The sequence below is a fragment of the Streptomyces sp. NPDC048514 genome, from assembly GCF_043199955.1.
Taxonomy (GTDB): domain Bacteria; phylum Actinomycetota; class Actinomycetes; order Streptomycetales; family Streptomycetaceae; genus Streptomyces.
In genome coordinates, this window is record NZ_JBICWT010000013.1 from 224967 (window position 1) to 281030 (window position 56064).

Genomic DNA, 56064 nt, shown 5'->3' on the forward strand with positions numbered 1-56064 from the left:
GTCAGGGTCTCGTACGGCAGAGTCAGCAGGCCGGCCACCGGGTGCCGCAGCCTCTTCACGCCGTACGCGCACTCCTTGACCTCGTGGTCCGCCCACAGCCGGCGGAAGTCCTCGCTCTTCAGAGACAGTTCGCCCACCAGCGCGCACAGTTCGCCGTCGGCGGCGTACCGGCCCGCGTTCAGGCGCAGATGGGCCACCGTCTGGGCGGCCACCGCGGCCCATTCCGGGTAGAGGTCCCGTGCCCCGGGGTCGAGGAAGACGTGCCGGGGCATGCTCCGCTCGGCCGGGACCATGCGGCTGAAGCCGAGCACCGCGTCGCCGAGCGCGTTCCACGCCAGGATCTCCATGTGGCGGCCTATCACGAACGCCGGGCTGTGCGCCATGCCGTCCAGCAGGGTCCGCACGCCCGGGCGGACGCGGGACGCGGGTGGCCGCCCCTTGCGGGGCCGGCGGGCCGGGCGGGCGACCGTCCGCAGGTAGGCGTGCTCGGTCTCGTCGAGCCGCAGCACCCGGGCGATCGCGTCCAGGACGGCGTCGCTCACGCTCGCGCCCCGGCCCTGCTCGAGCCGGATGTAGTAGTCCACGCTCACCCCGGCGAGCTGGGCCACCTCCTCACGGCGCAGGCCCGGCACCCGGCGCCGCCCGTGCGTGGGCAGCCCCACCTCCTCGGGCTGGATGCGGGCACGCCGCGAGCGCAGGAAGTCGCCCACCTCTCCCTGTTGCCATTCCCCGTTCATGCTCTCGATCGTAGGGCAGCGGCGGAGCGCTTTCCTGGTACTGGCAGACCCAGGAAAAGTGCACCCCTGGGTACGGCCGCCGGCCGCGGTGAAGCTGGTGTCCGGCCGCCGGGGAGCCGCCCGGCGGGGCACCGAACCAACCAGAGGGACCAGAGGGGACAGCCATGTCGTACGAGAACCTGTCCGGCCGTACCGCCGTCGTCACCGGGGCCGCCAGCGGCATCGGCGAGGCCGTCGCCGTGCGGCTCGCCGCCGAGGGCGCCCGGGTGGCGCTGCTCGCCCGGCGGGCGGACCGGCTGCGGGGGCTGGCGGAGAAGATCCGGGCCGGCGGCGGCGAGGCGCTCGCGGTGGCCGCCGACGTCACCGACGACGCCTCCGTCGAGGCGGCCCGGGACCTGGTGCACGAGACCTTCGGGGCCGTCGACCTCGTCGTCAACAACGCCGGTGTCATGCTGCCGAACCCGATCGCCGCGGGACGGCTCGACGAATGGCGGCGGATGCTCGACACCAACGTCGCCGGGGTGCTGCGCGTCATCCGGGCCTTCACCGCCGACCTGGTGGCCGCCGGCGCCGGGGGCCGCACCGCCGACCTGGTGAACGTCTCGAGCATCGGCGCCCACATCCCCTTCCCCGACTACGCGGTGTACGGGGCGACCAAGGCGGCCGTCACCTATCTGTCGCAGTCGCTGCGCACGGAGTTCGGGCCGCAGGACGTGCGCGTCACGAACATCGAGCCGGGACTGACGGAGACCGAGCTGCGGACGCACGTCGACAGCGCGGAGCTGACGGAGCAGCTGGACGGCATGTTCGACGCGATCGGCGCCCTCACGGCCACGGATGTCGCCGACGTCGTCGCCTACGCGGCCGGCCTGCCCCGGCACGTCAACCTCCGTCAGATCATCGTGCAGCCGACCCGGCAGGCGTGACCCGGCGGTCGCCGGCCGGAGCCGGGGATGCCGACGACGGCCGCCGGTCCGGCCGATCGCCCGGCCTGTCGACCGGTCGCGCCGGTGGTCACGGCGGGTGCCCGGGATCGGTGTCCCGGTCAGTCGTCCTGGCCGGACCGGTCGCGGGCGCGGCGGCCGGCGAGGAGCTCCGGGTTGAGCCGTACCGCCTGGACCGCGTTGACGCCGACGATGCCGACCCAGCCGGCCACGATGCCGGTGATCCCGGCGAGGGCGCCGGCGATCGCGGACAGCGGGATCGCCAGGACCAGCGTGATCAGCGCGAAGCCGTAGCGTTCGGCCCAGGAGTCGATGTCCTTGGGCCGCCTGCTCCCACGGGCCGCCGCCATCTGCTGCTCGGCCAGGTGCCGCCGTACCCGGCGGTCCGTGACGTCGTCGATCCGCTGCTCGACCCTCTCCAGGAACGAGTCCACCAGCGCGGAGTCGTACTCCTCGCCCAGCTCCCTGCGGGTCCGTACGGTGGCGTCGAGGTCCTTGCGCAGGTCCATGTCCTGTTTCAGCCCGACGTCTCGCGGGTCCGATGCGCTCATGCGGTCCACCCTAGGGAGCGTTCATCCCCTCCGCACTGGGGACAGCCCCCCTGTTCGCGTCCTCGGGATGGAGCACCGCGTTCCGCCGGGCGACCAGCCAGTACGACAGCGCGGATACGGCCAGCCCGACGATCCAGGAGACGTCCGCGCCGCCCAGCGGGTCCACCAGCGGGCCGGTGTAGAAGCCCGTGGCGAGGAACGGCAGCTGGGCGAGCAGGCCCAGCGCGTAGACCCCGAGCGCGTCCCAGCGCCACGCGCCGTAGCGGCCGCGCGGGTCGGACAGGGCGGGGATGTCGTACCGCTCCCTGGAGATCAGGTAGTAGTCGACCAGGTTGATCGCCGACCAGGGCGTGAAGAACGTCAGCAGGAACAGCAGGAAGTCCTTGAAGGACGCCAGGAAGCTGTCCTTGCCCAGCAGGGCGACGGCCGTGCCCGCGACCATGACCAGCGCGATGTACGCGGCCCGTCCCGCCCGGGACAGCCGCCGCTGTCCGCGGAAGCCGCTCACGCTCGTCACCATCGACATGAAGCCGCCGTAGGTGTTGAGGACGTTGATGGTGAGCTTGCCGAGGGCGATGACGAAGTAGAACAGGGACGCCACCAGGCCGGTGCCGCCGAGCCCGACGACATAGCCGACCTGGCTCGCCAGGAACTTCTCGCCCGCCGTGGCCGCGACCAGCACGCCGAAGGTCATCGACCACTGCGAGCCGAGCGCCGAGCCGGACAGGGTCCACCAGAAGGTGGCCTTCGCGGACGTGGTGCGCGGCAGATAGCGCGAGTAGTCGGCGACGTAGGGCCCGAACGCCAGCTGCCAGGACGCCGACAATGACGTGGCCAGCAGGAACATCGGCAGCGAGAAGTGGGCGTCGTGCACCAGGGCGGTGACGTCGGCGCGGTCCAGCAGGCGTATGCCCAGGTAGACGAAGGCGACCGCGCAGACGGTGCTCGCGACGCGGCCCAGTGCGTGGATGACCCGGTAGCCGACGGCCGCCGTGACCGCCGTGACGGCGGCGAAGACCACGATCCCGGTCGTGTCGTCCGTGTGCGTCAGCTCGCCCACCGCCTGCCCGGCCAGCACGCTGCCGGAGGCGAAGAAGCCGACGTACATCACGACGACCAGCAGCAGCGGTACGACCGCTCCGCGCACCCCGAACTGGGCCCGCGACTGGATCATCTGCGGCAGGCCGAGCTTGGGGCCCTGGGCCGAGTGCAGGGCCATCACCGCCCCGCCGAGCAGGTTGCCGAGCAGCAGGCCGGTCACCGACCACACCACGTCACCGCCGAAGACGACCGCGAGAGCGCCGGTGACGACGGCCGTGATCTGCAGGTTCGCCCCGAGCCACAGGGTGAACTGGCTGACGGCCGTGCCGTGCCGTTCCTCGTCGGGGACGACGTCGATCGAGCGCAGTTCCACCAGGCCGCTCATCTACTTCACCAGCCCGTGCTGCCTCGCGTACGCGTCCGCCACGTCCACGTCCCCCTTCGTCAGGGCGCCGACGCGGATCGTGCCGGAGGTCGGTTCGACCATGCGGTTGATCATCCGCAGAGTGGTCGTCTTGCCGCAACCGGAGGATCCCGCCAGGACGGTGACGCCGCCCTCCGGGATCTCCAGGTGGAGGTCGTGGACTGCCGTGGTGCCGTTGGGGAAGCGCTTGTGGACCGCATCGAACTGGATCATGAGATGTCCCTTGCCCGGCTGTATAACGTCATGCAGAGTTCTTGGTGTCTGAATAGGTTGTCAATGGTCCGGTGCTGATCCGGGGCAATCGATGACCGCGGGGCAAGACCTGATGTCAGGGTTGAGGGGAGTTTGGGCTTGATGTCGTCTCGCATGATGGACGCGCCGGAGTCCGTGCGGGCCGCGACGGTCGTCCTCGACGGCGCCGGTCTCGGCGTCGAGGACGTCGTACGGCTCGCCGACGGCACCGCCGTGCCACTCCCCGACGCCGAAGCGGCCAAGCGGGCCGAGGAGTCCTGGAACGCCGCCCGGCGGATCGCCGCCACCGGCCGCGTCTACGGCCGCTCCACCGGAGTCGGCGCGAACCGGAACGAGGACGTGCCCACCGAGGCGGCCGCAGGACACGGCCTGCGCCTGCTGCGCAGCCACGCCGGCGCCATAGGCGAGGAACTCCCGGCGCGGCAGGTGCGCGCCATGCTCGCCGTCCGGGCCAACCAGCTGCTGGCCGGCGGCGCCGGGCTGCGGCCCAGCGTGGTCACCGCCCTGTGCGAGGCGCTGGAGACGGGCGCGTACCCGGTCGTCAACGAGTTCGGCTCCGTCGGTACCGGCGACATCGCGGCCCTCGCCCAGGCCGGACTGGCACTGGCCGGGGAACACCCGTGGCGGGGCGCCGGCGCCCCCGCGCCGCAGCCCCTCGACAACAACGACGCCCTGGCCCTGATCAGCAGCAACGCCCTCACCCTCGGCCAGGCCGCGCTCGCCCTGCACGAACTGCGCGGGCTGATCGGCGCCACCCAGGTCGTCGGGGCGCTGTCCCTGCTCGCCGTCGACGGCTCCCACGAGGCCTACGCCGCCCCCGTGCACGCCGCCCGCCCGCACCGGGGGAGCACCGAGGTGGCGCGCCGGATGCGGGAGCTGATCGGCGCCGCCGACCGGCCGACACCGCCGCTGGGCCGGCTCCAGGACCCGTACGGCTTCCGCTGCCTGCCCCAGATCCACGGGCCCGCGCAGGACGCCGCCGACGCCCTGGAACAGGTCCTGGCCGTGGAGATCAACGCGGCGGCGGAGAACCCGCTGATCGCCCCCGAGGACCTGGCCGCCTACCACCACGGCGGCTTCTACCAGGCCCAGCTCGCGCTCGCCCTGGACCACTTCAGGCTGGCGGTGACCCAGGTGGCCCGGCTGTCGACATCCCGCCTGTCCACGCTCAACGAGCCCGCCTGCACCCGCCTGCGCCCCTTCCTCGCCGACCACGAGCCGGCCTCCTCCGGCGTGATGATCCTGGAGTACGCGGCCGGAGCGGCCCTGGGCGATCTGCGTGCCTTCTCCGCCCCCGCCTCGCTCGGCCACGCTGTACTCTCCCGGGGCGTCGAGGAACAGGCGAGCTTCGCCTCGCTCGCCGCGCGGCAGACCCTGCGCGCGTGCGGTGCGTACCGCCTGGTGGTCGGCTGCGAACTCGTCGCCGCCGTACGGGCGTTGCGCCAGCGCGGTCTGCGACCCGAACCGGGTCTGCCCGTCGGCCGGGCGTTCACGCTCGCCGAATCGGTCCTCGACGCCGACCCGGCCGACCGGCCGCTCACGAACGACGTGACGGCGGCGGCCGCACTGCTCGACCGGTTCACGGACATCTGGAGGGGGAGCACGCCATGAGCGTCGACCGGAGTACCGACAGGAGTACGGGGGGCACGTCCAGGGCGACGGACAGCCCGGCCACCCGGCTGCAGGCGCTCTTCGAGGGGCACCGGCTCACGCCGACCCAGCGCCGCATCGCGCACAGCATGGTGCGCCGGGCCGCCGACGTGCCCTTTCTGTCCAGCGTGGAGCTGGCCGAGCTGGCCGGGGTCAGCCAGCCGTCGGTGACCCGGTTCGCGGTCGCGCTCGGCTTCGACGGCTACCCGGCCCTGCGCAAGCACCTGCGCGAGGTCGTGCCCGCCGAACCGGCCGCCGAGGCGGGCTCGTACAACGAGTACCAGCAGGCCGTCGAGGCCGAGATCGAGAACCTGAAGCACCTCGCGGAGCTGCTCTCCGACCCCCGCCCGGTGCAGAGGGCCGGCCGGATCCTCGCCGCCTCCCGGCCGCTGCCGGTGCTCGGGCTGCGCGCCGCCGCCTCCCAGGCCTACGGCTTCGCGTACTTCGCCGCCAAGGTCCACCCGGACGTCCGGCTGCTCCACGAGGGCGGCACCATGATCCACGACCGCATCGACGCGGCCGTCCGCGCGGGCGCCACGGCCCTGCTCTGCTTCGCCCTGCCCCGGCATCCGCGCGAGGTCGTCGACACCCTCGCCTACGCCAAGGAGGCGGGCCTGACCGTCGTCACGGTCGCCGACTCCGCCTTCGCGCCGGTCGCCAGGCACTCCGACCTCCTGCTGCCCGCCGCCGTCGGCACCGGGCTCGCCTTCGACACCGCGTGCGCGCCGATGCTGCTCGGCCGGGTGCTGCTGGAGGCGCTCTGCGACGACCTGCCGCAGGCACAGGCCAGGCTGGAGGAGTTCGACGCGAACGCCGCCGCCCGCGGGCTGTTCGTGGAGTGATGCGCCGCGCTCTCAGACTCGTCTCACGTTCGGCCGCTAGCCTCCCTGCGCAGACGGACAGTGCGCGAGAACGTGACACGGGAGGCTGACGTGGCGCGCGGAGGACAGGGACTGGCCCGGGTGGCCGTCGTCGTACGGGCGGGGGCCGCGCCGATGTGGTGGCTCGGGGTGTTCGCGGCGGGGATCGGTGGCCTGGTGCCCGGGGTGACCGGGCGCCGGATCGGCCTGCTGGCCGGCGCCGCGCTGTTCCTCGCCGGCACGGCGGTGGTGGCGCCGGCGCGCCGCGGCCGGTACACCGCCCTCGCCCGCGGGGCCACCCGCGCGGGAAGATACGACATCCTGCAGGACCGGGCGGTGACCGTGCGCAACTGGCGCCGGGGACACCGCTGGTGGCTGCTGGCGGCCTTCCTGGCCGCGCTCGGCTCCTCCGTGGCGGTGCCCGCGGCCGGCGGCATGCTGCTCGCCGGGCTCGGTACCGGGCTCCGGCTGAAGGCCGCGTGGCTCGGCCGGCTCGAGCGGGCCGGGGAGACCTTGCTGTGGGTGCGCGTCGACTGGCTCGACGGACGCGGCGGGCGGCCGGCGGGCAAGGCCGTGAAGGCCCTGCGCGGCACGGGCATCGCGGCCGGCGACGCGGCCCCGGGCGGGGCCCGCCGCCGTACCGCCGCCCTCGTCTAGACCTCGAGTTCCTCCTCGATCTTCTTCAGCTGGTGCCGGGCCATCGCCAGGTTGGCCCGGCTCGCGTCGAGGACCAGGTAGAGGAACAGGCCGTTGCCGCCGCGGCTGTTGAGCAGGCGGATCAGGTGGTACTGGTCCGAGAGGGTGATGAGGATGTCCTCGATGCCGCCCTTGAGGCCCAGCATCTCCATCGTGCGCATCTTGGCGCGGATCACGTCGGTGTTGCCGGCGGCCGCCACGTTCAGGTCGAAGGTCTTGCTGCCGCCCATCGTGCCCAGCGCCATTCCGCTGGTGTAGTCGACGAGCGCGACGCCGGTGGCACCCTCGATGGAGGTGAGCGCCTCTTTCAGTGCGGTCTCGGTGTTCGCCATGGTGAGTCCTCTCGGATCGTTCAACTGTCGGTCGCGGTACGCGCTTCGGCGCTCGCGGTGCGGGTCGTACGGGTCGGGCGGGTACGGGTCGGCGGTGCGCCGCTGACGGCGCCCAGCGCTCTCCCGGCGGGACGGGCGGCCCGGGCTGCGGCCTCGGCGGCGTCGAGCAGTTCCCCGACGCGGGCGCCGGCCCGGCGGCCCTCCAGGTGCAGCCGGCCGACGTTGACCCGGTCCTGGGCGAGCAGGGTCAGTACGGCGGTCCGGCCGGCCGCGTAGGTGGCGATGTAGCCGCGCTCGCCGCGCACCAGCAGTTCGCGGAAGCCGCCGTGCCCGGTGGCGTCGGCGACGCGTACCGCGACGCCCAGCGCGGCGGCGGTCAGCGCCGACAGGCCGTCCGGGTCGACCCCGGGGGTGTCGTGGGCGACGACGAGACCGTCGACACCGGCCGCGAGGGCGCCGGTGAGCTGGGGCACCCGGTTGCGCAGCCGGTGCAGCTCGTCCAGGACGGACTGCCGGTCCTCCTCGGACACCATCAGCTCTCTCCTCTCGGCGGGCGGTTGCCGTTCAAAGCGCCTCCAGCGCATCCCTGAGCCTCTTCAGCAGCGCGATGTCGGGGTCGGTGACCGGGGGTGGGGGCGGCGGGACGGGCTCGGTGAGCGGGGGTGTCGCCGTCACCGGGGTCACATGGCCGGCCGCCGCGAGCCGGCGCACGTCGACGAGGGTGTGGAAGGCCTGCCGGCCCAGGTTCCGGGCGATCTCGACGGCCGTGCGGACGCCGTCCACCCGGTCCAGGACCGCCCGCTGCCGGGGCGTGACCGGCGCGGCCCTCGCCGGGTCCGCGCGGATCAGCGGCGCGCTGTCGGCGGCCGGGTCGCGCCACAGCCGGTGCAGCAGCAGGCGGCGGCGCAGCGTCTCGCGCTCCAGCGCGACGACCGGGACCGAGGGCAGCGGGCCGAGCCGGGGCGTGTTGTCGTAGCGGAACCGGCCGGGTGTGCTGCTCGGCGCCAGCGCGAAGTACCCGGCGTCGTACAGCGCGTCCAGGTGGCACAACTCCAGCGCGCCCGCGGGCAGCAGCCCCGAGTCCAGCAGCAGTTCGGCGGCCTGCAGCGAGCCCGTGGCGCGGGCGGCGGCCCACTGCCAGGCGGCGCCGGCGAGGGTGCCGTGGGCGGTGAGGAGCACGTCGAGGCCGGGGGCCAGGGGGCTCTCGGCGTGCACCACCCGGCCCTCGGCGAGGTACAGGGTGCCGTGTTCGCGCAGCAGGACGCCGGTGGCCTGCTCCTCGGCGAGCCGGGTCAGCATCGGTGACAGGGCGCGCAGCACCGCCTTGTCGCGCACCGGCAGCGGCGGCGGGGGCGTCCGGACCACGGTCATCCGAGCACCAGCCGCGCGGCCATCTCGCCCAGCCGTATTCGGGCGAGCGCGAGGTTGCCCTCTTCACGCCCGATCCACAGGTGCAGGAACACGCTGCTGTCGAAGGACGTGTCCACGAACCGCAGCAGGTGGTAGCTGTCGTGGTTGCTGACGATCACGTCCTCCACCGGAGGCCGGCCGTCCGGGGCGCCGCCGGCGGTGAAGGCACCGTGCTCGGCGGCCATCCGGGCCAGCTCGGCGGCCTCGGCGGCGGTCGTCTCGTGATCACCGCCGGGGGCCTCCCCGACCGTGCCGAGCGCCAGTCCGCTCGTCCAGTCCACCAGCGCGGCTCCCCGGGCACCGGGCAATCGCATGGCTTCCAGCAGGCACTCGTCGATTCCGGGCACCGTGGCTCCCCTCCCGCCTGGGTCTCCGGCTGAGTGACAGAGACACTACGCAACGTGTGCGTGATGGGTGAGGCCTTTGGCATTTTCCGGCGGAACATGCGTTCGGGGTACTAGGGTTGGGCAACTGGCGTGTGTTTCGCGCCAGTTGACCCCTTCGCCGGAGGCTGGGCGAGTGGGGTCAGGGCTGCTCGGGCGCACCCAGGGCGGCGAGTGCCGGGGTGTGCGCCCCTCCGGCCTCCCCCACGATGTCCGTGATCGTCTGGGGTTCCCGTGCGGTCGCGAAGGTGATGCCGCCCGCGCCGTCCGGTGCGAAGCCGTAGACGCCGGGCCGGGGGAGGGAGTTGTAGGAGTAGTGGTGGGCGAAGTAGTACGCCCCCGTGTCGAGCGCCGCCGCGTAGTCGCCCTGCTCCAGCGGCGGCAGTGCGCGGCCCTCGGCCAGCAGGTCGCCCGAGAAGCAGGCCGGTCCGGCCACGTCCTGCACCACGTCCGGTCCCGTCTTGGGGCACCCCTTGGCGTCGTACGCGGTGATCCGCAACGGCCACGCCTGCGGCGCGTACACCGTGCGCGTCGCCACCTGCACGCCCGCGTGGGTCACCGCGATCCGCCGGCCGCCCGCGCTCTTGGTGTACTCCACCCGAGCCACCAGCGTCCCGTGCTTGGCCAGCAGTGACCGCCCGAACTCGGTCACCAGCCCGTACCGCCCGTCGAAGAGCCCCGGGACCTCCCGTGCCAGCAGCCGCGCGAACCGCGCGTACGTGGGCGCCGTCGCCTCGGAGTCGAAGTTCACCGGCAGCCCGCCGCCGATGTCGAGCGTGTCGATCTGCCGCCGCCCGGCCCGCGCGTTGATCTCCTCGGCCAGCGCGTACGTCTCCGCCACGCCCCGCGCCAGCAGCGCCGGCGGAATGCCCTGCGAGCCGGTGTGCGCGTGCAGCCGGGTCAGCCACGGCCGCTCCAGATACGCCCCCACGACCCACTCGCGCGCGCCCTCGTCGCGCAGCGCCACCCCGAACTTCGACGTCCGGGTCGCCGTGGAGGTCGCGCCGATGCTGCCGCCGCCGACCTGCGGATTGATCCGGATGCCGAGCGGGGACCGGCCGGGCGCGGACCGGACCGCGGCGTCCAGCCGGGCCAGCTCCTGCGGGTTGTCGGCGTTCACGGCGACGCCGAGCGCGAGCGCCTCGCGCAGCTCCGCCGGCGTCTTGGCGGGGGAGTCCAGCACCGTCCGGGCGGCCGGCATCCCGGCCGCCCGGGCCAGTGCCAGCTCCCCGGGGCTCGCCACCTCCGCGCCGATGCCCGCCTCGTGCAGCAGCCGCAGCACCGGCACCAGCGGAGCGGCCTTGACCGCGAACGCGTGCAGGACCGGCGTCCCGGGCGCGGTGACCGCGTCGAACGCCGCCCGCAGGGCCGCCGCCGACTCCCGGATGCCGGTGACGTCCAGCAGGCCCACCACGGCCGCCTCCGGCCCCAGCAGTCCCCGCTCGACCGCCGCCCGCACCGCTTCGTCCCGCCGCCCTGCGCGCTTCCGGGCCTCAGTGTCGATGTCGTGCTCCACGGCTTCCCCGTCCTGTCTCGGCTACCGGTCGTCCTTCCCAGCCAAACATCCGCCGCGCGCGGACGGGGTCCCGCCGATGTATTGACTAGTTCTATTCAGATGGCCAGGATGTGAATAGAGGCAGTAACAGGAGGAGGCAGACGATGTCGGGACCCCGCCCCGTACGAGCACCGCGCGGCACGGAACTGAGCACCCTGGGATGGCAGCAGGAAGCCGCCCTGCGGATGCTGCAGAACAACCTCGACCCCGAGGTCGCCGAGCACCCCGACAAGCTCGTCGTCTACGGCGGCACCGGCAAGGCCGCGCGTGACTGGCGTTCCTTCGACGCGATGGTGCGCACGCTGCGGACCCTCAAGCAGGACGAGACCATGCTGGTCCAGTCCGGGCGCCCGGTCGGCGTGATGCAGACCCACGAGTGGGCGCCGCGCGTCCTCATCGCCAACTCCAACCTCGTCGGCGACTGGGCCAACTGGGAGGAGTTCCGCCGTCTCGAGTCCCTCGGCCTGACCATGTACGGCCAGATGACCGCCGGCTCCTGGATCTACATCGGCACCCAGGGCATCCTCCAGGGCACCTACGAGACCTTCGCCGCCGTCGCCGCGAAGAAGTTCGGCGGCACCCTGGCGGGGACGATCACGCTCACCGCCGGCCTCGGCGGCATGGGCGGCGCCCAGCCCCTCGCCGTCACCATGAACGACGGCGTCGCGCTCTGCATCGACTGCGACCCGCGTGCCATCGAGCGCCGCATCGAGCACCGCTACCTGGACGTCCGGGCCGACTCGCTCGACCACGCGCTGCGACTGGCCGTCGAGGCCCGCGACCAGCGCAGGCCGCTGTCCATCGGCGTCCTCGGCAACGCCGCCGAGCTGGTCCCGCAGCTGCTCGCGATGGACGCGCCGATCGACATCGTCACCGACCAGACCTCGGCCCACGACCCACTGGCCTACCTGCCCGTCGGCATCGCCTTCGAGGACATGGGCGACGCCGCCGCCAAGGACCCGGCCGGTTTCACCACCCGCGCGCGTGAGTCCATGGCCAAGCACGTGGAGGCCATGGTCGGCTTCCAGGACGCCGGCGCCGAGGTCTTCGACTACGGCAACTCGATCCGCGGCGAGGCCCGGCTGGCCGGATACGACCGCGCGTTCGCCTTCCCCGGCTTCGTCCCCGCCTACATCCGCCCGCTCTTCTGCGAGGGCAAGGGCCCCTTCCGCTGGGCCGCACTGTCCGGCGACCCCGCCGACATCGCCAAGACCGACAAGGCGCTCCTGGAGCTGTTCCCGGAGAACGAGTCCCTGGCCCGCTGGATCAAGCTGGCCGGCGAGCGCGTCCACTTCCAGGGTCTGCCCGCGCGCATCTGCTGGCTGGGCTACGGCGAGCGCGACAAGGCCGGCGAGCGCTTCAACGACATGGTCGCCTCCGGTGAACTGGCCGCACCGCTCGCCATCGGCCGCGACCACCTGGACTGCGGCTCCGTGGCCTCCCCGTACCGCGAGACGGAGGCCATGCTCGACGGCTCCGACGCGATCGCCGACTGGCCGCTGCTCAACGCCATGGTGAACGTGGCCTCGGGCGCGTCCTGGGTCTCCATCCACCACGGTGGCGGTGTGGGCATGGGACGGTCCCTGCACGCCGGTCAGGTGACGGTGGCCGACGGCACGAAGCTGGGCGGCGAGAAGATCCGCCGCGTGCTGACCAACGACCCCGGCATGGGCGTCATCCGGCACGTGGACGCGGGGTACGACATCGCGGAGTCGGTGGCGGCCGAGCGCGGGGTCAGGGTGCCGATGCGCGAGGGTGACGAGGCGTGAGCGACCTTCGGGGCGGGCCCGGCGACCGCGCGGCGGGGGCGGACACCTCGGCGCCGCCCCCGGGCCCCGCCGTGCCTGTCCGTCCACCGGCCGGCGGTCCGGCCGCGCCCACCCGCTCCTCGTCGGCGGGTCCGGCCGCGCCCGCCTCCTCGACCGGCGGTACTCCCGCCGCGGTGCCCGGCGACCGTCCGCGGGCGGAGCAGGGCGGCGGGGTTCCGCCGGGCTCTCGTGGGCGTTCCTTCCACGAGATGTGGGCCGAGCTGCTCCCGATCGGCCGGCACGCCGACTCCGGCGGCTACCGCCGGTTCGCCTGGACCGGTGCCGACGCCGAGTGCCGGGCGTGGTTCCAGGAGCAGGCCACGGCGCGCGGGCTGTCGTACGAGGTCGACCGGAACGGCAACCAGTGGGCCTGGCTCGGGGATCCGGCCGGCGCCGACGCCGTCGTCACCGGGTCGCACCTGGACTCGGTGCCGGACGGCGGCGCCTTCGACGGGCCCCTCGGGGTGGTGTCCTCCTTCGCCGCCCTCGACGAGCTGCGCGGCAGGAACGCGCGGCTCACCAGGCCCCTGGCGATCGTCAACTTCGGGGACGAGGAGGGCGCCCGGTTCGGGCTCGCCTGCGTCGGCTCCCGGCTCACCGCCGGACAGCTGACCGCCGAGCAGGCCCACAGGCTCACCGACGGCGACGGAGTCGGCCTGCCGCGGGCCATGGCGGCCGCCGGATACGATCCCGAGGCCATCGGGCCCGATCCCGGGCGGCTGGCCCGGATCGGCGCCTTCGTGGAACTGCACGTCGAGCAGGGCCGCGCGCTGGACCTGTCCGGCGACCGCGTCGGCATCGCCAGCGCCATCTGGCCGCACGGACGCTGGCGTTTCGACTTCCGGGGCGAGGCCAACCACGCCGGCACCACCCGGCTGGCCGACCGCCGCGACCCGATGCCGTCGTACGCCGAGACCGTCCTCGCCGCCCGACGGCAGGCCGAACTCGCCGGTGCCGTAGCCACCTTCGGCAAGATCGCGGTGGAGCCGAACGGGGTCAACGCGATCCCCTCGCTGGTACGCGGCTGGCTGGACTCCCGCGCCGCCGACCAGAAGACCCTCGACACGGTGGTGGGCGGCATCGAGAAGGCGGCCCGGGAGTACGCGGACGCCCACGGAGTCGACCTGGACGTCGTCCGGGAGTCCTTCACACCGGTCGTGGAGTTCGACCACGCCCTGCGCGACGAACTGGGCCGCATCCTGGGCAAGGACACCGGGCTGACGGTGCCCGTCCTCGGGACCGGCGCCGGACACGACGCCGGAATCCTCTCCGGGAGCATCCCGACCGCCATGCTGTTCGTGCGCAACCCCACCGGAGTCTCGCACTCCCCGGCCGAGTCCGCGGCCGAGGACGACTGCGTGGCCGGGGTGCACGCGCTCGCCGACGTACTGGAAGGGCTGGCCTGCAGGTGACCGAACGGACCTACTGGTTGGAGCACGCCTGGCTCGGCACGTTCGTCGAGCCGGGAGTCGTGGTGACGGTGACGTCCAGCGGCTCCGCCGCGGGCGCGGACGGCCGGATCGGCGCCGTCCGCACCGACGTCCCCACCCCGCCGCCCGGTGCCGAGATCCTGCGCGGCCTCACCCTGCCCGGCCTGGCGAACGCGCACAGCCACGCCTTCCACCGGGTGCTGCGCGGCACCGCCCAGGTCGGCTCCGGGACCTTCTGGACCTGGCGTGAGCTGATGTACTCCGTCGCGGACCGGCTGACCCCGGACACCTACCGTGCCCTGGCCCGCGCGGTGTACGCCGAGATGGCGCTGGCCGGCGTCACCTGCGTCGGCGAGTTCCACTACGTGCACCACGGGCCCGGCGGCACCCCCTACAGCGACCCCAACGCGATGGGCGAGGCCCTGATCGCGGCCGCAGCCGACGCCGGGATCCGGATCACCCTCCTCGACACCTGCTACCTCTCCGCCGGCTTCGGCGAGCCGCCCGACAACCACCAGTTGCGGTTCTCCGACGGCAGCGCGCAGGCCTGGGCCGAACGCTGCGCGGTTCTCGGCGAACGGGATCACGCCCGGATCGGGGCGGCCGTCCACTCGGTCCGGGCCGTGCCCGCCGACCAGTTGGCGACCGTGGCGCAGTGGGCACAGGAGCGGCGGGCACCGCTGCATGTGCACCTGTCGGAGCAGACCGCCGAGAACGACGCCTGCCTCGCCGCGCACGGCCGCACACCCACCCGGCTGCTCGCCGACCACGGCGTCCTCGGGCCGCGCACCACCGGCGTGCACAGCACCCATCTCACCGGCGACGACATCGCCCTGCTCGGCGGCTCGGGCACCGGCACCTGCATGTGCCCGACGACCGAGCGCGACCTCGCCGACGGCATCGGCCCGGCCACCGCCCTCCAGCGCGCAGGCTCCCCACTCTCCCTCGGCTCCGACAGCCACGCCGTCATCGACCTGCTCGAGGAGGCGCGCGCGATGGAGCTGAACGAGCGGCTGCGCACCCGCACCCGGGGCCACTGGACGGCCGCGGCCCTGCTGCGCGCCGCGTCGGCGGACGGTCACGCCGCCCTGGGCTGGCCGGACGCGGGCACCCTGGAACCGGGCGCGCTCGCCGACTTCACGACCGTCGCCCTGGACTCCGTCAGGACGGCGGGGCCGGTGCCACGGCTCGGAGCCGAGACCGCCGTGTTCGCCGCCTCCGCGGCGGACGTACGCCATACGGTCGTGGGTGGCCGGCACGTCGTCCGGGACGGCGCGCACGCGCTCGTGCCGGACGTGCCGTCGGCGCTGGCCGACGCGATCGAAGCGCTCCGCGGCTGAGGCCCGCCGACCCCCACCCGGCCACTCTCGAGGACACCATGAGCAGCAGCACCGTCATCACCAACATCGCCACGCTGGTCACCAACGACCCCTCCTCCGGTGACGGATCCCCCCTCGGCCTGATCCAGGACGCGGCCGTCGTCATCGAGGGCGACCGCGTCGCGTGGACCGGTGAATCCAGCAAAGCACCCGCCACCGACAACCGGGTCGACGCGGGCGGCCGGGCCGTGCTGCCGGGCTTCGTCGACTCCCACTCGCACCTGGTCTTCGCGGGCGACCGCACCCAGGAGTTCAACGCCCGCATGTCCGGCCGCTCCTACTCGGCGGGCGGCATCCGCACCACGGTCGCGGCCACCCGCGCCGCGAGCGACGCGGAACTGGAGGCGAACCTCACCCACTACCTGGCGGAGGCGCTCCGCCAGGGCACGACCACCTTCGAGACCAAGTCGGGCTACGGCCTCACCGTCGAGGACGAGTCCCGTGCCCTGCGCATCGCGGCCCGGCACACCGACGAGGTGACCTACCTCGGCGCCCACATCGTCTCCCCGGACCTCGCCGACGACCCCGCCGCCTACGTGGCCCTGGTCACCGGCGAGATGCTGGACGCCTGCGCGCCGCACGCCCGCTGGATCGACGTGTTCTGCGAGAAGGGCGCCTTCGACGGCGATCAGGCGCGCGCGATCCTCACCGCCGGCAAGGCGAAGGGGCTCCAGCCGCGCATCCACGCCAACCAGCTCTCCCACGGCCCCGGCGTGCAGCTGGCGGTCGAACTGGACGCCGCCAGCGCCGACCACTGCACCCACCTCACGGACGCGGACGTCGACGCCCTGGCCCAGGGCGGCACGGTCGCCACCCTGCTGCCCGGAGCGGAGTTCTCCACCCGGGCCGCGTGGCCGGACGCGCGCCGCCTGCTGGACGCGGGCGTCACGGTCGCCCTGTCCACGGACTGCAACCCCGGCTCGTCGTTCACCTCCTCCGTGCCCTTCTGCATCGCCCTGGCGGTGCGCGACATGGGGATGACCCCCGACGAGGCGGTCTGGTCGGCCACGGCGGGCGGCGCGGCGGCCCTGCGCCGCACGGACGTCGGCCGCCTCACCCCGGGCGCCCGGGCCGACCTGACCGTCCTGGACGCCCCCAGCCACGTCCACCTGGCCTACCGGCCGGGCGTACCGCTGGTCCGTGAGGTGTGGCGGCGCGGCGTGCGCGCGGTCTGAGCGTGCGGCGGGCCGGGACCGGGTTCAGGCCGGCCCCGGCCCGGCCCGGGGGACGTCCGGCACCGGCGTCGCGGACGGTCACGCACCGGCCGGCCGCATGACGGTTGCGGTGGTGGGTACCGGCTTCCCGGGGTGGTGGGTCCGGAGGCACGCCGAAGCGGCCCGGCGAAGGCCGGGCCGCTTCCACGGCGAAGAAGGCGCGGGCCGGATCCGCGGGTCACTCCTCCACGGTCAGCCCCTTGCGCAGCCGCACCAGCGTGCGCGACAGCAGCCGGGAGACGTGCATCTGGGAGATGCCCAGTTCCTCGCCGATCTCCGACTGGGTCATGTTCGCCACGAACCGCAGGGAGAGGATCTTCCGGTCCCGCGAGGGCAGGTCGGCGATCAGGGGCTTGAGCGACTCGATGTACTCGATGCCCTCGAGCCCGTGGTCCTCGTAGCCGATGCGGTTCGCCAGGGAGCCCTCGGTCTCGTCCTCCTCGGGCTGGGCGTCCAGCGAGGAGGCGGTGTAGGCGTTCGAGGCGGCCATGCCCTCGACGACCTCGTCCCTGGAGATGCCGAGCCGCTCGGCGAGTTCCGTGACCGTCGGGGCGCGGTCCAGCTTCTGCGCCAGCTCGTCCCCGGCCTTCGCGAGGTCGAGGCGCAGCTCCTGCAGTCGGCGCGGGACGCGCACGGACCACGAGGTGTCACGGAAGAAGCGCTTGATCTCGCCGATGATGGTCGGCATCGCGAAAGTGGGGAACTCCACACCGCGGGAGAGCTCGAAGCGGTCGATCGCCTTGATCAGGCCGATGGTGCCGACCTGGATGATGTCCTCCATCGGCTCGCTGCGCGAGCGGAACCGGGAGGCGGCGAACTTGACCAGCGCGAGGTTGAGCTCGACCAGCGTGTTGCGGACGTACGAGTACTCCTGCGTCCCTTCCTCCAGCGACTCCAGCCGCTCGAAGAGGGACTTCGACAGGGCCCGCGCGTCGACCGCGCCGATCTCGTCATAGGGGGGGATCTCCGGGAGACCCTCGAGGAGGTCGAGGGGATCGATGGGATGATCCAGTTTTTCCGGTGGGGGTGTCGACGTCGCGACCTGGGTATGCGATTCGTCGAGCCGGGGTGACATGGGTGTCCTCCATCGTTCTCGGCATATGGCTGCCGAAGCCAATTCGAGCACTGCGGTGTGCGGCGCCTCCGAAGCCGGCGTGTTGGTGCTGTGTACGTACTAGCCCTACCCGCTTCCCCGAGCGAGTCGCAAGTGCGTTCTGTTGCGGTATGTCCGTTTGTGTGCGGTTGTTCGGGTGTCGGAGTGTGCATGGAGGGCGTAATGTTCGAGGGCATCAGTAGCCACGACCTCGGGAGAGAGACGGCATGGACCACGGGACGGTCGGCAGCGCACAGTCGGGCCGGCTTCTGGTGGAGGTGCGGGAAGAGGGCTCCAGCGCCGTTGTGACACCGGCGGGTGAGCTCGATCACCACACCGCCGATCTTCTGCGCGAGCCCCTTGACGACCTTCTGGCAAAGGGCTTCTCACGGCTTGTGGTGGACTGCTCACGCCTTGAGTTCTGTGACTCGACGGGCTTGAACGTCCTGCTCGGGGCGCGATTGAAGGCGGAGGCCGCCGGTGGCGGGGTCCACCTGGCCGGCATGCTGCCGGTCGTCGCTCGCGTGTTCGAGATCACCGGGGCCGAGACGGTCTTCACCGTTCACGACTCCGTGGAGGCGGCCCTGGCCGACGGTGCCGACTGAGCCCGATCCGGCCCTCCGGTGCCGCGGTCGCTCCGGGCGTTGCGTCTGTCACGCCGAATACGGGGGTGTTTCGCCGGATCCGTCGGGCAGGAGAGGGCAGGGGAAGGCAGGAAGCATCCTGCCGACCGTCCGCCGCCGGATCGTTCCGGAATCCGAGAGCGACCTGGAGTGTGTCCTGGACGGGGCGCACGCGCGACGGGCGGCGAGCGACCGACCCGCACCGACGGCGGGCGGACGACGTACGGACCGGCCGGCATCGAAGGGTGTCGACCTTTGAATCGTGAACTGGTGAATCGGTGAGGTGAAGCGCTGATGAGCACCACCCGGCCTTACTCGCCGGGCGACCGCGGCCCGGAGCCCAGCGGCGCTTCCGGGGTGTCCGAGGGGGATGTGCCGGCTGCCGGCGCAGCCACGGAGGCGGCCGCGCCGCCCGTGCCGTCCGGCGGTACCGCGGCGACCCGCGGCAGGCAGATCCGCAGACTCGGCCTGGAGGGCGAGAGCGGGGTCGTCCCGATGGCGCGTGACTTCTCCCGTCAGGCGCTGTACGCATGGGGCTGGCTGCCCGCCGCCGGCGCCGACCAGCGGGCGGCCGCCGAGGACGTACTGCTCGTCGTGTCCGAACTGGTCACCAACGCCTGCCTGCACGCCGAAGGCCCCGACGAACTGGTCCTCACCTGCGACAACAAGGTGATCCGGGTCGAGGTCTCCGACCGCGGCACCGGTCAGCCGGCCCCGCGTACCCCGCACCGCGCCGGCCGCCCCGGCGGCCACGGCATGTTCATCGTGCAGCGGCTGTGCCTGGACTGGGGCGTGGTCCGCGCGTCCGGCCGTCCCGGCAAGACGGTGTGGGCGGAACTGGGCGCTCCCGCGTAGTCGTTCCGCCCGGAGGGCCGTGCTCGCGCGCGACGCGCGCGGACGGCGTGCGGCCGTCATGCCGCGACGGCAGAGCCGTACGCCGGGCATGGCCGTACACCGGGCATGGCCGTACGCCGGGCGGGGCTGTCCGCCGGGCATGGCGGTACGAAGGCGGAGCCGTATGCCCTGCAGGGCATGACACCTCCGGCATCTCGGACCTGTCCGGCCTCTCGGGCCTCCCCGGCGTCCGCGCGGAGGGCTTCACATCGTCACGGATCCTGCGCGTACCGCGTCTTCCTTCCTCACGACCCCGGGCGTACCTTGACGGCCGAATCTGATATGCCGTCAGTTCTTCCGTCGTGAACGAATGGGGTGGACCGATCGTGTCGTACCCGAAGCGAACCGCCGCGCTCGCGTCCGCCGCGGCCCTGGCCGGATCGGTGGTGCTGCTGACCGCACCGGCCGCCCGAGCCGAAGTCGTCGACGTCGACTACCGCTGCCGGACGCCGATCGGCGTCAAGAGCGCCGTCTCGCCCATCGACATCAAGGGCGTCCGGAGCGGCAACGGCTACAAGATCACCATGTCCTGGCAGAAGGGCGTCTCCTCCAGCCCGGTGGAGCTGGGCAAAGGGGCGATGACGCCGAGCGCCACCATCAGGCTCGGCGGCGCCGACAGCGGAACCCTCGCCGTCAGCGGCCCGGCCAACGCGGCCGCCATTCCCGCCAACACCCCGATCAAGATCAGCGACTTGAGCGGCACGTACACGCCGAAGAGGACCGGCAAGGTCACCTTCACGGCGGCCGTCCTCACGATCAAGGCGCTCGGTACGACGACGACCTGCACACCGACGAACAGCCCCGAGCCGTCCCTGACGCTCGACGTGACGGCACCCGGCGGCTCGTCCTCCGGCGGTTCGTCCTCGGGCGGCTCCTCCTCCGGTGGCTCCTCCTCGTCGTCGGGCGGTGACCCGGGCGGCCGGCTTCCGCAGACCGGTCCCGCGGACTCCGCCGTGGCCCTCGGCACACTCGGCGGCACGGTCCTGCTCACCGGTGCCGCGGGCGCGCTGTGGCTGTCCAGGCGCGACCGGGCGGCACGCCGCTGAACCTCGGCCCGCGATCGCTGAGCCCGGCCCGGGAACGCTGAACCCGGCACCCGATCGCTGGACCCGGGCCCGATCGCTAACCCGGGTCCGACCGCTGGACCCAGGCCCGATCGTTGGACCCCGACCTGATCGCTGGACCCGGGCCCGACCGCTGGACCCAGGCCCGGCCGCTGATCCCCGGCCAGCCCGCTGAACCCCGGCCCACGACCGCTGGAGCCGCCCATGCCGTCCGCCACCACCCGTGTCCCGCACCGCCGCCGGCACCTGTTCCCGGCCGCCGCCGGATCCGCGGCCCTGTGCCTGCTCGCCCTGCCGAGCGCCGCGCCCCGGGCCGCTGCCGCCGGTTCCTGGACCGTCGCGCCGGCGGGCGGCGGACGGCCCTCCCTGTACGCCGAGGGGGCGCCCGGAGCGGTGCTGCAGGACGAGGTGTCCATCACCAACCCGGGGCGGACGCCGCTCGTCGTACGGCTCTCCGGCACCGGCCTGCCGATCGCCTTCGCCGACCAGGCACCGCGCGTCCCCGCCCGGATGCGCGCCGACGTGCCCTTCGCGGTGACCGTCCCGGCCGGAGCGGCGCCCGGCGACCGCTCCGGCGCAGTCGTCGCGCGCGCTGCCGGCGGCCGGACGGCGACCGTCGCGCTGCGGCTGCGCGTCGTCGCCCCGGCGCTCGCCGCGCTGACCGTCGAGCACCTGGCCGTACACGCCGGACGGATCACCTGCGAGCTGGTCAACCGCGGTACCACGGTCCTCGTGCCGAGGTTCGCGGTGCGCGCGGACGGTGTCCTCGGCCGGGTCCTGGACCGTCCACCGCGCGACCTGCCCGTCCGCCTGCGACCGGGCACCCGGCTGAAGCTGTCCGAGCCCTGGCCGGACCGGCCGGCGCTGGACGCGGTCGACGTCCGGGTGACGGTCACGGCGGCGGGTGGGGCCCACGACACGGCGACCACGACCGCGCGGTTCGTGCCGTGGGCCGTGCCGGCCGGCACGGCCGGCATGTTGGCCGCGGGCACGGCCGCGGTGATCGCCCTGCGACGCCGGGGGAGCCGCAGGACGGACGGCGGCGGGGCGGTGGGTGAGGGGCGGGTCGTCGGCGGCGGGGCGGCGGGTGAGGGTCGGGTCGTCGGCGGCGGGGCGGTGGGGCGTGGTGCCGCGGGGGCGCCGTCGGCCGGTGCCGAGTTGGCGGGAGGGCCGGTGAAGTGAGCGGCATCGTACGGATTCTGCGGCCGTCGGCGTGGGCGGCGGTGCTCGCGCTGCTGGTGCTGCCGGTCCTCGTGGCACCGGCGGCCGCGGCGGACCGGCCGTCCGTGAAGCTGTCGGCGGCCCAGGCCGGCACCGGCGGCTCGGTCACCGCCACCGGCACCGGATGGCGGCCGCACACGCTGCTGATGCTGCTGGTCTGCGGGCGGGCCACACCGTCCCGGGGTGTAGTCGGCGGTACCAACTCCTGCGCCAACGGCGAGGGCCGGGCCGTGACCACCGACACCCGGGGCGCCTTCAGCCGCGAACTCCCGGTCGCCGAACCGCCCGTACCCTGCCCCTGCGTGGTGCACGTGGCCACCGTCACCGGCGCCGGGGCGGAGGCGGACGCCGTCCTGCGGGTCGCCGGACACCCCGTCGCCCCGCTGCCCACCGAGCGCTCCGGCGGCCGCCTCGCGGTCCTGTCCGACGTCCGGCTGACCGGCTCCGGCGGGCTGCTCACCTGGTTCGGGGCCCCGCCCGCCCGCACCCTCGTCCTCACCGTCGGCAACACCGGCACCAGCCCGGTCCGGAACCCGCTCTTCAAGGTGGGCACAGCGCACGGCGTCTTCGCCCCGCAGTGGGACGACCGGCAGTGGCACGGCACCCTCGCACCTGGGAAGAAGGCGCAGATCAAGCTGCCGGTCGAGCTGTCGGCCGGAGCCCACGGCGACTACGCCGTGACCCTGAAGTACGACGGCCGGACCCTCGCCGAGCAGCCGTGGGCCGTGGGCCGCCCCTGGGGCGTCACGCTGTTCTGGCTGCTGCTCTGCCTGGTCGTGCCGGCGGCGCTGTTCCGTATCGGTATGGCCGTGGTGGACCGGGTACGGCCGCGCCGGACGGGCGGAGCGGCCCGAACCGGTCACCGGCGCCTGCCCCGGCCCACCCTGCCCGCCGTGTCCCGGCCCGCCCCGCGCCGGTCGCGCTTCCGGGCCCGCGAGCCCGCGCACCACACGGACCCGGCGCCGGACCCGGCGCAGGTCCCGGCTGCGAAGCCCACCTCGACCCTCCCGTGGTTCGGTCCGCACTCCGCTCCGGGCGGCCCGGCCGGCCGGCTCTCCGCACCGCACGACGACAGCCCGACGAGTCCTACGACTCCCATCCCGAAGGGACCCAAGTGAGCATGCGAAGGAGAGGCACACCGGCCGGCGCGCACCGGCTGACCGCGGCCGGTGCCGCGCTGGTGCTGAGCGGTGCGGGCGTCCTGCTGGGCGTGGCGGCGGTGCCGGCGCAGGCGGCGCAGGTGTCGTACGCCACCCACTGCGTGCCGCCCGCGGGCATCGATCCCGTCGACGGCACCACGAAGGTCGAGATCACCGCGCCCGCCACGGCGAAGGTGGGCGACACGGTGGACATCGTGTGGAAGTTCGCCGAGGCCGCCTCCAGGAACCCGGACATCATCGACCTGCCCGCGAACTCGGTCCAGCCGTCCGGCGTGCTCAGGGCGGCCGGCGCGCAGAGCGCCGACCTCACGCTGCAGGGGCCTCGGGAGAACCCGGCGATCCCCAAGGGCGGCGCCATGGTGCTCTCCGACATGAAGGGCACCCTGAAGCTGACCACGGCCGGCGAGGTGACGCTGACGCCGGACGCGTACACCGTCAACGCGATGGGCACGAACACGAAGTGCACGCCGAAGGAGACGGTGCAGAAGGCGGCGACGATCCAGGTGACGGCGGGCGGCGGCACCTCCGGCCCGACGCCGACCGGGTCGACGACGCCCACCGGGTCCGCGACGCCCACCCGGTCCACGACGCCGAGCGTCACCGCCACGGCGACCGGCGGCACCGGCCAGACCGACTTCACCGGCAAGGAGGTGCAGATCCCCTACGCCTGCAAGACCCCGATCGGCGACAGGAACGCGACCTCGCCGGTGCAGATCGACGCCAGGAAGAACGGCGGGAGCTACGACCTCACCGTGCAGTTCGAGAAGTCGGTCATGGACAGCCCCGCCGACATTCCCAAGGACTCCGTGAAACCGTCCATGGAGGTGGTGCTGGGCGGTGCCGACAAGGGCACGGTCCATGTGGAGGGCCCGGCGAACGCGAGCCCGATCAAGTCCGGTGAGCCGATCGAGGTCCCCGACCTCACCGGCAGCTACAAGCCCGGCGCGAGCGGCACCTCGACCCTGTCCCCGGGCGTCCTGACGGTCAAGGCGCTTGGTACGACCACGACGTGCACGCCGACGAAGACGGCGGTCTCGCTGACCCTGGACACCGCGCAGCAGCCCGGCGGCGCGGCGGGCGGCACTTCGTCGTCAGGTGGCGGCGGGAGCACCGGCGGCAGCGGTGGCGGTGGCGGTGACGGCGGCCTCGCCGAGACCGGTGCGAGCGACCATGGCGGGCTCGCGGCCCTGGGCCTGGTCGCGGGCACCGCGATCCTGCTGGGCGGCGCGGTGTTCACCTTCCTGCCGGGGCGCAGGACCCGCTAGCGGCGGCTGTCGTGCGGACGTGAAGAGGCCACGGCGTCGTACGCACGCGAAGAGGCCACGGCGTCGTACGCACGCGAAGAGGCCACGGCGTCGTACGCACGCGAAGAGGCCACGGCGTCGTACGCACGCGTAGAGGCCACCGCGTCGTACGCACGCGAAGAGGCCACCGCGTCCGATGACGCGGTGGCCTCCCCGAAGCCCTGGATCAGGTCAGTGGACGTCGCCCATCAGCGACTTCACGTTGCGGCGGTACATGTAGACCGCGACACCCGCGAGGGCGGCGAGGATCGCCTCCACCAGGACCGCGCCGGACCCGCTGAGGTCGACACCGGCGATGGCCGGGTTCGACAGCAGGCTGGTGATGGAGTCGCCCGCGGTGACCGCGAGGAACCAGACACCCATCATCTGGCTGGCGTACTTGGCGGGAGCCATCTTGGTGGTCACCGACAGGCCGACCGGGGACAGGCACAGCTCGCCGACGGTCTGGATCAGGTAGATGCCCACCAGCCACATCGGGCTGACCTTCGTGCCGTCGGACGCCATGCCCAGCGGCAGCAGGAAGAAGAAGAAGGACACACCGATGAAGAACAGGGCGGCGGCGAACTTCGCGACGGTGCTCGGCTCCTGGCCCTTGCGGGCCAGCCACAGCCAGATCCAGGCGAAGACCGGCGCCAGCGCCATGATGAACACCGGGTTCAGCGACTGGTACCACGAGGACGGGAAGCCGAGGCCGAACAGCGAACCGGCGGCCTTGTTCTCGCCGAACGCCTGGACGGTGGAGCCGCCCTGGTCGTAGATCATCCAGAAGACGGCGGCGGCCACGAAGAACCAGATGTAGCCCGTCATCTTGGACTGCTCGACGTCCGAGAGGTCCTTGTCCCGCTTGATGCGCAGCAGCACGCCGGCCGGGATGACCAGACCGATCACGGTCAGCGGGATCATCGCCCAGTTCAGGGTGAAGTGGCCGGTGAAGCCGACGATGCCGTAGAAGACGGCCGCGACGGCCAGCCAGATCAGGCCCTTGCGCAGCCAGGAGGCGCGCTCCTCGCTCGCCAGCGGCTTCGGGACGACGTCGCTCTGCGGGCTCAGGTTGCGGGTGCCGAGCAGGAACGCGGCGAGGCCGATGGCCATGCCGACCGCGGCGAGGCCGAAGCCGAGGTGCCAGTTGACCTCCTGGCCGACCGTGCCGATGAACAGCGGCGCGAAGAAGGCACCCATGTTGATGCCCATGTAGAAGATCGTGAAGCCACCGTCACGGCGCGGGTCGTCCGGGCCCTTGTACAGGTGGCCGACCATGGTCGAGATGTTGGCCTTCAGCAGACCCGAGCCGAGCGCCACCAGGCCGAGACCGGCGAAGAACGGCGCCTGACCGCCGGGCACCGCCAGCACCAGGTGACCGGCCATGATCGTGACGGCCGCGATGGCGACGGTCTTGCGCGGGCCCCAGACCCGGTCGCCGAGCCAGCCGCCGGGCATGGCGAGCAGGTACACCATCGACAGGTAGACCGAGTAGATCGCCGTGGTCGTGGCGAGGTCCATGCCCAGACCGCCGCCCATGCTGCCCTTTTTGGCGTCGGGGCCGCCGGAGAGCAGGTAGACGACGAGGAGGGCCCTCATGCCGTAGAAGCTGAAGCGCTCCCACATCTCGGTCATGAAGAGGGTGGCCAGTCCGCGGGGGTGGCCGAAGAAGGTCTTCTCGGAACCGGGGGTGCCCGGGCGGACCGAGTCCTTCGTCAGGCTGGACGCCATGGTCGTTCCTTGCTGGTCGGGACGCGCGGTGGAGCGTTGCGCGCCCGGTGGGGGTGCGGCCGGCACCGGCAGGGTCGGCCGTCCACCCCCACGCCCAGGGGGAGTCCGCTCCGGATCGCGGAACGGCGGACGGCGACCACCGGGATCCACGCCCCGCGACGCTTCAGTGCGTCCGGAGCCCGGCCAGAGGTCATTCCTATCAAGCTGGTCTAGACCAACTAGCACACAAAAGAGACCTTCAGCGTCAAGTACCCGCCAAAGGTCCCCGGTGTGCTACAGGCGTTCAGGTCACCATACGTCAGCACACCGCCGGAAATGGAAGGACTTGAGACGCGGATCACAGGTGTCGGGGGAACCGCGGGACGCGTTTCGAAGGTCCCTTCTACGATCGCATCTCCAAGTCGATGGTTCGTACCAGTAGGTCGTGAAGGTAAGAATCCCCGGAACCGATCACGCCCCGGCAGTGCGTACGGGCGGTCTACCATCACCACATGACCCGTGTACTGCTCGCCGAGGACGACGCGTCCATCTCGGAGCCGCTGGCCCGCGCCCTGCGCCGGGAAGGTTACGAGGTCGAGGTGCGCGAGGACGGACCCGCCGCGCTCGACGCCGGAATGCAGGGCGGCGTCGATCTGGTCGTGCTGGATCTGGGCCTGCCCGGCATGGACGGCCTGGAGGTCGCCCGCCGGCTGCGCGCCGACGGCCACACCGTACCGATCCTCATCCTGACCGCGCGGGCCGACGAGGTGGACACCGTCGTCGGCCTGGACGCGGGCGCCGACGACTACGTCACCAAGCCCTTCCGGCTCGCCGAACTGCTCGCCCGGGTGCGGGCCCTGCTGCGGCGTGGCTCCGCGGAGCCGCAGCAGCCGCCGGCGACGCACGGTGTGCGGATCGACGTCGAGTCGCACCGGGCGTGGATGGGCGACGAGGAGCTGCAGCTCACGGCCAAGGAGTTCGACCTGTTGCGGGTCCTCGTGCGGGACGCCGGCCGGGTGGTGACCCGGGACCAGCTGATGCGCGAGGTATGGGACACCACGTGGTGGTCCTCGACCAAGACGCTGGACATGCACATCTCCTGGCTCCGCAAGAAGCTCGGGGACGACGCCGCCAACCCCCGGTACATCGCGACGGTGCGTGGCGTGGGCTTCCGCTTCGAGAAGAGCTGAGCCCTCCGGGGCCGGCTCGGGTGAGAGAACATGCGCCGACGTCTCATTCAGTCCACCCTCGCCGTCGTCCTCGTGGTGATCGCCGTCTTCGGCGTCTCCCTGGTGATCGTCGAGACGCGGACCATCAGCAACAGCGCGCAGGAGCGGGTGGACTCCGAGGCGGTGCGGCTGGCCAGCATCGTGGACAGCCGGATCCTCGCCGCGGAGAACGTCAACGCGGACGTGCTCCGCAATCCGGTCAGCAAGGAGCAGTACGTCCTGATCCGGACGCCCGGCCGGACGCCGATCGAGATCGGCAGCAAGCCGCAGGGCGACGTCATCCACTCCACGCAGCACGGCGAGGAGGGCGAGACGGTCACCGTGCAGGAGCCGCGCTCCGCGGTGACCCGCGAGGTCGGCCGTACCCTGCTGATCATCGGGCTGGTCGCGCTGCTCGCGGTGGTGGCGGCCGTGCTCCTCGCCGTACGGCAGGCCAACCGGCTCGCCTCTCCGCTGACCGACCTCGCCGAGACCGCAGAGCGTCTCGGCTCCGGTGACCCCCGCCCCCGGCACAAGCGCTACGGCGTTCCCGAGCTGGACCGGGTCGCCGATGTGCTGGACTCCTCCGCCGAGCGGATCGGGCGCATGCTGACCGCCGAGCGGCGCCTCGCGGCCGACGCCTCCCACCAGCTCCGCACGCCGCTGACCGCCCTGTCCATGCGGCTCGAGGAGATCACCCTCACCGACGACCCGGACACGGTGAAGGACGAGGCGACCATCGCCCTGACCCAGGTCGAGCGGCTGACGGACGTGGTGGAGCGGCTGCTGACGAACTCGCGCGACCCGCGCACCGGCTCGGCGGTCTCCTTCGACCTGGACGAGGTCATCCAGCAGCAGCTCGCCGAGTGGCGGCCCGCCTACCGCAGCGCCGGCCGGGCCGTGGTCAGCTCGGGCAAGCGGCATCTGCGGGCCGTGGGCACTCCGGGCGCGGTCGCGCAGGTGCTGGCCGCGCTGATCGAGAACTCGCTGATGCACGGCGGCGGAACGGTCGCCCTGCGCACCCGGGTCACCGGCAACCAGGCGGTGATCGAGGTCACCGACGAGGGCCCCGGCGTGCCGGCCGACCTCGGCGCGCGGATCTTCGAGCGCACGATCAGCGGGCGCAACTCCACGGGGATCGGCCTCGCCGTCGCCCGCGACCTGGCCGAGGCCGACGGCGGGCGGCTGGAGCTGCTGCAGGCCCAGCCCCCGGTGTTCGGCCTGTTCCTCTCGCGCACGTCACCGTCCCGCAAACCGGGCGAGGAACGGCCGACGGTCCGCTGACGGGCCCGCCCGCTCTCCCGGGCGGCCCTGCGGACTACGGAACGTGCTGCTTCGGTGCCGTGCCGTCCGGTGCGGGCCTCTTCGCCTCGGCGGCCAGGATCGACTCCGCCTCGCGGGCCGGCAGTGCCCGGAAGACCCAGCTGCGGTACGACCAGAACCGGAACAGGGTCGCGACGCCGATGCCCACGAACTTGGAGACGTTGCTCTGCAGCGGGCTGTCCCAGCCGAAGCCGTAGGTCGCCAGGTACAGCAGGCCGTTCTCGATCACCAGACCGATGGCGCTGAACAGCAGGAACAGCGTCAGTTCCCGGGTGCGGCCGCTCTTGTCCCGGTCCCGGTACGTCCAGTACCGGAAGCCGACGTAGTTGAACACGATCGCGACGACGGTCGCGATGACGCTGGCGCGCACCACCGGCAGGTCGGAGACGTGCCGGACCAGGTTGAACACACCGAGATTGACAAGCACCCCGGCGCCGCCGACGGCGCCGAACTTGGCCACCTCGCGTACGAGCCGTTGCAGCCCTGCGGAACGAGGTTCCATGGCTGTGCAGCTCCCGTCGGTAGGTTTCGTCAACCCACCCATGCTATCCAGCCGCGCGCGCCGACGCGCGTGGGCCGGGCCACAGCCGGGAAACGGGTCGGAAAGAGAGGGGAAAGCAGTGGGTAAGAGAGTCCGAGCGGGACGGGATCCGGCCGGTGCCCGAGTGGCCGATACGCTAGGGGTGTGACGTTCCCGGTAGTCGGCATGGTCGGCGGGGGGCAGCTCGCGCGTATGACGCACGAAGCGGGCATCCCGTTGGGCATCAGGTTCAAGCTCCTCAGTGACACCCCGCAGGATTCCGCGGCCCAGGTGGTGAGCGATGTCGTCATCGGCGACTATCGCGATCTGGACACGCTGCGAGAGTTCGCGCGCGGTTGCGACGTGATCACCTTCGATCACGAACATGTACCCACCGAGCACCTCAGGGCCCTGGAGGCGGACGGCATCCCCGTGCGCCCGGGCCCCGACGCGCTGGTGCACGCCCAGGACAAGGGGGTGATGCGCGCCCGGCTCGACTCGCTCGGCATCCCCTGCCCACGGCACAGGATCGTCGCCGACCCGGCCGACGTGGCCGCCTTCGCTGCCGAGGGCGACGGCTTCCCGGTCGTCCTGAAGACCGTCCGCGGCGGCTACGACGGCAAGGGCGTGTGGGTCGTCGACTCGGCCGAGGAGGCCGCCGACCCGTTCCGGGCGGGCGTGCCGGTCCTCGCCGAGGAGAAGGTCGACTACGTCCGCGAGCTGGCCGCCAACGTCGTACGCTCCCCGCACGGCCAGGCGGTCGCCTACCCGGTGGTGGAGTCGCGGCAGGTGGGCGGCGTCTGCGACACGGTGATCGCCCCCGCCCCCGGCCTGGACGGCGACCTCGCGGTCAGGGCCGAGGAGATGGCCCTGACCATCGCCAGGGAACTCGGCGTGGTCGGGCACCTCGCGGTGGAGCTGTTCCAGACCCGCGACGGCCGCATCCTCGTCAACGAACTGGCGATGCGCCCGCACAACTCGGGCCACTGGAGCATGGACGGCGCGATCACCTCCCAGTTCGCCAACCACGTCCGCGCGGTCCTGGACCTCCCGCTCGGCGACCCGCGCCCGCGCGCCAGGTGGACCGTCATGGTCAACGTCCTGGGCGGCGACTACCCGGACATGTACTCCGCGTACTTGCACTGCATGGCCCGCGACCCCAAGCTCAAGATCCACATGTACGGCAAGGACGTGAAGCCCGGACGCAAGGTCGGCCACGTCAACACCTACGGCGACGACCTGGACGACGTGCTGGAGCGCGCCCGTCACGCAGCCGGCTACCTGAGAGGCACCATCACCGAATGAGCCCCGTTGTTGGCATCGTCATGGGGTCGGACTCCGACTGGCCCGTCATGGAAGCCGCCGCCAAGGCCCTGGACGAGTTCGAGATCGCCTACGAGGTCGACGTCGTCTCCGCGCACCGCATGCCCCGCGAGATGATCACGTACGGCGAGCAGGCTGCCGACCGCGGGCTGAAGGCGATCATCGCGGGGGCGGGTGGCGCCGCCCACCTGCCCGGCATGCTCGCCTCCGTCACCCCCCTGCCGGTCATCGGCGTGCCGGTGCCGCTGAAGTACCTGGACGGCATGGACTCGCTGCTGTCCATCGTGCAGATGCCGGCCGGTGTCCCGGTCGCCACGGTCTCGGTCGCCGGTGCCCGCAACGCGGGTCTGCTCGCGGCCCGGATGCTGGCCGCGCACGACGAGGACCTGCTGCAGCGGATGCGCGACTTCCAGCAGGAACTCAACGACCAGGCCACCGAGAAGGGCAAGCGGCTGCGCACCAAGGTCGAGGGCCAGGGCCACTTCGGCTTCGGGAAGTGACGCCCGTGACCTCGCTGGACGAAGCCCGCACCCTGCTGCGCGAGTTCCCGGTCGTCGACGGGCACAACGACCTGCCGTGGGCGCTGCGCAAGAAGGCCGGCTACGACCTGGACCGGCTCGACATCGCCGCCGACCAGCACGCGGACCTGCACACCGACCTGCCGCGGCTGCGCGAGGGCGGGGTCGGCGCCCAGTACTGGTCGGTGTACGTGCCCTGCGAGCAGCCCGACCCGGTCGCGGCCACGCTGGAGCAGATCGACTGCGTCCGCCGGCTGCTCGCCCGCTACCCGGCCGAGCTGGCGCCCGCGCTGACCGCGGCGGACATGGAGGCGGCGCGCCGGGACGGCCGGATCGCCTCGCTCATGGGGGCCGAGGGCGGCCACTCCATCGCCAACTCGATGGGCACCCTGCGCGGCCTGCACGAACTCGGTGTGCGCTACATGACGCTCACCCACAACGACAACACGGACTGGGCGGACTCCGCGACCGACGAGCCGAACGTGGGCGGCCTGTCCGCCTTCGGCCGCGAGGTCGTCCGGGAGATGAACCGCCTCGGCATGCTCGTCGACCTCTCGCACGTCGCGGCGACCACGATGCGCGACGCGCTGGACGCCACGTCCGCGCCGGTGATCTTCTCGCACTCCTCCGCGCGTGCGGTGTGCGACCACCCCCGCAACATCCCGGACGACGTGCTGGAGCGCCTGCCCGCCAACGGCGGCGTCGCCATGGTGACGTTCGTGCCGAAGTTCGTGCTCCAGGCGGCCGTGGACTGGACGGCCGCGGCCGACGAGAACATGCGCGCGCACGGCCTGCACCACCTGGACACCAGTGCCGAGGCGATGAAGATCCACCGCGCCTTCGAGGAGCGCACCCCGCGTCCGGTCGCCACGGTGTCCACCGTCGCGGACCACCTGGACCACATGCGCGAGGTGGCCGGCATCGACCACCTGGGCATCGGCGGCGACTACGACGGCACCGCGTTCACCCCGGCCGGCCTGGACGACGTCTCCGGCTATCCGAACCTGCTCGCCGAGCTGCTGGACCGCGGCTGGTCCACCGCCGACCTGGCCAAGCTGACCTGGCAGAACGCGGTACGGGTGCTGGGTGCCGCCGAGGACGTGGCCCGGGACCTTCAGGCCACCCGCCCGGCGTCCAACGCCACCATCGAGTCGCTCGACAGCGGCTCCGCCTGATCGGACGGGACGTCGAGGGCGGGATAGTCGTTGTAGCCGACGGCCCCGCCCACGTACATGAGGTAGCGGTCCCGGACCGGGTTGAGCGGTGCGCCGCGGCGCAGCCGCTCGGCCAGGTCCGGGTTGGCGAGGAACGGCCGGCCCAGCGCCACCAGGTCGGCGCCGGCCGCCAGCAGCTCGCGGACGGCCAGGCTGACGGTCTCGGTGCCGAGGCCGGCCAGGTCGGGGTTGCCGATCAGGACGCCGGGCCAGTCGGCGCGGATCCGCCGGTACCAGCCGCTCTCCGGGGCCGAACGCACCAGGTGCAGGTAGGCGAGGCCCAGCCCCTTCAACCGGTCCAGGAGCGCGGCGTAGAGGCCGTCGGTGTCCTCCTCCAGGACGCCGTTGCCGGTGGAGCCGGGGGAGATCCGCACGCCCACCCGGTCGGCGCCGATCGCGTCGGCCACCGCCTCGGTCACCTCCGCCGCGAACCGCACGCGCCGTTCGGCGGGGCCGCCGTAGCCGTCCGTGCGGTGGTTGGTGTTGTCCGCGAGGAACTGGTGCAGCAGCATCCCGTTGGCCGAGTGCACCTCCACCCCCTCGAAGCCCGCCTCGACCGCCCGGCGGGCCGCGGAGGCGAAGTCGGCGATCGTGGCGCGGATGTCGTCCGGCGTCATCGCACGGGGCACGGCGGCCGGCCGGTGTCCGTGCGGGGTGAAGATCGTCTCCGGCAGCGGGACCGCGGAGGGCGCGAGCGGGGTCAGGCCCGTGGTCTCGGGGTGGCTGACCCGTCCACCGTGCTGGAGCTGGAGGAACATGTGCCCGCCGGCCGACCGGACCGCGTCGGTGACCCGCCGCCAGCCGGCCACGTGCCGGTCGGTGTGGATCGCGGTGATGCCGGGGTAGGTCTGCCCGACCGGGTTCGGCGTCGACCCCTCGCCGATGATCAGGCCGGCCGAGGCCCGCTGGGCGTAGTGGGTGGCCATCAGGGGGGTCGGAGTGCCGTCCGCCTCCGCGCGGTTCTGGTGAGCGGGGCCATCACCAGATGGTTCGGCAGCGCCAGCCGGCCGAGCCGGGCCGGTGCCAGAAAGTCCGTTGTCCGTGTCATGACCGCACGGTAGAACTTGACACGGGTGTCAGATTCAAGCCCTCTTCCGGTGGAGGCGGACATGCGGATCGGTGAACTGTCCCCGCGCACGGGCGTGAGCGAGCGGTCGTTGCGCTACTACGAGACCCAGGGCCTGCTCTTCGCCGAGCGCACCCCGGGCGGCCACCGCGACTATCCGGAGCGTGCCGTCGACCGGGTCATCCGGATCCAGGAGCTGTACGCGGCCGGGCTGCACAGCGGGAAGATCCGGCAGCTGCTGCCCTGCATGCGCGACCGCGACGGCGGGCCCTCCGCCGTCGCCACCCCCAGGCTGGTCGCCGACCTCACCGCCGAGCGCGACCGCATCGACCGCATGATCGCCGACCTGGAGCGGTCCCGGGAGACCCTGGACGAGGTGATCCGAACGGCCCGCGACACCTGACCGGCGTCTTCCCCGCATACCCCGAACGCCCCAGCCACCAGGAAGTCTCCCGGCCCTCCGTGCGACCGTGTCGATACGCCAGCCACAGCACGACGTAGCTCACGACCGACGTAGCCCACGACGTACGGAGCCCGCCCATGGCCGACCTCCAGGACGACATCCACACCACGACCGAGGCCGGCGGGGACGACGATGTGCCGGACGTCCTGTTCCGCGAGGAACCCCACCCGTCCGGCGACGAGGACCTGTCCCGGGCGCACACCCTGCTCGCCGCCCACCCGGTCGCCGACGGCTACAGCGGCCTGCCGTGGGCCCTGCGTCATCTGCCCTGGTACGACCTGGAACTGGGCGAGGCGGCCGTCGACACGGACGTGCCCCGGCTGCGCGAGGGCCACGTGGCCGCGCTGTTCTGGTCCCTGCACCTTCCCGAGGGGCCCGTCGGCGACCGCGCGGCGGCCGCCACCCTGGAACAGCTCGACCAGGTGCGCACGGTGATCGAGGCCCACACCGAGGGACTGCGCCTGGTGCGCACCGCCGGGCAGATCATCGACGCCCGCAACCGCGGCCGGGTCGCCGTCGTCCTCGGCCCCGCCCATGGGGCGGCGCTCGACGACTCCCTCGGCATCCTGCGCATCCTGCACTCCCTCGGGCTGCGCGTGCTCACCCTCTCGGGCACCGCCTGGGCGGGCGAGACGGGGCTGACCCGGTTCGGTGAGGAGGTCGTCCGGGAGATGAACCGGCTCGGCGTCGTCGCCGACGTCTCCGGCGCCTCCGCCGCCACCATCGAGCGGGCCGTCGCCCTCTCCAGGACGCCGGTGCTGTGCACCCGCTCCGCGGCCCGCGCGCTGCGCCCGCATCCGGCCAACCTGCCCGACGAGCTGCTCGCCGCACTGGGCGCGGCCAAGGGGCTGTGCATGGTGCCGCTGACCGCCGAACAGACCGGCCCGACCGTCCGGGACGTCGCCGACCACCTCGACCACGTCCGCGACGTGGCCGGCCCGGAATGCGTCGGCCTGTCCGGCACCTACGACTCCGGCGCCGTCCACCCCCGCGACCTCGCCGACGCCTCCCGCTATCCCCACCTCGTCGCCGAGCTGCTCCGACGTGGCTGGACCGAGACCGAGCTGGCCCTGTTGACCTGGGGAAACGTGCAGCGCGTGCTGCGCACCGCGGACTTCACGGCACGTGTCGCACAGCAGCGCCGGGAGGCGTCGACGGCACGGATCACCGACCTGGACGGCTGAGCCGGGCCGACGCGTCCGGCCGGCCCCTCAGTGGCCCTCGATCCGGCACAGGCAGAACGGGTGCCCGGCCGGATCGGCGTACACCTGGAAGTCCTTGCTCTCGCGGTCCTCCAGATCCAGCGGGCGGGCGCCCAGCGCCAGCACCCGCTCGTGCGCGGAGTCGAGTTCCGCCCAGGTCCGCCCCGCGTCGAAGTCGAGGTGGAACTGCTGGCCGTTGCCGTCCGCGCGCGGCCACTCCGGCGGGGTGTACCCCTCGGCCCGCTGGAACGCGAGCCGCGGCCCGTCCGGGATCTGCAGAACCACCCAGTCGTCGTCCTCGGCCTGCGGACTGCCCCCGGCCACCGCCGCGTAGAACTCGGCCAGCGCGTACGGATCGGGACAGTCGAGCACGACGGAACGGAAACGGACCACGGACGCCATGATCTCCTCCTTCAGCAGGCGCACAGGCAGAACGGGTGCCCGGCGGGATCGGCGTAGACACGGAAGGTGCGCGAGCGGTCCTCCGCGTCCAGCGGCTTCGCGCCCAGCTCCAGCACCCCCTTCTCGGCCGCGTCCAGGTCCTCCACGGACAGGTCCAGGTGGAACTGCTGGGAGCGGTCCGCCGCCGGCCACTGCGGCGGCACGAACCCGGGCGCCCGCTGGAAGGCCAGCGCGGGCCCGCCGGGCACCTTAAGGTCCACCCACCTGCTGTCCTCGGGATCCTCCTCGACCGAGCCGCCCAGCACACCGGCGTAGAAGCCGGCCAGTGCGCGGGGATCGGGACAGTCCAGGACCACGGCGCCGAGCTTGGCGAGAGCCATGACTACCTCCTCGTGTTACCTGAGAAGCCGGGTAACCGGTAACGGTTACTGCATGCTCCCGCAGAAGGGGTAACGTCGCAAGCATGAGCGAGAGATCGGCCGCTCCGGGCGGCCTGGCTCTGGTCGAGTCGCTGGTGAACACGCTGGACGTCGAGACGGGCGCCGACTCGCTGGACACACCGGAGGTCCGCGGCCGCCTCGGGGTCACGGAGGCCGGCCTGGCCGACGCCCGGGAGCTGCGCGAATCGCTGCGGGCCGCGCTGCTCGCCCACGCGGGCCACGCGGCGCACCGCGCGGTGACCCCGCTGGGCACGCTGCTGGCGCGGGCCCCGCTGTACGTCGCCGTGGACGACCACGACGGCTCGGCCCGCCTCGCCCCGGCCGACGCGGGCCCGCTGGCCTCCCGGATCGCCGCCGCGGTCGCCGAGGCCCTCGTGGCCGGCACCTGGACCCGGCTCAAGGCGTGCGAGGCCCCGACCTGCCTCTGGGCGTACTACGACCGCAGCCCCGCCGGACGCGGCCGCTGGTGCTCGATGCAGGTGTGCGGGGCACGCGCGAAGATGCGCCGGTACCGCTCGAAGGAGCGGTGAAGCACCGGGAGTTCACCGGCCACGTATGTGTCCCATGGTGCAGAATGCGGACAGACGCCGGTTCGGCCGACTGAGCCTCGGCCGAACCGGCGTCGCCGTTCGTGCCGGGTACGGGCGGTTACGCGGTGGGGCGGCCCATCGCCCGGTAGACCCAGCCGGTCCGCCGCCACAGCTCCGGGTCGAGGGCGTTGCGCCCGTCCAGGATCACCCGGGCCGTCGCGACCTCGCCGAGTACCGCCGGGTCCAGCTCGCGGAACTCCCGCCACTCGGTCAGATGCAGCACGATGTCCGCGCCGCGCACCGCCTCCCGGGCGGAATCGGCGTAGCCCAGCGTCGGGAAGACCTTGCGGGCGTTGTCCATGCCCTTCGGGTCGTACACCGTCACCTGCCCGCCCTGGAGATGGATCTGCCCGGCCACGTTCAGTGCGGGGGAGTCGCGGACGTCGTCCGAGTCGGGCTTGAAGGTGGCGCCGAGCACCGCGACCCGCTTCCCGAGGAAGGACCCGCCGCCGAGCGCCTCACGGGCCATCTCGACCATCTGGCCGCGCCGGCGCATGTTGATGGAGTCGATCTCCCGCAGGAAGGTCAGCGCCTGGTCCGCGCCCAGCTCGCCCGCCCGGGCCATGAACGCCCGGATGTCCTTCGGCAGACAGCCGCCGCCGAACCCGATCCCGGCACGCAGGAACTTCCTGCCGATCCGGTCGTCGTGCCCGATCGCCTCCGCCAGCTTCGCCACGTCACCGCCCCCGGCCTCGCACACCTCCGCCATCGCGTTGATGAAGGAGATCTTGGTCGCGAGGAAGGAGTTCGCCGCCGTCTTCACCAGCTCCGCCGTGGGGAAGTCGGTGACGACGAACGGGGTGCCCTCGCCGAGCGGGGTGGCGTACACCTCGCGCAGCAGCTTCTCGGCCCGCTCGCTGCGCACACCGGCCACGATCCGGTCCGGGTGCAGGGTGTCCTCGACGGCGAAGCCCTCGCGCAGGAACTCCGGGTTCCAGGCCAGCTCGGCGTCCCCGCCCGCGGGCGCGTGCTCGGCGAGGTAGGCGGCCAGCCGGTCGGCCGAACCCACCGGCACCGTCGACTTGCCGACCACCAGGGCCGGCCCGTGCAGATGCGGCGCGAGCGAGGCGAAGGCGGAGTCGACGTACGTCATGTCGCACGCGTACTCGCCGTGCTTCTGCGGGGTGTTCACGCACACGAAGTGCACGTCGCCGAAGGCGCCGACCTCCGCCCAGTCGGTGGTGAACCGCAGCCGGCCCGAGGACCCCTCGAAACCGGCCACGTGCCGGCGCAGCAGCTCCTCGAGCCCCGGCTCGAACATCGGCGTCTCGCCGCGTTCCAGCATGGCGATCTTCTCGGGTACGACGTCCAGTCCCAGCACCTCGAAGCCCAGCTCGGCCATGGCCGCGGCGTGCGTGGCGCCGAGGTAGCCGGTGCCGATCACGGTGATCTTCAGGCTCATGGGTGCGCTCCAGCTCGGGGACCTACTCGGTGCGGTGCCCGAGCATAGCCGGGCACTTCGGCGGGCAATTTCCCCGCTGTCGCCAAGCTCACGTAGGCGTGCTCACGGCAGGCCTCTAAAATTTGAGTTACTTAACGGTAATTAGCGTCAGTATCACTGCGTCTTTGGAGCGTGAGAGACCGTGGCCGGAACGGCTGACTTCGACCTGTACCGCCCGTCCGAGGAGCATGACATGCTCCGCGACGCCGTCCGCTCGCTGGTCGAGGCGAAGATCGCGCCGTACGCCGCCGCGGTGGACGAGGAGGCCCGCTTCCCGCAGGAGGCCCTCGACGCGCTGGTCGCAGGCGACCTGCACGCCGTGCACGTGCCCGAGGAGTTCGGCGGCGCCGGCGCCGACGCGCTCGCCACGGTCATCGTGATCGAGGAGGTGGCCCGCGCCTGCGTCTCCTCCTCCCTCATCCCGGCCGTGAACAAGCTCGGCTCGCTCCCCGTGATCCTCTCCGGCTCCGCGGACCTGAAGAAGAAGTACCTGTCCCCGCTGGCCAAGGGCGACGCGATGTTCTCGTACTGCCTCTCCGAGCCGGACGCCGGCTCCGACGCGGCCGGTATGAAGACCAAGGCGGTCCGCGACGGCGACCACTGGATCCTCAACGGCGTGAAGCGCTGGATCACCAACGCGGGCGTCAGCGAGTACTACACGGTGATGGCCGTCACCGACCCGTCGAAGCGCTCGAAGGGCATCTCCGCCTTCGTCGTCGAGAAGTCCGACCCGGGCGTCTCCTTCGGCGCCCCGGAGAAGAAGCTCGGCATCAAGGGCTCCCCGACCCGCGAGGTCTACTTCGACAACGTCCGCATCCCCGCCGACCGCATGATCGGCGAGGAGGGCACGGGCTTCATGACGGCGATGAAGACCCTGGACCACACCCGCATCACCATCGCCGCCCAGGCGCTCGGTGTCGCCCAGGGTGCCCTCGACTACGCCAAGGGTTACGTCCAGGAGCGCAAGCAGTTCGGCAAGCCGATCGCCGACTTCCAGGGCATCCAGTTCATGCTCGCCGACATGGCCATGAAGATCGCCGCCGCCCGCGCCCTGACGTACCAGGCCGCGGCGGCCTCCGAGCGCGGCGACGCCGACCTCACCTTCCAGGGCGCGGCCGCCAAGTGCTTCGCCTCGGACGTGGCGATGGAGGTCACCACGGACGCCGTCCAGCTCCTCGGCGGCTACGGCTACACCCGCGACTACCCGGTCGAGCGCATGATGCGCGACGCCAAGATCACCCAGATCTACGAGGGCACGAACCAGGTGCAGCGGATCGTGATGGCAAGGAACCTTCCGTAGCAGGGCTCTGGCAGGTCAGATGCCGTTTCGAGGGTCCGGAGGGACACCCTCGGCTTTCGTCCGTGGCGGCCCGGGCGGGACCGCTCCCGGGCGCCATGCCGGGGGAGTCCTGGGTGGACAGGAGCCGAGAACGGTCACCGACCTGCACGGACAACACAGCCCCCGGCGCGACGCCGGGGGCTGTCGTCGTACGCGGATCAGGCGACCTCTGACGCCTCCGTGGGTCGTCGGGGGCCGACATGCGGGGCGACGGCCCCGGACGTAGGACGGAAGCACACGGGATCCGTTTCCCGGGTCCCCCCCCTTCCGAGGAGGAGCCATGACCCAGTCACAGTCACCGGCGATGGCGGCGCTCACCCCGCAGATGCAGGACTGCATCGAGGCGTGCATGAGCTGTCACAGCATGTGCGAGGAGACCATGAGCGGTTGCATGCAGAAGGGCGGCCCGCAGCAGATGCAGGTCATGCGCGCGCTCATGGACTGCTCCGAGACGACCCGGATGTGCGCCGACATGATGATGCGGCGCTCGCCGATGTCCGCCGAGATGTGCATGTTCTGCGCGAAGGTCTGTGACATGTGCGCCGAGGCGTGTATGTCCATGCCGGACGACCAGCAGATGATGCGCTGCGCCGAGGCCTCCCGCCGCTGCGCGGAAACCTGCCGCACCATGGCCGGCGCCACCATGTGACCCGCCCCGCCCCGCCCGGCCAAGGGCACCTTCGAAGTGCCCTTGACCGTCCGGCGGTCCGCCCGCCGGCGCGGTCGCACCGGCGGGCGGGGTGTCAGTTGCCGGTGACCGTGACCTTCTCGTCGTTGTTCAGCTGGTTCACCAGGGTCTTGACCTTCGCCTTGTCCCAGACGAGATTGCCGCCCGAGGAACCGGAGATCGGCATGTTCATGGACGTGCCGTCCCCGCCGCTGACGCCCTTCATGGCCCAGAACATCGAGGCCAGGTCCCACAGCCCCATGTCCTTGTCGACGATCAGCGAGTCCAGGCCCGCGCCCATGGTCGGGTAGAGCTTGAACGGGTTCAGGACCGTCGACGGGGTGGCCACCTGGTGGGCCAGGGCGGCCAGGAACTTCTGCTGGTTCTTGGTGCGCTGCAGGTCCGAGGCGGCGAAGGCGTGCCGGGTACGGACGAAGGCGAGGGCCTGCTGGCCGTTCAGGGTCTGCTTGCCGGCCTCGAAGTCGGCGCCGGACCACTTGTCCTTGAAGCCCTTGTCGATGTCGATGTCGACACCGCCCACCGCGTCCACGATGTTGGCGAAGCCCTGGAAGCCGATCTCCACGTAGTGGTCGATGTGCAGGCCGGTGTTGGACTCGATCGCGCGGACCAGCAGCGTCGGCCCGTCCTCGGCGTAGGCCGCGTTCAGCTTCTCGTGCCGGCCCTGCGCCGGGTAGGTCTTCCCGGACGTCGACCCCTTGTACGAGGGGACCACCACGTCCGAGTCGCGCGGCAGCGAGATCAGCGTGTCGCCGTTGCCGCCGACGTGCAGGATCATCATCGAGTCCGTGCGCTTGCCCTCGGCGCCGCCCGTGTGCAGCTTCTTCTCGTCCTCCTTGGACATGCCCTCACGGCTGTCCGAGCCGACGATCAGGTAGTTGGTGCCGTCGCCCGCCTCCGGCCGGTCGATGACCGTCGACAGGTCGACCTCGCGGCGCAGCTTGGAGTCGGCCCAGAAGTACGTCGCCACGGATGTGACGACCAGCACGGTCGCCAGCGTGATCGTCGTCCACTTGATCCGGCGCCGCCAGTTCGGCGCGGGACGCGGCGCCCGGGCGGGTCCGCCCGCCGGGCCGCCGGGCCCACCGCCACCGGGACTGCCGTACACCTGGCCCGTGTTGTAGCCGCTGTCGTACTCGCTGTAACCGGAACCGTCGTCGTGGCCCCGGCCGTCGACGTACGACGGCTGCTGGGGGACGCCGGCGCCGTACGGCGGTGCCGACGGGCCGGGGTTGCCGTAGCCGGAGCGCTGCCCCGGCGGTACCGCCGGGCCGCGCCGCACCTGACGCATCACGCGGGCACCCTCCGGCTGCGCACCGGCACTGCCGTGTCCGTAGCGGGGGCCGCGGTTGTCGTCGGACCATCCCTCGGGCCAGTCATTCATGCGCCCCAGTGTGCAGGGCAGTGGTACGTGCCTTACAAGGGATGTCGGAAAATCAGGTCGCCGCTGTTGCGAAGCTGACACAAATTCCGTGAATGTCGCCTCAGCATAAGGTGGAGGGCATGACAGATCAGGCCGCGGACATGGACACGGACATCCCGGGCAAGCCCACGTCCGCCTCGCGCACCACGCTCAGCCACATCATGACCCACAACGACACCAACCTGCTGGGAACCGTGCACGGTGGCGTGATCATGAAGCTCGTCGACGACGCGGCGGGCGCGGTGGCCGGCCGGCACTCCGGTGGTCCCGCGGTCACGGCGTCGATGGACGAGATGGTGTTCCTGGAGCCGGTGCGCGTAGGTGACCTGGTCCATGTGAAGGCCCAGGTGAACTGGACCGGCCGGACCTCCATGGAGATCGGCGTCCGGGTCCTCGCCGAGCGCTGGAACGAGTCGGCCCCGGCCACCCAGGTGGGCTCGGCCTATCTGGTCTTCGCCGCGGTCGACGCCGACGGCAAGCCGCGCCGGGTGCCGCAGGTGGAGCCGGAGACCGACCGGGACCGCCGCCGCAACCAGGAGGCCCAGATCCGCCGCACGCATCGCCTGGCCCGCCGCCGCGCGATCCGCGAACTGCGCGAGAAGCGCGCGGCCGAGGGCTTCGAGGACTAGCCGGCGACTCGGAAGCGCGGCCGGGTGGCTTCGAGGGGCGGAGCGGGATTCGGGCACCGGCCCGTGGCCCGAAGAGCCGGGCGGCGAGCCGGACGCCGGCCATGACCGCGGCCGCCCGCCGCCCGCACAGGGAGTCAGGCCTCCGGACCGCGGTCACGCGGTCCCGGAGCACACCACCTCGTTGCCCCGCACCACACTCTGCTCGGGCTGCCCGGGGTCCGCGAACCGCACCTTGGTCACCGCCCTGAAGTCGGTCCCGACGGTCACCTTCATCAGCGGCCCCTGGCCGGGGACCGCGCGCAGCTCGCTGCCGGGCAGGGCCACGGCCAGGGAGCGGGCGGAGCGGTCCCACCGGGGGTCGTAGGAGATCACCGTCCGCGGCACGTGGGCGGGCGCCGTCACCGGCCGGTGGGTCGTGGTGAAGCCGGTCGCGGCGAGTGCGGCGTCGACCCGCTTGGCGAGCCCGACGGTGCCCGTGCCGTTCGCCACCAGCACCCGGATCTGCCGCGGGTCGACCTCCACGGGTGCCGGCACCGGGCCCCGGTGCGGCCGGTCCGCCGAGAGCTGTTTGTCGTCGCGCAGCGACCGGAACAGCTGCTCCGCCTTGGCCTGGTCCCATTTCAGGGTCGAGCCGATGCCCTTGATCTGGACGTCGAGACGCCCGATGGGGACGGTGGTGAACTCCGAGGACGCGGGGGAGAAGCTCCGCATCGCGCGCCCCAGCTCGAGCAGCTCGTCGGTGTGGAAGCCCGAGTCCGCACGGACCGAGCCGAGCACCGCCCGGGTCACGTCCCGGAACCTGATCGGGTTCAGCAGCACCCCGGAGGAGGTGGCCTTCTCGATCAGCGCGGCCATGAACCGCTGCTGCCGTTTCATCCGGCCCAGGTCGCTCGCCCCGTCCAGGTGCCGGGCCCGCACGTACTGCAGCGCCTGCCCGCCCATGAGGGTGTGCGTGCCCGGCGCGAGGTCGAGCCCCGTGTACGAGTCCTTCAGCGGTGTCGGCGTGCAGACCTGCACCCCGCCGAGCACGTCCACCGTCCTCATGAAGCTGGTGAAGTCGACCTCCAGGTAGTGGTCGATCTTCACGTGGGTCATGTTCTCGACCGTGCGGATGGTCAGCTGGGGGCCGCCCTCGGCATAGGCCGCGTTGAGCTTGATCGGGTGCGCGCCGTGCCGCCGGCCGGAGTTCTGGTCGATGTGCTCGGGGGCATCGGCGTAGGAGTCGCGCGGCAGGCTCACCACCGTGGCCCGCTCCCGGTCCTCCGAGATGTGCACGATCATCATGGTGTCGGTGCAGTGGCAGGGCTGACCGCCGAGCCGGTAGGCGCGCCGCTCCTGCTCGCTGACCTTGTCGCGGCCGTCGGTGCCGACCAGCAGGACGTTCATGCCGTGGCCGGCGCGGGGCCGGTTCTTCATGTCCTTGAAGGCGTCGATCCGGGCGATGCCCGCGTCCAGGCTGGTGACGACGGCGTGCCCGATGCCGGCGGAGGCGAGCACCACCACGGACAGGGTGCTGACCGCCCGCATGGCCCAGCGCGGCCGCTTGGGCGGCCGGACGGACCTCACGGACCTCACGGACCGCTCGGGCGGCACCCGGCGGGGCGGCCGCGGGCGGCGCGGCCGTGGGGCACCTCCCCCGCTACCGGCGGTGGGGGACGGGGACCGAGGCGGGCTGGACAAGGGGGACACCTCCGGACGAGGCCGTACGCGGGATCCGTGAGCACAGTAGGCCGATACGATCTCCAGCCCGCGTCTCGGTCCCGGCGGCGCGCACCGGTGTCCCCCGTTCGCGGTAACGTGAGCGTCCTATGAACGCCAAGTCCGACGTGCGGCTCCCCGCTGTTTCCGTGATCATGCCCGTCCTCAACGAGGAACGGCATCTGCGCGGGGCCGTCCAAGCGATCCTCGCGCAGGAGTACGCCGGCGAGATGGAGGTCGTGATCGCCCTCGGTCCGTCCACGGACCGCACGGACGAGATCGCCGCCGAGCTGGTCGCCGAAGACCCCCGCGTGCACACCGTCCCGAATCCGACCGGCCGTACGCCCGCGGCGCTGAACGCGGCGATCAAGGCCTCCCGGCATCCGATCGTGGTCCGCGTCGACGGCCACGGCATCCTCTCGCCGAACTACATCGCCACCGCCGTCCGGCTCCTGGAGGAGACCGGCGCGCAGAACGTCGGCGGCATCATGCACGCCGAGGGCGAGAACGACTGGGAGCATGCGGTCGCCGCCGCGATGACCTCGAAGATCGGCGTCGGCAACGCGGCCTTCCACACCGGCGGCCGGGCCGGACCGGCCGAGACGGTCTACCTCGGTGTCTTCCGCCGCGCGGCCCTGGAGCAACAGGGCGGCTACAACGAGGAGTTCATCCGCGCCCAGGACTGGGAGCTGAACTTCCGCATCCGCGAGGCGGGCGGCGGGATCTGGTTCTCGCCGGAGCTGAGGGTGTCGTACCGCCCGCGTCCCTCGGTGCGGGCGCTGGCCAAGCAGTACAAGGACTACGGCCGCTGGCGGCACGTCGTCGCCCGCTACCACTCGGGCTCCATCAACCTGCGCTACCTCGCCCCGCCGGCGGCGGTGTGCGCGATGGCCGCCGGCCTCGTGGTGGGCGTGGCGCTGACCCCGTGGGGCCTGGTGATCCCGGGCGGCTACCTGGCGGCGATCGTCGCGGGCTCTGTCCCGGCGGGCAGGGGCCTGCCCCTGAAGGCCCGGCTGCAGATCCCGGTGGCCCTGGCCACCATGCACATGTCGTGGGGCTTCGGCTTCCTGACCAGCCCCAGGTCGCTGGCGAGGAAGGTCATCGCCTCCCGGCGTCCGGCGGTGGCGAACTCCGCCTGACCCGTACGGCGCCTGACCCGTACGGCGCCTGACCCGTACGGCGCCTGACCCGTACGGCCACGGCCCGCGCGAACCGGCGCGAGCGCACGGCCACGCCCGCCCGCCCGCCCCGCCCGCGCGACGGGCACGGGCGGACGTCCCGGACGAACGGCAGGGCCCCTTCTCCTCGGAGAAGGGGCCCTGCCGCGTTTCACTACCAGCGGTAGACGTCGTAGACGTCCATGCACTTCGTCGTGTCCGAGCCGTTGACGGCGTCGCTGCCCTTGGGCAGGTCCCCCGCTTGCGGGGCGGACTGCTTCGGGTAGGCCGTGCCGGTGCGCCAGTCCGCGCCGACGACGACCGTGACTCCCGACACGTCGGTCGACTTCTTCACCGCGCTCAGCGGGATGCCGAGTGCCTTGGCCACGGCCTGGGCGTCGCCCTGCAGGTCCGCGCTGGGGTATTGCACGACCGTCCTGTCCTCGGACAGTGTGCCCGAGGTGTCGGCGGCCGCCCGGGTGTAGCCCTGCTGCGCGAGCGCCTCGCCGATCGCCCGGGCGCGCTGCGGCACCGGGCCCTCGGTGGCGGTCCGGGTGGCGTTCTGCACCAGTACGCCCAGCCGGCCCGGCTCGAGCGAGGGCTTCGCGGCGGGCTTGTCGGCCGCGGGCTTCTTCGCCCCGGACCCCTTGCCGTTCTTGTCGAACGGCACGTCGTCCTGGAGCATCTGCCACAGCTTGTCGGCATTGGCCTTGTCCGGCACGACGTGGTTCTTGTCGAGCGGGTCGGTCAGGTTCGGCATGGTCAGCGACGTGATGCGGTCCGACGGCACCGACTTCATCTGCATGCCCAGGCCGTACAGCTTCTTGACGGTGCCGATCTCCTCGGAGACCTTCAGCGACTTGGTGGCCGCCTCCGCCAGGTTCATCAGCCGCCCGGTGTCGGTGAACACGTTCTGGTGCCGGAGCGTGCGCATCATCGAGTTCAGGTACATGTGCTGGGCCCGGGCCCGCATCAGGTCGCTGCCCCAGGCGTGCCGGGTGCGCAGCCACTGCAGGGCCTGCTCGCCCTTCACCTTGTGCGTCCCGGCCTTCATCTTCAGGCCGGAGCCGCCGGAGACCGAGGCGGTCGGGCGGTCCCAGACGTTCTGCCTCACACAGACCTCGACACCGCCGATGGCGTCGGCCATCCGCACCACACCGGAGAAGTCGATCGTCATCCAGTGGTCGATGTAGACCCCGGTGAGGTTCTGCCAGGTGGCCAGGGTGCAGCCCGCCCCGCCCCGGGCCAGGCTGACGTTGATGATGTCGTTCGTCGCCGGGTAGACCTTGCCGGTCTCCGGATCCGTGCACCTCGGGATGTCGACCCGGGTGTCGCGCGGAATGCTGACCATGGACGCGCTCTCGCGGTCCGCGGAGAGGTGGATGAGCATCTGAACGTCCGCGAGCGGCGGGTCGCCGCGGTGGTCCCGGCTGCCGCCGAGTTTCACGTTCTCGGCGGAGTTACGGCTGTCCGAGCCGATCAGCAGGATGTTCAGCGGTGTCTGGCCGGCCGCGTTCGGCTCGGTCCGGTGCGCCTTGGAGTCGTCGGCGCTGTTGCGCTTGCCCTTCTGGATGTTGCCGTTGAGGTGCTGGTAGTAGAGATACCCGGCACCCGCCGTGCCGACTATCAGTACCGCCAGCACGATCGCCGACCAGCGCAGGGCGCGGCGTCTGCGCCGCCGCCGGTCGGTCTTCGTTCCACCCGCGCGCCGCCTGCCCTTGTGCCGTCCGGAACCGGCCGGCGCATCCGAGGCCTGCGGCTTCAGCGACATCGTGTCCTCGGCCGCAGGAGCCTCCCCACGCACCTCGCTCTGCGCCAAATCCCCCGCCCTCCCCACCCTCGCGCCATGCAACGGGCCCGTCCCGCGTCCAGTTAGACGCACGACGGGCCCATTGGGTTACCTATGAGTCTTGGCTCATCCGTAAGTCATCGCACAGGATACGCATTCGTACGAAAGCCAGCCGATCCGCGAATGATGAATTCCTGTCGCTTCGGGGTGTCTTGTGGCTATGAGGCGCACTGCACCTTGTCGGCCGTCGACTTGTCGACCGTCGGCGCCTTGGTCGCGGGAGTGAGGGAGACGCCCGCCTCCTTGAAGTCCTTGCCGAGGGTCAGCGTCATCGCCGGCAGGCCCTGGGAGTTGGTCACGCTCTTGCCGGGCTTCAGCGCGGAGCCGGACAGCCCCATGACGGCGGCCAGCCGGCGCGCCTGGGCCGCCTGGTCGGGCGCGTACTCGAGCGTGGTCCTGGCGAGCGCGGCGGGGGCGTTGCCCGCGTTCTCCGACTTGGTCACGCCCTCGTCGTTCTGCAGCCAGTTGAGCACCGACTGGGCGCTGCCCCCCGCGGCCCCGCCGTTGAGGATGCGCACCCGCACCTCGGAGGCGGGCGCCTTGCCGCCCTTCAGCCGGGCGGCCTGGGCGTCCTTCGCGGCCTTCTGCTTCTTCTTCACGTCGGTGAAGGAGACGTCGTTCTTGATGGCGTCGAAGACGGCGGGCGCCTTCGACTCGTTGAGGACGACCGTCGTCTTGACCTTCTCCGCAGGGTTGTCCACGACCGGCACCGTCGTGAACGTCAGGTTCTTGGGGTTGAGCTTGCCCAGCTCCAGACCGAGGTCCTTCAGCTTGCCGATGCTGTCCAGCTTGCTGTCGACGGTGAGCGCCTTCGTGCCGGTCTCCGCCAGCTTGACCATCTTCGTCGGGCTGGTGAGCGTGGCGTTCCCCTTCAGCTTGCGCATCAGCGCGCTCAGGAACTGCTGCTGCAGGGCGATCCGGCTCAGGTCGCCGCCGAAGCCGACGGAGTGCCGGGTACGCACGAACGCCAGCGCCTGCTCGCCGGAGATGTTGTGCGTGCCCTTGGAGAGCTTGAGGTGCGAGTCCTTGTCGTCGATGTCGTGGGCCAGGCAGACCTCGACACCGCCGACCGCCTCGGTCAGCGTCTTGACCGCGTTGAAGTCGGCGACCATGAAGTCGTCCGGCTTGATCCCGGTCAGCTCGGTCACCGTGCGCATGGTGCAGCTCGGCGTGCGGTCGTCCTGCCCGAGGCTCGTGTTGAAACGGGCGCTGTCCGTGCCCCCTATGACCTTCTCGGTGCCGTCCTCCTGCTCCGTCGGGCAGTCCGGGACGTTCACGATCAGGTCGCGCGGGATGCTCAGCGCGGTGGCGTTGGACCGGTCCTTGGAGACGTGCAGCAGGATCGTGGTGTCGGCGTGCCCGACGCTGCCCGCGTCGCCGTAGCCGTCGTTGCCCTGGCCGGTGCGCTTGTCCGTGCCGATCAGCAGGATGTTGATCGCCTCGTCCTTACTGAAGCCACCCGTGCTCGCGCCGTCGTCGGAGATGGACGTGATGTTGTCGTTCAGGTGCTTGATGTAGAGGTAACCGGCGGCCGTCACGGCGACCAGCACGAAGGCCATGGACCCGCCGGTCCACAGCAGCACCTTCTTCGCCTTCGACTTCTTCTTCACCGGCCGCCGGGCCGCGCGCCGCCCCTGCGGCGTCTCCGGCTCGCCGCCCCGGCGCCGGTTGCGCGGCGGCGGCACGTCACCCGGGCGCACCCTGCGCGGCTCCCGGGGCTCGCCGGTCGCCGGTTCCGCACGGCGGCGCGGCGCAGGGCCGTCGCCCCGCGCCGGTCTACGGGGACCGGGCACCGGCGACTGCGCTGGGGAAGGGCTCAGTCGCAGTTCGTATTCGCCGGTGTTCGGATTGAGTACCCACTGGTCTGCGGGGTCGATGTTGTCCGCCCGCCCACGGCCTTGCGCGTCCACGGTTGTCCGAATCCTCCGTCGGGGCCACGCGGCGCCTTCCCCCTACGAGGCGCTCGGGTCTCGGTGAATCGGTGCGCGACCCCAGGACGGACCTTGCGGCCAGGTGCACCGGATCGCTCACACTATCCGCCCAGTTCAGCGTCGAGCGACGCCGATGACAAATTCGTCGTGCCTACAACTGGGCAATCCCCCTCATATTCCGAACGAACGTCCACCGACCTCGTGATCGTCCTACGCGCAGGAGCGCTCGGCGGCGGTGTTCCCGGAGAAGGTGGGGGCGGGCGAGGTGCCGCCCCTGCCGCCCTTCTCCGTGGACTTCCCGGGAATCTCCTGTGAAGGATCCCGGGTCACCGTGACCGGCTGGTCGGTCCGCAGCCGCCCGAACAGCCTCTCCGCCTCCGGCTCCACGAGCTGATCACGGTTGGCGTCGTAGCCGTACGACTTCCTCGGCACCGTCAGGAACTGCACATGTTCGGTGGGGATGTCACGCAGTCCGCGCACCAACTGGTACAAGCCACGCAGACTGGCCAGTTCCGGATCGGTGGTCAGCGAGGAGGTCGCCGCGTCCAGCACCGGATACAGCTTCGCCGGATTCAGCAGGACGCCGTTGCTCTGCGCCTTGTCGGCGAACGCGCCGAGGAACCGCTGCTGCCGCTCCATCCGCTCGGTGTCACTGCCGTCACCGAGCGACTTGCGCGCCCGCACGTACCCGAGCGCCTGCTCCCCGTCGAGGGTCACCCTGCCCGCCGGCAGCCTCAGCTTGGCCGCCTTGTCGTCGATGGGTTCCTTCAGGCACACCGCCACCCCGTCGACGGCGTCCACCATCTCCTTGAACCCGCTGAAGTCGACGACCATGTGATGGTCGACCCGGACGCCCGTCAGCTTCTCGACGGTTCGGATCGTGCACGCCGAACCCCCCACCTGGAAGGCGTGGTTGAACATCGAGAACACCGGCTCGCTGCGGCTGCCGTCGGCCCGGTGGCAACCGGGGACGTCCACCATCAGGTCCCTGGGCAGCGAGACGGCGGTGGCGCTCGCCCGGTCCGCGGCCAGGTGCAGCAGGATCGTCGTGTCGGAGCGCTCGGTGCCGAGATCCCGCCCGTACTTGCCGTTGCCGTCCCCCGAGCGGGTGTCGGATCCGATGAGCAGGACGTTCAGCGCGCCCCGTACCAGTGCCGTGGGCCGCTCCCGTTCGTACCGGGCCAGCTCGGCGGCGGCCGCCTCGTCGGCGGTGATGTTGCCGTTGAGCTTGGCGTAGACGGCCCAGCCGGCCCCGCCGGCCGCCAGCAGCAGCCCGGCGCCGCCCAGCGCCGAGCCTCGCAGCCACCGCCGCCGGTGCCGACGTACGAGTCCTTCGCCGGTGGCGGAGGCGCCCGGGCCGGGGCCGAGGGGTCTGCCTGCGGTGTCGGTCACGACCGGGCACCCCCTCATGGCGTACGAGCATCCAGTTGCTGCTCCTACGACGATGGCGGGGAAGGCGCGCCCAAGGCGCCCTTTGCTACTCCGGACGGGGGAACCGCGGCCCCCCGGGGGGCCGCGGGTCGGCATGCGCGCTCGGTGCCGTCACGGAGGGTGCGGCGCACCCGGAACGGGCGGTCGGCGATCGCCGGAGGCGGGTGGCGGCGAAGCCGCACGGGAGCGGATTCGCCGCCGGGCCGCGGTGGGCCCGTCGCCGTGGACCCGCGCGGCGAGTGTGCTCCGCAGTCCTGGCGCCGGGCCGCGGTGGGCCCGTCGCCGTGGATCCGCGCGGCGGGTGTGCTCCGCGGGCTAGCGCCGGACCGCGGTCACCCTCTCACTCTCGATCCGCTTGGCGAGCGCCTCCTCGTCCAGCCGGTCGAGGTGACGGCACAGCACCACGGACCCGCCCGCGGCCAGCGGCGAGAACAGCCCCGCGCCGAGCCCCTCCCAGGTGTCGTACGGCAGAGCGGACAGCATGCGGGACCCCGGCCCGGTCAGGTCCAGGGACGGCGCCGCCGCCGAGGCCAGTTCGACGACCTCGGCGCCGCTGTACTCGCGGCCGGCCACGACGAGGGCGGGCTCCTCCGGATCCACCGGAGCGAACGGGGCGAACCGGTCGCCCTGGCCCGGGACTTCGACGGCGTAGTCGAGGAAACCCTGCGGCGGCTGCGGGAATCGCCCGCCGAGCGGACGCAGGGCCAGCGCGACCCGCTCGCCACGGCAGGCACGCGCGGCCTCGAGCGAGTCCGGCCCGCTGACCACCACGTCGGCCACCGCCGGGTCCCCGGCGACGTCCGCGATCACACCCACCGAGGAGCAGGCGAGCAGCCACACCGCGGTCTGCCAATGCGCGGGCAGCAGCAGCGCGACCCGGTCGCCCGGGCCCGCGGAGAGGTCGCCCTGAAGGAGGTTGGCGGTCTTGGCCACCCAATTGGCGAGGGTGGCCACGGACAGCTCGACACGTTCGCCCGTGGCGTCGTCGTAGAAGGTCACCAGGGGGCGGCCGGGATCCGCGGCGAGCGCGGAAGTCAGCAGGTCGGCAGGGGTGCGATCGGTGGCGTTCACCCGGGACAGGGTACGCGTGGGCGGACGCGCGCACCGGGCTCCGGGGCCACCGGTTCGGCGGAACGTTCTCCGACGGGTCGTCAGTTCACCGATGGACAGATTTGTATGACTATGTCCAAGATCATGGGCATGCGTGGATTCCTCACTTCACTCCTCGGCGCCTCCGCGCTCGTGGCCTCCTCGACCGGCGTCTCGTCCGCCGCGCCCCTCGCCCGTCCGCCGGCCCCGCCCACGGACGCAGCCGTCGCGGCCGCCGCACCCTCGACGGCCCGTGCGATCGGTGCGCCCTCCGTGTCCCGGTCCCGCGCGTCCGGGACCGGGGGAAGCACCCGCTCGCTGCCCCTGGTCCCCCTCTCCCGGGACCGCGTCGCGGGCGCGGCACCGGAGCGGGGCCTGTACCGCGCGGGCATCGACCGCTTCTCGATGGTCGGGATCGTCTGGGACGACCCCGACACCGAACTGAACGGCCTGGTCCAGGTGCGCACCAGGTCCGCCGTGTCGGGGCGGTGGTCGGGCTGGGAGGACGTCGAGACCCACAACGCCGACCACGGCGCCGACCCGGGGACGGCGGAACGGACCTCACTGCGGGTGCACGGGGCGACCGCGCCGCTGTGGGTGGGCGACTCGGACGGCGTGGACGTGCGCGTCCGCGCGGAAGCCGCCGGCCTGCGGGGCGGACACGGCGCGCGGCTGGGGGCGGCGCTGCCCTCGGGGCTGCGCCTGGAACTCGTCGACCCGGGGGAGGAGCCGCCGCCGGTGGGCGCACCCCTCGACGAACCCCGCACCGGGCTGACCACGGAAGAGGCGATCGCCGCCTCGGCGACCAACACCGACGTCACCGGCTTCGGCGCCACCGAGATCCCCGAGCTGGACCGGTCGGACACCGAGAAGGAACTGGCCCGGCTCCAGGGTCCGGTGGAGGCCAAACCGCACATCGGGCCGCGCCCGCGGATCGTCACGCGCCGGGGCTGGGGCGCGGACGAGTCGCTGCGCCAACGCGGGTTCGTCTACACGAAGAAGGTCAAGGTGGCGTTCGTGCACCACACGGCCTCGGGCAACAAGTACACGTGCGCCCAGGCCCCCTCGGTCATCCGCAGCATCTACCGCTACCACGTCAAGAGCATGGGCTGGCGGGACATGGGCTACAACTTCCTCGTCGACAAGTGCGGAACCATCTACGAAGGCCGGGCCGGAGGCGTGACGAAGGCCGTCCTGGGCGCCCACACCCTCGGGTTCAACACCAACAGCATGGGCATCGCCGTCATCGGCAGCTACGGCAAGAGCAAGCCGTCGGGCGCGGCGGTGACCGCGGTCGCCAAGCTCACCGCGTGGAAACTCGGGCTCTTCAAGGGCAATCCGCGCGGAAAGACATATCTCACCTCGGGTGGTGGGAATCTCTACCCCAAGGGAAAGAGCGTACGGCTGAACGTGATCTCCGGACATCGTGACGGATTCGCCACCACGTGCCCCGGCAAGACGCTCTACGCCAAACTCGGCACGATGCGTTCCAGCGCGGCGCGCTACCAGGGGCGCTGAGTTCCGTACCGCCGGGCGGAAGGGCGGAAGGGCGGAAGGGCGGAAGGCCGGGAGGGCGGGAGCGGCGGGAGCGGCGGACGGGGGAATCCGGGCCGCGATCCCGGGGGACACCGCGCGGCCGTCGGGGCGTCGCCGGCCGGTCTGCATACACTGACCGGCCGAAACGAGTAGTGACGAGTAGTTCGGCCGGTCCCGGCAGGAAGCAGAGACGACAGGTGACAGAAGCGATCCTCCTGGTCGGCGGCAAAGGCACCCGGCTCCGCCCGCTCACGGTGCACACTCCCAAGCCCATGGTCCCGGCGGCCGGTGTGCCGTTCCTCACCCACCAGCTGGCCAGGGCGAGGGCGGCGGGCGTCGAGCACATCGTCCTCGCGACGAGCTATCTCGCCGAGGTCTTCGAGCCCTACTTCGGCGACGGTGCCGCCCTCGGCCTGCACATCGAGTACGTCACCGAGGACGAGCCCCTCGGCACCGGCGGCGCGATCCGCAACGTGGCCTCGCGCCTCCACTCCGGTCCCGACGACCCGGTACTGATCTTCAACGGCGACATCCTGACCGGACTGGACATCAGGGCCCTGGTCGGCACCCACGAGTCGACGGGCGCGGACGTCTCCCTGCACCTGACGAGGGTGACCGACCCGCGCGCTTACGGCCTCGTCCCGACGGACGGCACCGGCCGCGTCCTCGCCTTCCTGGAGAAGCCGCAGACGCCGGAGGAGATCGTCACCGACCAGATCAACGCGGGGGCGTACGTCTTCCGCCGCTCGGTCATCGACACGATCCCGGCGGGCCGGCCGGTCTCCGTGGAACGCGAGACCTTCCCAGGTCTCCTCACCGCCGGGGCTCACCTGCAGGGCCTCGTCGACTCCACGTACTGGCTGGACCTCGGCACCCCGGCCGCCTTCGTGCGCGGCTCCGCCGACCTGGTCCTCGGCCGGGCCCCGTCCCCGGCCGTGCCCGGCCGCTGCGGCGACCGGCTCGTCCTGCCCACGGCGAGGGTCGCCCCCGACGCCAAGCTGACCGGCGGCACCGTGGTCGGCGAGGGCGCCTTCGTGGCGGAGGGCGCCCACGTCTTCGGCTCGGCCATCCTTCCCGGCGCCGTCATCGAACCGGGCGCCGTCATCACCGACTCCCTCATCGGCACCCGAGCCCGGGTCGGCGAACGGTCCGTGCTCACCGGCGCGGTGATCGGCGACGGCGCGGTCGTGGGCGCCGACAACGAGCTGCGGGAGGGAGTACGGGTGTGGTGCGACGCCCGCATCCCGGCGGGCGCGGTGCGGTTCTCCTCGGACCAGTAGCCGCGATGTCCCGGGGGGCGCGCCCGAAGGGCGCGGGGAACCGCGCGACCGGCCCCCGGCGGCCCGCGGACGCGCCGCGATGGGAGCCACACCGCGGCTCCCCGGGCGACCGCCCCCCCGGCGGCCCGCGGACGCGCCGCGAGGGGAGCCACACCGCGGCTCCCCGGGCGACCGGCCCCCTGCGGCCCGCGGACGCGCCGCGAGGGGAGCCACACCGCGGCTCCCCCCGGGCGGTGCGGCGCCCCCTCCCGGGTCGCACTCGCGCGAGGCGGAGGGCGGCTCCCGGCCGCCCCCGCCTCGCGGGCGGCTCCCGGCCGGTCCCGGCACCGCTCGCCTCAGAGCAGGCCGATGTCCACCCGAGGCATCTTCGGCACCCGCCGCGCAGGTGTCTGCCCGCTCAGCAGGATCAGCCGGGCCGCCCGATGCCGCTGCCCGGCGTACGGCTCCAGCAGGCGCAGCATCTCCGCATCGTCGGCATGCCGGTCCCGGGCCAGCGCCCAGCCCACGATCCCCGGCAGATGGAGGTCTCCCACGGTGACGGCGTCCGCGGCACCGTGACTGCGCTGTACGACCTCCGCCGACGTCCACGGACCGATGCCGGGCACCACCTCCAGGCGTGCCCGCGCCCGGTCCGCCGGCATCCCCACGGCCTGCTCCAGCCGCTCGGCGACCCGTACGGCACGCAGGATCGTCGAGGCCCGCTTGTCGTCGACGCCGGCCCGGTGCCACTCCCAGGACGGAACGAGCGCCCAGGTCCGAGGCGCCGGCATCACCCACATCGGCCGTTCGCCCACGCCCGCGGGACCCGGCGCCGGCTCCCCGAACCTCCGGACGAGCAGCCGCCAGGCCCGGTACGCCTCGTCGGCCGTGACCTTCTGCTCCAGCACCGACGGGATCAAGGACTCCAGCACCAGACCGGTCCGCGTCAGCCTGAGCCCGGGCCGCCGGTGCCGGGCCAGTGCCACCACCCGGTGCCGGGGCACGAACGCCGCCGGATCGTCGGCCGCGCCGAGCAGCTCGGGCAGGCCGGCCAGCAGCCATTCGGCGCCGGGCCCCCAGGCCTCGCCGAGCACCTCACCGCCGTATGCCCGCACCCGCAGCGTGCCCGGACCGGCGGGCGTACGGGCGGTCCGCCACACGGACCCGTCCGCCGTGGCCCGGAACGTCGGGTCGCCGGGCCCGCGCCGCAGCGGCCCGAGCACCAGAGCGAGGTCGAGCGGCCCCTCCGGCGTCCACCGGAGCACCCGCGCCGGGGCCGCCGCCTGACGCGGTATCCCGGTGCGCGCCCCCGCGGGTACGCCCACATGTCCACCGCGCACGGTCGTACGCGTGGGGCGCGGCGCGAAGCGTCCTGCCATCGGTAGGTCCTAGGGGTGGTGGGCCGCCCTGCGAGAAGGGCTGTCCGGTGGGACGGGCTGTCCTACGAGAGTAGTGAGGCCGGGCGGTCGTCGGGACTCGCCTGCGCCGAAACTCACCGCACCTCGATGAACGCCGCCGCGTCCCGCTCCGGACGCGGCCTCGGCTCCTCGGCGGGATGACCGACGGCCACCGCCCCCATGGGGTCCCACCCGGCCGGCAGCCCGAGCACCTCGCGCACCACGTCCCGGCAGAACATCGTCGACGACACCCACGCCGAGCCCAGCCGCTCCCCGGCCAGTGCGACCAGCAGATTCTGCACGCCCGCGCCCGTCGCGACGACGAACATCTCCCGCTCGGCGCCGTCCCGCCGGGTGTCCCCGTACCGATGGGAGCCGTCCATGACGAGGCAGGGGACGACGAGATACGGCGCGTTGCGCAGCACGTCGCCGCGGCGGACCCGCTTGGCGACGGACTCCTCGCTCTTGCCGTCCCGGCGCAGGTCGGCGATCCAGGCGTCCCGCATCGCGTCCAGCAGCCGGGTCCGGGACTCCGCTGACTCCAGCAGCACGAACCGCCACGGTGTGGTGTGGTGCGGGGCGGGCGCGGTGACCGCCGCCGCGACCGCGCGCCGTACCGCGCCGGGGTCCACGGGCTCGTCGGTGAAGGCCCGAACCGTACGCCGCTGGGTCACGGCCTCCCGGACCGCCTCGGAGGTGCCGAGCCGGAACATGTCGTCCCGCGCGGAGCGCACCAGCGCCCGCGCGCCCTCGCCGTCGCCGTCGGCGACGACGTGCGGCAGCCCGCGCACCACCGCGACCGGCCGCCCGGTGGCCTTGCCCTTGACCAGGTCGCCCGCGGCGGCCAGCTCGTCCGCCGTGGCGACCACCGTCGCGCTGAGCGGGTTGCCGTGCGCGTCCGTGCCCCCGCGCAGGTCGTCCAGCACCCGCACCCCGGCGGCGCCGATCGCCACGTCCGTCAGCCCCGCGCGCCAGGGGCGCCCGAAGGTGTCGGTGACGACGACACCGACGTCGACGCCCAGGGCGTCGCGCAGGCCGTCGCGGATCGCGCGTGCGGACGCGTCCGGGTCCTCCGGCAGCAACAGCACCGTGCCCGCCGGGGTGTTGGAGGCGTCGACCCCGGCGGCGGCCATCACCAGACCCTGCCGGTTCTCCACGATGCGCAGCGCGCCGCGCCGGGCCACGACCCGGGTCGTCTCGGCGTCGATGGCCGCCTC

51 protein-coding genes and 1 pseudogene (2 of these 52 running past the window's edge) are annotated in these 56064 nt (G+C 72.6%); 28 read left to right on the plus strand and 24 right to left on the minus strand.

From position 1 onward, the window contains the following. Window positions 1–737: the 5' portion of a helix-turn-helix transcriptional regulator gene (locus ACGFT2_RS28300; RefSeq protein WP_393283315.1), read on the minus strand. Its footprint begins 112 nt before the window's first position; the window shows 737 of its 849 coding nt (coding positions 1–737); the start codon lies at window positions 735–737; its stop codon lies off the left edge, out of view. A 164-nt stretch (window positions 738–901) separates the two neighbouring features. Here ACGFT2_RS28300 and ACGFT2_RS28305 point away from each other — a divergent pair, with 164 nt between their 5' ends. Continuing rightward, on the plus strand, window positions 902–1663 hold the full coding sequence (locus tag ACGFT2_RS28305) for an SDR family oxidoreductase (protein ID WP_393283318.1): 762 nt from the start codon (window positions 902–904) through the stop codon (window positions 1661–1663). Between the two features lie 119 nt (window positions 1664–1782). Here ACGFT2_RS28305 and ACGFT2_RS28310 read toward each other — a convergent pair whose 3' ends face one another. The 3 genes and pseudogenes from ACGFT2_RS28310 to ACGFT2_RS28320 form a co-directional block, all read right to left on the minus strand. After that, on the minus strand, window positions 1783–2232 hold the full coding sequence (locus ACGFT2_RS28310) for a hypothetical protein (protein ID WP_393283321.1): 450 nt from the start codon (window positions 2230–2232) through the stop codon (window positions 1783–1785). A 10-nt stretch (window positions 2233–2242) separates the two neighbouring features. Continuing rightward, window positions 2243–3658, minus strand: coding sequence for a purine-cytosine permease family protein (locus tag ACGFT2_RS28315; RefSeq protein WP_393283324.1), 1416 nt, complete (start codon window positions 3656–3658; stop codon window positions 2243–2245). Window positions 3659–3691: 33 nt separating this feature from the next. Further along, window positions 3692–3910 (minus strand): annotated as a pseudogene (locus tag ACGFT2_RS28320) (ATP-binding cassette domain-containing protein); the annotation flags it as partial. Window positions 3911–4051: 141 nt separating this feature from the next. Between ACGFT2_RS28320 and ACGFT2_RS28325 the strand changes: the two are divergent. From ACGFT2_RS28325 to ACGFT2_RS28335, 3 genes are all read left to right on the plus strand, one after another. Beyond that, entirely contained in the window at window positions 4052–5560 is a 1509-nt protein-coding gene (locus ACGFT2_RS28325) for an aromatic amino acid ammonia-lyase (protein WP_393283327.1), read from the plus strand. Next, window positions 5557–6441 (plus strand): MurR/RpiR family transcriptional regulator, encoded by an 885-nt coding sequence (locus tag ACGFT2_RS28330; protein ID WP_393283330.1) that lies wholly within the window; start codon window positions 5557–5559, stop codon window positions 6439–6441. The genes ACGFT2_RS28325 and ACGFT2_RS28330 overlap by 4 nt, the downstream gene beginning before the upstream one ends. Window positions 6442–6531: 90 nt before the next feature. Next, window positions 6532–7116, plus strand: a complete 585-nt coding sequence (locus tag ACGFT2_RS28335; protein ID WP_393283333.1) for a hypothetical protein — start codon at window positions 6532–6534, stop codon at window positions 7114–7116. On the opposite strand, the gene ACGFT2_RS28340 is transcribed toward ACGFT2_RS28335, so the two are convergent. The 5 genes from ACGFT2_RS28340 to ACGFT2_RS28360 all read right to left on the minus strand — a co-directional run bounded on the left by ACGFT2_RS28340 (window position 7113) and on the right by ACGFT2_RS28360 (window position 10796). Then, the gene (locus tag ACGFT2_RS28340; RefSeq protein ID WP_362155197.1) at window positions 7113–7487 is read right to left on the minus strand and encodes a hypothetical protein; all 375 of its coding nucleotides are present in this window, start codon (window positions 7485–7487) and stop codon (window positions 7113–7115) included. The genes ACGFT2_RS28335 and ACGFT2_RS28340 overlap by 4 nt on opposite strands. A gap of 20 nt (window positions 7488–7507) precedes the next feature. Beyond that, a complete protein-coding gene (locus tag ACGFT2_RS28345; RefSeq protein WP_393283336.1) occupies window positions 7508–8020 on the minus strand; it encodes a roadblock/LC7 domain-containing protein in 513 nt (170 codons plus the stop codon). A gap of 31 nt (window positions 8021–8051) precedes the next feature. After that, complete coding sequence (locus ACGFT2_RS28350; RefSeq protein ID WP_393283339.1) at window positions 8052–8858, minus strand: transcriptional regulator; 807 nt, start codon at window positions 8856–8858, stop codon at window positions 8052–8054. Beyond that, window positions 8855–9244, minus strand: coding sequence for a hypothetical protein (locus ACGFT2_RS28355; protein ID WP_393283342.1), 390 nt, complete (start codon window positions 9242–9244; stop codon window positions 8855–8857). Before ACGFT2_RS28355 ends, ACGFT2_RS28350 begins: the two co-directional genes overlap by 4 nt. Before the next feature lie 178 nt (window positions 9245–9422). Beyond that, window positions 9423–10796, minus strand: coding sequence for a diaminopimelate decarboxylase (locus tag ACGFT2_RS28360; RefSeq protein WP_393283344.1), 1374 nt, complete (start codon window positions 10794–10796; stop codon window positions 9423–9425). A 143-nt stretch (window positions 10797–10939) separates the two neighbouring features. On the opposite strand from ACGFT2_RS28360, the gene hutU reads away from it, so the two are divergent. The 4 genes from hutU to hutI all read left to right on the plus strand — a co-directional run bounded on the left by hutU (window position 10940) and on the right by hutI (window position 16627). After that, window positions 10940–12604, plus strand: coding sequence for a urocanate hydratase (gene hutU / locus ACGFT2_RS28365; protein ID WP_393283348.1), 1665 nt, complete (start codon window positions 10940–10942; stop codon window positions 12602–12604). A gap of 248 nt (window positions 12605–12852) precedes the next feature. Next, the gene (locus ACGFT2_RS28370; protein ID WP_393283492.1) at window positions 12853–14055 is read left to right on the plus strand and encodes an allantoate amidohydrolase; all 1203 of its coding nucleotides are present in this window, start codon (window positions 12853–12855) and stop codon (window positions 14053–14055) included. Continuing rightward, window positions 14052–15413: a formimidoylglutamate deiminase gene (locus ACGFT2_RS28375; RefSeq protein WP_393283351.1), complete on the plus strand. Its 1362-nt coding sequence runs from the start codon at window positions 14052–14054 to the stop codon at window positions 15411–15413. Before ACGFT2_RS28370 ends, ACGFT2_RS28375 begins: the two co-directional genes overlap by 4 nt. Before the next feature lie 38 nt (window positions 15414–15451). Continuing rightward, window positions 15452–16627, plus strand: coding sequence for an imidazolonepropionase (gene hutI, locus ACGFT2_RS28380; protein ID WP_393283354.1), 1176 nt, complete (start codon window positions 15452–15454; stop codon window positions 16625–16627). Window positions 16628–16844: 217 nt separating this feature from the next. Here the strand turns inward: hutI and ACGFT2_RS28385 are convergent, their stop codons facing one another. Then, a complete protein-coding gene (locus ACGFT2_RS28385) occupies window positions 16845–17741 on the minus strand; it encodes an RNA polymerase sigma factor SigF (RefSeq protein WP_393283357.1) in 897 nt (298 codons plus the stop codon). A gap of 245 nt (window positions 17742–17986) precedes the next feature. On the opposite strand from ACGFT2_RS28385, the gene ACGFT2_RS28390 reads away from it, so the two are divergent. The 6 genes from ACGFT2_RS28390 (at window position 17987) to ACGFT2_RS28415 (ending at window position 23986) form a co-directional block, all read left to right on the plus strand. Then, the gene (locus ACGFT2_RS28390; RefSeq protein WP_353600295.1) at window positions 17987–18364 is read left to right on the plus strand and encodes an STAS domain-containing protein; all 378 of its coding nucleotides are present in this window, start codon (window positions 17987–17989) and stop codon (window positions 18362–18364) included. A 312-nt stretch (window positions 18365–18676) separates the two neighbouring features. Next, window positions 18677–19237, plus strand: coding sequence for an ATP-binding protein (locus ACGFT2_RS28395; RefSeq protein WP_393283360.1), 561 nt, complete (start codon window positions 18677–18679; stop codon window positions 19235–19237). A 365-nt stretch (window positions 19238–19602) separates the two neighbouring features. Further along, window positions 19603–20322 carry an LPXTG cell wall anchor domain-containing protein gene (locus ACGFT2_RS28400; protein WP_393283362.1) on the plus strand — a complete coding sequence of 240 codons (720 nt, stop codon included), beginning with the start codon at window positions 19603–19605 and terminating at the stop codon, window positions 20320–20322. Window positions 20323–20544: 222 nt separating this feature from the next. After that, on the plus strand, window positions 20545–21522 hold the full coding sequence (locus ACGFT2_RS28405) for a hypothetical protein (RefSeq protein WP_393283364.1): 978 nt from the start codon (window positions 20545–20547) through the stop codon (window positions 21520–21522). Then, on the plus strand, window positions 21519–22679 hold the full coding sequence (locus ACGFT2_RS28410) for a hypothetical protein (RefSeq protein ID WP_393283367.1): 1161 nt from the start codon (window positions 21519–21521) through the stop codon (window positions 22677–22679). The genes ACGFT2_RS28405 and ACGFT2_RS28410 overlap by 4 nt, the downstream gene beginning before the upstream one ends. 2 nt (window positions 22680–22681) lie before the next feature. Then, window positions 22682–23986, plus strand: a complete 1305-nt coding sequence (locus tag ACGFT2_RS28415; RefSeq protein ID WP_393283370.1) for a hypothetical protein — start codon at window positions 22682–22684, stop codon at window positions 23984–23986. A gap of 210 nt (window positions 23987–24196) precedes the next feature. Here the strand turns inward: ACGFT2_RS28415 and ACGFT2_RS28420 are convergent, their stop codons facing one another. After that, window positions 24197–25735 carry a peptide MFS transporter gene (locus ACGFT2_RS28420; protein WP_393283372.1) on the minus strand — a complete coding sequence of 513 codons (1539 nt, stop codon included), beginning with the start codon at window positions 25733–25735 and terminating at the stop codon, window positions 24197–24199. 491 nt (window positions 25736–26226) lie between these two features. Between ACGFT2_RS28420 and ACGFT2_RS28425 the strand changes: the two genes are divergently transcribed. Next, the gene (locus ACGFT2_RS28425) at window positions 26227–26904 is read left to right on the plus strand and encodes a response regulator transcription factor (RefSeq protein WP_030615631.1); all 678 of its coding nucleotides are present in this window, start codon (window positions 26227–26229) and stop codon (window positions 26902–26904) included. A 30-nt stretch (window positions 26905–26934) separates the two neighbouring features. After that, window positions 26935–28206 (plus strand): ATP-binding protein, encoded by a 1272-nt coding sequence (locus tag ACGFT2_RS28430; protein WP_393283376.1) that lies wholly within the window; start codon window positions 26935–26937, stop codon window positions 28204–28206. A gap of 34 nt (window positions 28207–28240) precedes the next feature. On the opposite strand, the gene ACGFT2_RS28435 is transcribed toward ACGFT2_RS28430, so the two are convergent. After that, window positions 28241–28747, minus strand: a complete 507-nt coding sequence (locus tag ACGFT2_RS28435) for a GtrA family protein (protein ID WP_393283379.1) — start codon at window positions 28745–28747, stop codon at window positions 28241–28243. A 183-nt stretch (window positions 28748–28930) separates the two neighbouring features. Here ACGFT2_RS28435 and ACGFT2_RS28440 point away from each other — a divergent pair, with 183 nt between their 5' ends. Genes ACGFT2_RS28440 through ACGFT2_RS28450 form a run of 3 tightly spaced genes read left to right on the plus strand, consistent with a single transcriptional unit; the run spans window position 28931 to window position 31781 of the window. Continuing rightward, window positions 28931–30070 (plus strand): 5-(carboxyamino)imidazole ribonucleotide synthase, encoded by a 1140-nt coding sequence (locus ACGFT2_RS28440; RefSeq protein ID WP_393283381.1) that lies wholly within the window; start codon window positions 28931–28933, stop codon window positions 30068–30070. Continuing rightward, window positions 30067–30588 carry a 5-(carboxyamino)imidazole ribonucleotide mutase gene (gene purE / locus ACGFT2_RS28445; protein ID WP_393283384.1) on the plus strand — a complete coding sequence of 174 codons (522 nt, stop codon included), beginning with the start codon at window positions 30067–30069 and terminating at the stop codon, window positions 30586–30588. The genes ACGFT2_RS28440 and purE overlap by 4 nt, the downstream gene beginning before the upstream one ends. 5 nt (window positions 30589–30593) lie before the next feature. Beyond that, window positions 30594–31781 carry a dipeptidase gene (locus tag ACGFT2_RS28450; protein WP_393283387.1) on the plus strand — a complete coding sequence of 396 codons (1188 nt, stop codon included), beginning with the start codon at window positions 30594–30596 and terminating at the stop codon, window positions 31779–31781. Here the strand turns inward: ACGFT2_RS28450 and ACGFT2_RS28455 are convergent. After that, window positions 31721–32746, minus strand: a complete 1026-nt coding sequence (locus ACGFT2_RS28455) for an alkene reductase (protein ID WP_393283390.1) — start codon at window positions 32744–32746, stop codon at window positions 31721–31723. The two genes, ACGFT2_RS28450 and ACGFT2_RS28455, sit on opposite strands and share 61 nt — an antisense overlap. Before the next feature lie 183 nt (window positions 32747–32929). Between ACGFT2_RS28455 and ACGFT2_RS28460 the strand changes: the two genes are divergently transcribed. Further along, window positions 32930–33289 (plus strand): MerR family transcriptional regulator, encoded by a 360-nt coding sequence (locus ACGFT2_RS28460; protein ID WP_393283392.1) that lies wholly within the window; start codon window positions 32930–32932, stop codon window positions 33287–33289. A 137-nt stretch (window positions 33290–33426) separates the two neighbouring features. Next, window positions 33427–34533 (plus strand): dipeptidase, encoded by a 1107-nt coding sequence (locus ACGFT2_RS28465; protein WP_393283395.1) that lies wholly within the window; start codon window positions 33427–33429, stop codon window positions 34531–34533. A gap of 27 nt (window positions 34534–34560) precedes the next feature. Here ACGFT2_RS28465 and ACGFT2_RS28470 read toward each other — a convergent pair whose 3' ends face one another. Together ACGFT2_RS28470 and ACGFT2_RS28475 are read right to left on the minus strand one after the other, a co-directional pair. Then, window positions 34561–34953 carry a VOC family protein gene (locus ACGFT2_RS28470; protein WP_393283398.1) on the minus strand — a complete coding sequence of 131 codons (393 nt, stop codon included), beginning with the start codon at window positions 34951–34953 and terminating at the stop codon, window positions 34561–34563. Window positions 34954–34964: 11 nt separating this feature from the next. Further along, complete coding sequence (locus ACGFT2_RS28475; protein WP_393283401.1) at window positions 34965–35333, minus strand: VOC family protein; 369 nt, start codon at window positions 35331–35333, stop codon at window positions 34965–34967. A gap of 83 nt (window positions 35334–35416) precedes the next feature. On the opposite strand from ACGFT2_RS28475, the gene ACGFT2_RS28480 reads away from it, so the two are divergent. Next, window positions 35417–35923: a CGNR zinc finger domain-containing protein gene (locus tag ACGFT2_RS28480; protein ID WP_393283403.1), complete on the plus strand. Its 507-nt coding sequence runs from the start codon at window positions 35417–35419 to the stop codon at window positions 35921–35923. Window positions 35924–36041: 118 nt separating this feature from the next. On the opposite strand, the gene ACGFT2_RS28485 is transcribed toward ACGFT2_RS28480, so the two are convergent. Next, complete coding sequence (locus ACGFT2_RS28485; protein ID WP_393283405.1) at window positions 36042–37385, minus strand: UDP-glucose dehydrogenase family protein; 1344 nt, start codon at window positions 37383–37385, stop codon at window positions 36042–36044. A 181-nt stretch (window positions 37386–37566) separates the two neighbouring features. Here ACGFT2_RS28485 and ACGFT2_RS28490 point away from each other — a divergent pair, with 181 nt between their 5' ends. Then, window positions 37567–38724, plus strand: coding sequence for an acyl-CoA dehydrogenase (locus ACGFT2_RS28490; RefSeq protein ID WP_393283407.1), 1158 nt, complete (start codon window positions 37567–37569; stop codon window positions 38722–38724). 319 nt (window positions 38725–39043) lie between these two features. Further along, on the plus strand, window positions 39044–39412 hold the full coding sequence (locus ACGFT2_RS28495) for a four-helix bundle copper-binding protein (RefSeq protein WP_393283410.1): 369 nt from the start codon (window positions 39044–39046) through the stop codon (window positions 39410–39412). A gap of 94 nt (window positions 39413–39506) precedes the next feature. Here ACGFT2_RS28495 and ACGFT2_RS28500 read toward each other — a convergent pair whose 3' ends face one another. After that, window positions 39507–40832, minus strand: coding sequence for an LCP family protein (locus ACGFT2_RS28500; protein ID WP_393283413.1), 1326 nt, complete (start codon window positions 40830–40832; stop codon window positions 39507–39509). A gap of 119 nt (window positions 40833–40951) precedes the next feature. On the opposite strand from ACGFT2_RS28500, the gene ACGFT2_RS28505 reads away from it, so the two are divergent. Further along, entirely contained in the window at window positions 40952–41500 is a 549-nt protein-coding gene (locus tag ACGFT2_RS28505; protein WP_393283415.1) for an acyl-CoA thioesterase, read from the plus strand. 153 nt (window positions 41501–41653) lie between these two features. Here ACGFT2_RS28505 and ACGFT2_RS28510 read toward each other — a convergent pair whose 3' ends face one another. Continuing rightward, window positions 41654–43027 carry an LCP family protein gene (locus ACGFT2_RS28510; RefSeq protein WP_393283495.1) on the minus strand — a complete coding sequence of 458 codons (1374 nt, stop codon included), beginning with the start codon at window positions 43025–43027 and terminating at the stop codon, window positions 41654–41656. Between the two features lie 281 nt (window positions 43028–43308). On the opposite strand from ACGFT2_RS28510, the gene ACGFT2_RS28515 reads away from it, so the two are divergent. After that, a complete protein-coding gene (locus ACGFT2_RS28515; protein WP_393283417.1) occupies window positions 43309–44337 on the plus strand; it encodes a glycosyltransferase family 2 protein in 1029 nt (342 codons plus the stop codon). Window positions 44338–44530: 193 nt separating this feature from the next. Here the strand turns inward: ACGFT2_RS28515 and ACGFT2_RS28520 are convergent, their stop codons facing one another. From ACGFT2_RS28520 to ACGFT2_RS28535, 4 genes are all read right to left on the minus strand, one after another. Next, the gene (locus ACGFT2_RS28520) at window positions 44531–46174 is read right to left on the minus strand and encodes an LCP family protein (RefSeq protein ID WP_393283420.1); all 1644 of its coding nucleotides are present in this window, start codon (window positions 46172–46174) and stop codon (window positions 44531–44533) included. Between the two features lie 188 nt (window positions 46175–46362). Continuing rightward, window positions 46363–48114 carry an LCP family protein gene (locus ACGFT2_RS28525; protein ID WP_393283422.1) on the minus strand — a complete coding sequence of 584 codons (1752 nt, stop codon included), beginning with the start codon at window positions 48112–48114 and terminating at the stop codon, window positions 46363–46365. 231 nt (window positions 48115–48345) lie between these two features. Continuing rightward, a complete protein-coding gene (locus tag ACGFT2_RS28530; RefSeq protein ID WP_393283425.1) occupies window positions 48346–49545 on the minus strand; it encodes an LCP family protein in 1200 nt (399 codons plus the stop codon). Window positions 49546–49881: 336 nt separating this feature from the next. Beyond that, on the minus strand, window positions 49882–50637 hold the full coding sequence (locus tag ACGFT2_RS28535) for a TIGR03089 family protein (RefSeq protein ID WP_393283428.1): 756 nt from the start codon (window positions 50635–50637) through the stop codon (window positions 49882–49884). Window positions 50638–50748: 111 nt separating this feature from the next. Here ACGFT2_RS28535 and ACGFT2_RS28540 point away from each other — a divergent pair, with 111 nt between their 5' ends. Together ACGFT2_RS28540 and ACGFT2_RS28545 are read left to right on the plus strand one after the other, a co-directional pair. Further along, window positions 50749–52173, plus strand: coding sequence for a peptidoglycan recognition protein (locus ACGFT2_RS28540; protein WP_393283498.1), 1425 nt, complete (start codon window positions 50749–50751; stop codon window positions 52171–52173). Window positions 52174–52388: 215 nt separating this feature from the next. Next, a complete protein-coding gene (locus ACGFT2_RS28545; protein ID WP_393283430.1) occupies window positions 52389–53471 on the plus strand; it encodes a sugar phosphate nucleotidyltransferase in 1083 nt (360 codons plus the stop codon). Window positions 53472–53806: 335 nt separating this feature from the next. On the opposite strand, the gene ACGFT2_RS28550 is transcribed toward ACGFT2_RS28545, so the two are convergent. Then, window positions 53807–54829: a DNA-3-methyladenine glycosylase family protein gene (locus ACGFT2_RS28550; protein WP_393283433.1), complete on the minus strand. Its 1023-nt coding sequence runs from the start codon at window positions 54827–54829 to the stop codon at window positions 53807–53809. Between the two features lie 113 nt (window positions 54830–54942). Continuing rightward, a protein-coding gene (locus ACGFT2_RS28555) for a coenzyme F420-0:L-glutamate ligase (protein ID WP_393283436.1) crosses the window boundary here: on the minus strand, window positions 54943–56064 show its 3' portion. The gene runs 186 nt beyond the window's last position; the window shows 1122 of its 1308 coding nt (coding positions 187–1308); its start codon lies beyond the right edge, outside the window; its stop codon occupies window positions 54943–54945.

What these genes read in the sequence shown, in the direction of transcription:
- ACGFT2_RS28540 (WP_393283498.1), top strand. Translation starts at nt 50,749, where the DNA reads ATGTCCAAGATCATGGGCATGCGTGGATTCCTCACTTCACTCCTCGGC.
- ACGFT2_RS28480 (WP_393283403.1), top strand. Translation starts at nt 35,417, where the DNA reads ATGAGCGAGAGATCGGCCGCTCCGGGCGGCCTGGCTCTGGTCGAGTCG.
- hutI (WP_393283354.1), top strand. Translation starts at nt 15,452, where the DNA reads ATGAGCAGCAGCACCGTCATCACCAACATCGCCACGCTGGTCACCAAC.
- ACGFT2_RS28325 (WP_393283327.1), top strand. Translation starts at nt 4,052, where the DNA reads ATGTCGTCTCGCATGATGGACGCGCCGGAGTCCGTGCGGGCCGCGACG.
- ACGFT2_RS28500 (WP_393283413.1), bottom strand. Translation starts at nt 40,832, where the DNA reads ATGAATGACTGGCCCGAGGGATGGTCCGACGACAACCGCGGCCCCCGC.
- ACGFT2_RS28425 (WP_030615631.1), top strand. Translation starts at nt 26,227, where the DNA reads ATGACCCGTGTACTGCTCGCCGAGGACGACGCGTCCATCTCGGAGCCG.
- hutU (WP_393283348.1), top strand. Translation starts at nt 10,940, where the DNA reads ATGTCGGGACCCCGCCCCGTACGAGCACCGCGCGGCACGGAACTGAGC.
- ACGFT2_RS28530 (WP_393283425.1), bottom strand. Translation starts at nt 49,545, where the DNA reads ATGAGGGGGTGCCCGGTCGTGACCGACACCGCAGGCAGACCCCTCGGC.
- ACGFT2_RS28315 (WP_393283324.1), bottom strand. Translation starts at nt 3,658, where the DNA reads ATGAGCGGCCTGGTGGAACTGCGCTCGATCGACGTCGTCCCCGACGAG.
- ACGFT2_RS28495 (WP_393283410.1), top strand. Translation starts at nt 39,044, where the DNA reads ATGACCCAGTCACAGTCACCGGCGATGGCGGCGCTCACCCCGCAGATG.
- purE (WP_393283384.1), top strand. Translation starts at nt 30,067, where the DNA reads ATGAGCCCCGTTGTTGGCATCGTCATGGGGTCGGACTCCGACTGGCCC.
- ACGFT2_RS28370 (WP_393283492.1), top strand. Translation starts at nt 12,853, where the DNA reads ATGTGGGCCGAGCTGCTCCCGATCGGCCGGCACGCCGACTCCGGCGGC.
- ACGFT2_RS28415 (WP_393283370.1), top strand. Translation starts at nt 22,682, where the DNA reads ATGCGAAGGAGAGGCACACCGGCCGGCGCGCACCGGCTGACCGCGGCC.
- ACGFT2_RS28350 (WP_393283339.1), bottom strand. Translation starts at nt 8,858, where the DNA reads ATGACCGTGGTCCGGACGCCCCCGCCGCCGCTGCCGGTGCGCGACAAG.
- ACGFT2_RS28510 (WP_393283495.1), bottom strand. Translation starts at nt 43,027, where the DNA reads ATGCGGGCGGTCAGCACCCTGTCCGTGGTGGTGCTCGCCTCCGCCGGC.
- ACGFT2_RS28465 (WP_393283395.1), top strand. Translation starts at nt 33,427, where the DNA reads ATGGCCGACCTCCAGGACGACATCCACACCACGACCGAGGCCGGCGGG.
- ACGFT2_RS28330 (WP_393283330.1), top strand. Translation starts at nt 5,557, where the DNA reads ATGAGCGTCGACCGGAGTACCGACAGGAGTACGGGGGGCACGTCCAGG.
- ACGFT2_RS28390 (WP_353600295.1), top strand. Translation starts at nt 17,987, where the DNA reads ATGGACCACGGGACGGTCGGCAGCGCACAGTCGGGCCGGCTTCTGGTG.
- ACGFT2_RS28435 (WP_393283379.1), bottom strand. Translation starts at nt 28,747, where the DNA reads ATGGAACCTCGTTCCGCAGGGCTGCAACGGCTCGTACGCGAGGTGGCC.
- ACGFT2_RS28395 (WP_393283360.1), top strand. Translation starts at nt 18,677, where the DNA reads ATGAGCACCACCCGGCCTTACTCGCCGGGCGACCGCGGCCCGGAGCCC.
- ACGFT2_RS28475 (WP_393283401.1), bottom strand. Translation starts at nt 35,333, where the DNA reads ATGGCTCTCGCCAAGCTCGGCGCCGTGGTCCTGGACTGTCCCGATCCC.
- ACGFT2_RS28420 (WP_393283372.1), bottom strand. Translation starts at nt 25,735, where the DNA reads ATGGCGTCCAGCCTGACGAAGGACTCGGTCCGCCCGGGCACCCCCGGT.
- ACGFT2_RS28340 (WP_362155197.1), bottom strand. Translation starts at nt 7,487, where the DNA reads ATGGCGAACACCGAGACCGCACTGAAAGAGGCGCTCACCTCCATCGAG.
- ACGFT2_RS28550 (WP_393283433.1), bottom strand. Translation starts at nt 54,829, where the DNA reads ATGGCAGGACGCTTCGCGCCGCGCCCCACGCGTACGACCGTGCGCGGT.
- ACGFT2_RS28455 (WP_393283390.1), bottom strand. Translation starts at nt 32,746, where the DNA reads ATGGCCACCCACTACGCCCAGCGGGCCTCGGCCGGCCTGATCATCGGC.
- ACGFT2_RS28345 (WP_393283336.1), bottom strand. Translation starts at nt 8,020, where the DNA reads ATGGTGTCCGAGGAGGACCGGCAGTCCGTCCTGGACGAGCTGCACCGG.
- ACGFT2_RS28515 (WP_393283417.1), top strand. Translation starts at nt 43,309, where the DNA reads ATGAACGCCAAGTCCGACGTGCGGCTCCCCGCTGTTTCCGTGATCATG.
- ACGFT2_RS28460 (WP_393283392.1), top strand. Translation starts at nt 32,930, where the DNA reads ATGCGGATCGGTGAACTGTCCCCGCGCACGGGCGTGAGCGAGCGGTCG.
- ACGFT2_RS28405 (WP_393283364.1), top strand. Translation starts at nt 20,545, where the DNA reads ATGCCGTCCGCCACCACCCGTGTCCCGCACCGCCGCCGGCACCTGTTC.
- ACGFT2_RS28385 (WP_393283357.1), bottom strand. Translation starts at nt 17,741, where the DNA reads ATGTCACCCCGGCTCGACGAATCGCATACCCAGGTCGCGACGTCGACA.
- ACGFT2_RS28305 (WP_393283318.1), top strand. Translation starts at nt 902, where the DNA reads ATGTCGTACGAGAACCTGTCCGGCCGTACCGCCGTCGTCACCGGGGCC.
- ACGFT2_RS28485 (WP_393283405.1), bottom strand. Translation starts at nt 37,385, where the DNA reads ATGAGCCTGAAGATCACCGTGATCGGCACCGGCTACCTCGGCGCCACG.
- ACGFT2_RS28310 (WP_393283321.1), bottom strand. Translation starts at nt 2,232, where the DNA reads ATGAGCGCATCGGACCCGCGAGACGTCGGGCTGAAACAGGACATGGAC.
- ACGFT2_RS28430 (WP_393283376.1), top strand. Translation starts at nt 26,935, where the DNA reads ATGCGCCGACGTCTCATTCAGTCCACCCTCGCCGTCGTCCTCGTGGTG.
- ACGFT2_RS28470 (WP_393283398.1), bottom strand. Translation starts at nt 34,953, where the DNA reads ATGGCGTCCGTGGTCCGTTTCCGTTCCGTCGTGCTCGACTGTCCCGAT.
- ACGFT2_RS28505 (WP_393283415.1), top strand. Translation starts at nt 40,952, where the DNA reads ATGACAGATCAGGCCGCGGACATGGACACGGACATCCCGGGCAAGCCC.